Source organism: Paraburkholderia aspalathi, from assembly GCF_900116445.1.
Taxonomy (GTDB): Bacteria; Pseudomonadota; Gammaproteobacteria; order Burkholderiales; family Burkholderiaceae; genus Paraburkholderia; species Paraburkholderia aspalathi.
The window spans coordinates 1-56266 of record NZ_FPBH01000023.1; the positions used below are offsets into that span (position 1 = coordinate 1).

Below are 56266 nucleotides of genomic sequence, written 5' to 3' on the forward strand. Positions count from 1 at the left end.
AATGCTTACCGCAGCCGTGTCGGCTTCGTGTTTCAGCAATTCAACCTGTTTCCGCATCTGTCGGTGCTGGACAACATCACGCTTTCGCCGATGCGAGTGCACGGCCTCAAGCGCGCGGATGCGGAACGTAAAGCAGCTGAATTACTCGCGCGTGTCGGTCTGTCGAACAAGGCCAGTGCGTTTCCGCCGCAATTGTCCGGTGGCCAGCAGCAGCGAGTCGCGATTGCGAGAGCATTGGCGATGGATCCGCCGGCAATGTTGTTCGACGAACCTACCAGCGCGCTCGATCCCGAGATGGTCGGCGAAGTGTTGAACGTGATGAAGAGCCTCGCGCAGGAAGGCATGACGATGATGTGCGTCACGCACGAGATGGGGTTTGCGCGCGAGGTTGCCGATCGCGTCTGGTTTATGGACGCAGGGAAGATTCTCGAAACGGCTGAGCCGGAGGAATTTTTCTTGCGCCCGAAACACGAGCGGGCGCAGCGATTCCTGTCCGATCTTCGCTCGCATTGAGGCAAGCATTGAAGCAAGCAAGGCGGTATGGCCTTCGCGGCACAGATACAGGTTCAGATTCAGATTCGGTTTGACCACCGTTGATCAGCAGTCGATTGCTTTACACATAAACTTCAGGAGCATCACGATGCAGGTAAAGAAGATTTTCGCGGGGATGTTGGTCGTTGGCGGCGCGGTTGCATCGATTGCCCCGGCACATGCTGATCAATTGGCCGATATCAAGGGCCGCGGCGAGTTGAGCTGTGGTGTGTATTCGAACGTTGAGCCGTTCTCGTATCCGAATGCGCAGACGCGCCAGCTCGAAGGCATGGACGTCGACCTGTGCAACGCGGTGGCGAAACAGTTGGGCGTGAAGGCGAAGCTCGAACCGTTGGCTGTCGAGGCGCGCATTCCGCAATTGAAGCTGGGGCGCGTTGACATTGTGGTCGCCAACCTGGCCTACACCAAAACTCGCGCTACGCAGATTGCCTTTAGCGACTCGTACTACTCCACCAAGGAAGTTCTTGTCGTGAAGAAGGCCGATGCTAGCAAGAAGCTGACCGATTTCGCAGGCCAGAAGATCAGCGCTGCCGACGGCTCAACGTCTGCTCAGTCGATTCCAATTTCGATCAAGGATGGCCAGGCGGTGACCTTTCACGATACCAGCTCGGCGTTTCTCGCACTCGAGCAGAACAAGGTCAAAGGCTTCGTGACCAATCAGATGACTGCCACGAAGATCGCGAAGCAGGTGGATGGCACGGACGGCGCGGTGGCGATCGCATCGGAACCGATGCTGATCGAGCCGATCGCGGTTGGCTTGCGCCAGAACGAGCCGGCCATGCTGAGCGCGGTCAACAAGGCCCTGGCTTCGATGGAGCAGAGCGGCGAGATGAGCGGTATCTTCGACAAGTGGCTCGGACCGAAGACGCCTTATGGCCTGACCCGAACCGACAAGGTCACGCCGATCGACCAGCTCAAGTTCACGCCGGTGTCCTAAGGCGGAAAGTGTGTGATGCAGCGGCGCGCTTTCATCCGTGCGCCGCTGCCGGTTGAATGGCCGGCGCGATTCCGTTCTTTGGATCGCATGCCGCGACGACGTAGCTGGATTTTGCAACGTGACACATAAAATAGTGGTGATGGGCGTGTCGGGCTCGGGTAAGTCGACACTTGCACGCGAGTTAGCAGTGGCGCTGGAGGGCGTTTTCATCGAAGGAGACGAGCATCACTCGGCGGAAAGCCGCGACAAGATGTGTCGCGGAATCGCGTTGTGCGACAGTGACCGCGAGCCGTGGCTGGACCGCCTCGCCGAGCTGGTGGATGATACGCATGGAACGGCCGTACTGTCCTGTTCCGCGTTGAGACGTTGCTATCGGGAGCGCATGCGCGCGCGTGTCGCCGGGCTGAGATTCGTGTTTCTCGACATCACCTTGGCCGCAGCGGTTGCACGGGTTTCCAGGCGCCTGGATCATGAGTTTCCAGCGACATTGGTGGCGAATCAATTCGCAACGCTCGAGTCGCCTGTCTGTGAAGAGGGTGTGCTCCACCTTTCCGCTTCGCTGCACAGCGCGTGCGGTCTGAGAGAGGTCATGCAATGGCTGGACGCGCCGGACGGTGCTGGATGGAAGTCGGACGAATTAGCGTTGAAGAGGAGTTGAGTTGAACAACAATCTGAAGATGTTCGATCTGTCGGGGCGTCGTGCTCTGGTTACCGGGTCGAGTACGGGTATCGGTTATGCGCTGGCCAAAGGATTGGCAGGTGCCGGCGCTGAAGTGATTCTGAATGGTCGCAATGCGGCCAGGCTCGCAGAGGCTGTCAGCCGTTTGCGCGATGAGGGCGCGACTGTTCATGCCGCGAGTTTCGATGTGACGTCGGCCACTGAGGTCGATGCTGCGATCGCCGATATCGAACGCGACATCGGTGCGATCGACATTCTCGTCAACAACGCCGGCATGCAACGCCGTGCGCCGCTCGAACAGTTTTCCCATGCTCAATGGGAAGAGCTGATGAAGACCAATGTCGACAGCGTGTTCCTGGTCGGTCAGGCGGTCGCGCGGCACATGATCGCTCGCAAGCGCGGCAAGATCGTCAACATCTGTTCGGTACAAAGCGAACTGGGCCGCCCCAACATCGCGGCCTACACCGCGAGCAAAGGCGCGGTGAAGATGCTGACGAAGGGCATGGCAATCGACTGGGGACAACATGGCATCCAGGTCAATGGACTTGGGCCGGGCTACTTCAAGACGGAGCTAACCGAAGCGCTCGTCAAGGACGAAACGTTCAGCAACTGGCTGATTGGACGCACGCCATCGCGACGCTGGGGCGATGTGGAAGATCTCGTCGGCGCTGCCGTGTTTCTGGCGAGCGACGCGTCGAACTTCGTGAACGGCCATATCCTTTACGTGGATGGCGGCGTGACTGCTACGTTGTAGGGCGTGGATCAGTTTTGACGGTCATGTTGCGCGGCACCTTATGCGACTTGCGTGCCACGCAGCGAGCGAGCCGCGAACGGTGCCGCGCCAGCAAACGTTGCTTGCGAACCCAATTCGCGCTCGATACGGATCAACTGGTTGTATTTTGCGGTTCTGTCCGTGCGAGAAAGCGACCCCGTCTTGATCTGGCCGCAGTTGGTCGCGACGGCGATATCCGCAATGCTAACGTCTTCGGTTTCTCCCGAACGATGTGAAATCACCGCGCTGTAAGAGGCGCGGTGGGCCGCTCTGATGGTGGCCAGCGTTTCGCTGAGCGTGCCGATCTGGTTCATCTTGACGAGTATCGAGTTCCCCATGGATGCGTCGATACCATCCTGAAGCAGCCGTTCGTTGGTGCAGAAGATGTCGTCGCCAACGAGCTGGCATTGGCTGCCGAGCCGGGACGTCAGCAATTTCCAGCCGGCGTAATCGTTCTCGGCGACACCGTCTTCGATAGAAACGATCGGATACGCGGCCACTAGCCCGGCCAGATAATCGACTTGCTGTTCGATGCTGCGCTCAATGCCTTCGCCGCGATAGACATAGCGTCCGTCCCTGAAGAACTCGCTGGACGCCGGGTCTATCGCCAGCGCGATATCGACGCCGAGTCTATACCCCGCCTCCTCGACTGCGGCGACAATCAGATCGAGCGCTTCCTCAGCGGTGCGCAACGGAGGGGCGAAGCCGCCTTCATCTCCAACATTCGTATTGAACCCCCCACGCTTGAGCGCGCCACGAAGCGTGTGAAAGACCTCGGCCCCCATGCGCACACCGTCGGCAAACGATGTTGCGCCTGTCGGCAAGATCATGAATTCCTGGAAATCGAGCGGATTGTCGGCATGTGCGCCGCCATTGATGATGTTGATCATCGGAACCGGCAGCACAGACGCCTGCACCCCGCCAAGATAACGAAACAGCGAGGTCCGGCTGAAAGCGGCCGCGGCGTTCGCTGCGGCCATCGAGCAACCGAGAATCGCGTTCGCGCCGAGACGTTGCTTGTTTTCGGTGCCGTCGAGTTCGATCATGGCTTGATCGATGTCACGTTGGGCCGTGGCGTCCATGCCAATCAGCGTGTCCTGCAGATCGGTGTTGACCGCATTGACTGCCACGCTGACGCCTTTACCCAGATACCGGCCTGGGTCGTTGTCGCGCAACTCGACGGCCTCGCGTTCTCCAGTTGAAGCGCCAGACGGCACCGTTGCCCGGCCTTTCGAACCATCGTCCAGCGTGATCTCGACTTCAACCGTGGGATTGCCTCGGCTGTCCAGGACTTCGTAACCAATGACCTGCGCGATCCGGCTCATTTTTTGACCTCCTTTACGATAGAAAAACTGTCCGATTAGCTTCCACTGAACGCGAAGATACGCACTCGTGTAGCATTCGAAAACCGAGTTTTATTGCGAGATCAGTCAGTTTTTTTAACGAAGGAATCTTTCAGGTGCGTACACTTCCCCCGCTATCTTTGTTGCGCGCGTTCGAAGCAACGGCCAGAAACGGTTCCGTGACCAAGGCGGCCGAAGAGCTGTTTCGAACCCACGGTGCGGTCAGCCGTCAGTTGAAGCTGCTTCAGGAGCACGTCGGCTCAGCGCTTTTCGACAAGGAAGGCACGGGGTTGAAGCTGAATCAGCACGGGCAGGACCTCTATGTGCTCGTCAGCTCAGTGTTCGAGCAACTCGAGCACGGCTATGCCAGGCTGCAGGCTCAGGTGCAGGGCTCAGGCTTGCATGTGGCATGCAGCGCGACGTTTGCGATGCGTTGGCTGGTGCCGAACCTTGCCGATTTCTATCGCGCGCGTCCGGACATCCGGATCCGCCTGTCCATGACTTCAGCTCGAGAGATCAGGACGGAAGGCGCTGATCTTGTCATTGCGTGGGATCTCACTTCGTATCCCGAGGCGGACCGTGCCCGTGCAATTCCGCTGGCACCTGTCGCTTTCGGGCCTGTATGTACACCGGGCAACAGGCGCTCGGCAGCAAAGGGGACGCGTATCGCACACGACTTCACATCGAGTGCGTGGACGCATTGGGAGGCACAGACGGGCACCAGAATTGGAACCGGTGGCCGGATCACGTTTCCCCATACACACCTTTGCATCGAGGCGGCACTGTCCGGTCTGGGCGTGGCGCTCATCGAGAAACGGCTTGTAAGACGGGAGCTGGACGAAGGGCTTCTGGTGGCGCCTTGGGGATTTGTTCAGCTTCCGTTTGGATTGATGGCCTTGCCTGCCGCAGGGCGAACCTCGCCGAAGGACCTCAACGAGTTCATAGCCTGGTTGCGCGCGCGGCTTGAATATACGGACGCTAGCTAGGGCTGCTGTGCGGATGGTTGCTTTACTTCCAATGGCAATCTCAATGCGCCGCGCGCAACGCCTCGTCAGCGAGAGCTAGCCGTGACGCCATGACCTTGACGACAAATCGATGAACTTGCTGCGCGGTCTCGGGATCGTCCTGTTCAAGCGCACGTAACGACTCGAGCGTCAAACGCCGGACACGCGCGGGACCCTCAGCAAGCACGTCCGCGCTGCGCACTTGTCGCGTGTACACCGCCATTTCACCGACGATGGTACCAGGCCCAAACGAACGTAATCTGAAGGACCTGCCGTCCGCAAGCGGCAGTAAGACGGTGACACGCCCGCGCTCGACGAAGTACATGGCGTCCCCTGGCTCACCGTGACGGAACACCGCCTGCCCCGCGTCAAGCTCGCGCACTTCCAGAAGGGCCAGCAGCCTTTCAAGCGCGCACGGAGTGAAATGCGGCGCGAGCATCGCCTGGAAATCCTCTTCGCCGCGCGGCAGCGCGCGTGAGTCCGACGCGAGAACTGTGTCTTCAACCCATTCCAGCCCGGCGTCCAGCGTAGCGAACTCGTGAATCCGGAGGTTCAGCGTGCCGGTCTTCAGGAGCAGGTCACGCGAGCGTGCCGGCAGCCCCGTCAACACCAGGTCTGCGTCAAGCGTTGCGCACAGTTGCCTGAGCTTGACGAAGCTGACCGATACCGACGCGTCCAACCCGTTGGTCGAAGCGAAGTCGAGCACGACAAAGCGGACGGGTACCGGCCCGTGCTGGGTTAGCCGTTCGCGCACGCGCTGCAAGATCGAATTGGCGGTGCCGAAGAAGAGGAAGCCCTGCAAACACGTTCCGCACACCTGTGCGCCTAGTTCGTGAAGCCGTCCGGTTGCCTCGATACTGCGCTCGACATTCGATGTGCGCGTACTGCCATCGAACTCCATCCGGACGCAACTGATACGGCCGTACAGCAGGGCGAACATCACACAGGCGGCGATGACGCCGGCCACCACGCCCGGGACCACACCGTAGAACGCAATAGCGCCCAGAATCAGCGGTACGAGCAGATACTCATGCCAGTTGAGCTGGCGATATGCGCCCACTAGCCACTGGATCAACAGGCGTAGTCCCATGAAGAGCTGCAGCCCGACCAGCACCGGCACCGGAAATAGCGCCACCAGGTCCGGCGAGACGGCCAGTACGAACAGACACGCGAGGGAGGCGAATACGCCCGCCATACGGCTTGTCGCACCCGCGCGTGCGTTGAGCATCGATCGGTTGTACGACTGATAGCCGACCATTCCGCCTAACATTCCGCTCGCGATATTGGCGATACCGGCCGCCCGCATTTCGCGGTTCAGATCGATGTCTTCGCCCGTGGCCGCGCCAATTGCCGTCGAATTCATCAGGATCGTGATTGCCGAAATCGACGTGACCATGAGTGTCTCCGGCAAGTGCGCAGCGATGGCCGACCAGTCGACGCTCCCGTGCGCCAGCGATGCCGGCAGATGCAGCTCTGGAATCCGCATCGCGTGCAGCGCCGCGCGCGGAAGCAATAATCCCGTGTTGCGAGCGTCGTCGATCGACAAGCCTTCTGCAAGCAGGAGCACGTAAAACAGTGCGATGCCGAACGCAAGCGTGATCGGCAGCGCCGCAGCGTGTTTCCATGTGCGCGACAGGAGCGTGGCTAACGCGCACACCACCACGGCGGGTGCCCATGCCAGCCAGTTCAGGTGCGTCACCAGCGCCAATGTGTGCCAGTTCAAGGGCTCGCCGGTCACGACCCGAAACGCGCCGGCTAGCAGGAGAAAGCCCGTGCCGGCCAGGAAGCCGCCTACGACCGGATAAGGCAGGAATTGCAGGGAACGGCTGCGCTTCGACGAACCGACCGCATACAGAATGACGCCTGTCACCACGGAACACAGCGCGATGGCGATCAGCACCGTCAGCAGAATTGTCTGCGGCGTACCGCCATTCGCGCGCACGCTGCTCGCGACGCCGGCCGCCACACCGGCAAGAAACGCCGTCGCGTTGCCGTCGGGTCCGGCGATATTCATGCGCATCGAACTCGTCAAGGCGATCACCAGCGCCGTCACGACGCAACTGATGAAGGCGGTGGGTACGCCAAGCTCGGTGTAACGGGCGAGATCCGCGCTGAAGATCAGGGTGCCCAGGCTCATTGCGTAGCAGAGCATCACCAATGTCGACACCATGCCGGCCGACAGGTCTCCGACCAGGCCCGTGATGCGTGGCGCGGAGCGGGCAACAGGCGAGGAACCTGTGGTAGCTGGCTTCACGGTGCCTCCCGGTGAGGGCGGATGGAATCTCGCCCGGTAGCCGTTTCCTTCACGCTGGACGTACACTGTATTTTAGGCGGGAAGGACTTGAACACGGAGTGCGTTGCGCCAGTCGCAGCGCGGCACCAGGCGGTGCGCCGATTCGTATGATTGTTCGTGCCACGCGGCCCGGTTCAGGCATACGGTTCGACGACCCGCACCGCAATGAGTTGCGACGCAGCATGCGTGTTCGTACACGCACCGGATTGGGCGGCGGCGATGGATATCGATCAGTGGCTGCATGCATTGGGGCTTGAGCAATACGCACCCGCATTTGCCGGGAACGACATCGATCTCGCGATGCTGGCACAGCTCGACGACGCGGACCTGAAGGAGCTCGGCGTCCTCTCGCTCGGCCACCGCAAGCGCCTGCTGGCGGCGATTGCCGAGCAGCGCGGCGCTGCAGTGTGCGCAGAGCCACCCGCCGCGAATGCGCCCGCCAGCGAGCGCCGGCAAGTCACCATTCTCTTCGCCGATCTGTGTGGTTTCACCGCGCTGTCGCAGACGCTCGATCCTGAAGAGTTGCGCGAGTTGACAGGTCGTTACACCGCGCTCGTCGATGGGATCGTCCTCGGTTATGGCGGCACGATCGACAAGCACATCGGCGATGCCGTGATGGCGATCTTCGGTGCACCGCGCGCACACGATACCGATCCGCTGCGCGCGGTGCGTGCCGCACTGGAGATTCATGAGGCACTTAACGGACTGGGCGAGCAGGGCGCGCCTCCGTTGAGGGCGCATGTGGGCATCGCCAGCGGCGAGGTGGTCGCGGGGCCGCTCGAACGCGCGGATGTTCAGGACTACACGGTGCTTGGCGACTCCGTGAATCTCGCCGCCCGGCTGGTTGCCGCCGCCGGCCCCGGTGAAACGCTGCTCTCCGATAGCGTGCATCGCGCGCTGGGCGATGGTGTGATGAGCGACGCCGTCGGCGCAATGCGTTTCAAGGGGATCGACTCGCCGGTGCAGGTGTGGCGTCTGCGCGGTCTTCCCTTTGAACCCGTTATGGCGAGCCGCAGCGTGTTTGTCGGCCGCAAGGCTGAACTCGAGCAGTTCAAGGGCGTCGCCCGCACATGTCTCGAGCAGCGAGCCGGCCACGTTGTTTATGTCCGCGGTGAGGCGGGCATCGGCAAGACGCGGCTCGTCGACGAAATGCGCTGTTTCGTCGAAACGCTGGGCTTTGCCAGCCACCGCGGCCTCGTGCTGGATTTCGGCGTGGGCAAAGGCCAAGACCCCATTCGCACCATCGTCTGCAGTCTGCTGGGCTTGCCGCCCGCGGCCGGCTCCGACGAGCGGCGCGCGGCAGCCGAGCGGTTTGCCGCGTCCGGCGCCGTCGGTCCCGATCAGTTGATGTTCCTCCACGACCTCCTCGATCTTGCGCAAACCGGCGAATGGCGCACGCTGTACAACGCGATGGACAACACCGCCCGGACGCGCGGCAAGCGCACGGTTGCCGCGGCGATCGCGCAGGATGCCTGCCGGCACGGGCCGACCATGATTGTCGTGGAAGACCTTCACTGGGCGGATCCGCAGGTGCTCGGTTACCTGGCCACCTTCGCCGTAGCGATCGCGAACGGCCCGGGCCTGCTGGTGATGACTTCGCGCGTGGACGGCGATCCGCTCGACGCGGCATGGCGGGCAGGTTGCCGCGGCACGCCCTTCGCCACGATCGACCTTGGCCCATTGCGCCGCGACGAGGCGCTGAATCTTGCCGGCAGCTTTATCGATGCGACCGAACGTATCGCGCGTGCCTGCATCGAGCGAGCCGGCGGCAATCCGCTGTTCCTCGAACAGCTCCTGCATAACGCCGAAGAAGGGAGTGAGGAGGCGGTCCCCGCGACGATCCAGAGCCTCGTGCTGGCGCGCATGGACCGGTTGACTGCGCGCGACCGCGAGGCCTTCCAGGCTGCCGCGGTCATCGGGCAGCGCTTTGGCCTCGCGTTGCTGCGGCAGCTGATCGACGCACCGGAGTACGTCTGTCACGGGCTTGTCGCCAACGCGCTCGTCTTACCTGAGGGCGAAGATTTTCTGTTTGCTCACGCGCTCATCCAGGAGAGCGCGTACTCGACACTGCTGCGGGCGCGCCGGCGCGAGTTGCATCGCCTCGCCGCCGACTGGTTTGCGGCGACGGACCCCGTACTGCGCGCCCAGCATCTCGACCGGGCCGAGGACGAGCGTGCACCGCGGGCCTACCTCGACGCCGCGATCGCACAACGCGCGGCCTACTTTGCCGACGCGGCATTGCGGCTCGTCGAGCGCGGTCTGCAAATCGCGCAAGCGGATAAGGATCGCCATGCACTGATCTGTTTCAGGGGCGAACTCCAGCGAGATCTCGGCGACATCGCCGCATCGATCGCGACGTACCGTGCGGCGGTGGCTGCCGCTCCAGACGAAGCGAGTCTCTGCCAGTCCCAGCTTGGGCTCGCTGAAGGTCTGCGGGTGAGCGAAGGCCTCGCCGAAGCCCTCGCACTGCTCGATGCGGCCCAGCAAGTGGCGCAACGCCTGGATCAGGTACCTGAACTCGCGCGCCTGCATCACCTGCGCGGCAACATCTTCTTTCCGCTCGGCAGGATCGACGATTGTCGTACCGAACATGAGCGCGGGCTCGCCTATGCCCAGCGCCTCGGCGCGCCGGAAGCGGAGGCGCGCGCGCTTGGCGGCCTTGCGGATGCGGCCTACGCGCAAGGGCGCATGCGCACTGCTTTCGAGCACTTCAGCCGGTGCGTTGCGCTAAGCCGCGAACACGGCTTCGGCCGCATCGAGGTCGCGAATCGTTCGATGGCGGGCTTTAGCAGGATCTATCTTAACGAGGCACGTCTGGCGCACGAGGACGTCAGCGGCGCTGCACGCACCGCCGCGCTGGTCGGGCAGCCACGTGCACAGATGCTATGCGAAACGCTGGGCGCCTTTGCCAGCTACGAATTGGGCGACATGCAGGCTACGCTCGCCCATCTCGAGCGCGAGACGCTGATCATCCGTCAACTGGGCGCTCGCCGCTTCGAGGCACAAAATATGGAAATGCGGGCACGCGTGCTACTAGCGACCGACCATCGGCGTGAGGCCACGGCGTTGTTGCGTGAAGCGCTGGCGCTGTGCCGCGAGGTGGGCACGCAGTTCAGTGCGCCCAAGGCGGTGGGTGCACTGAGCCGTGCCGTCGAGGACGACGGCGAACGCGCGCGTCTGCTCGCCGAAGGTGCCGACATGTTGGAGCGCGGCGCGGTGGGTCACAATCATCTGTGGTTCTATCGTGACGCCATCGAAGCGATGCTGTCCGCCGGCGACTCGGCTGGCGCACTGCGCTATGTCGCAGCCCTCGAAGGCTATACGCGCGCCGAGCCGCTGCCGTGGGCGGACCTGTTTGTGGCGCGCGGCCGTGTTCTCGCTCGCGCGCAGCAAGACTACGCTGGTGAAGAAACACAGCGCGAACTCGAGCGTGTGCGTGCAGCCCTCGTGGATGCCGGCTTCAACAGCTATCTGCCTGCGGTGGACGCTGCGCTCGCCGCGTAGCTAATCAGAACGTGCCGGGCCCCGGTCAAAAGGTAGCCGAAAAGGCCTGCTGAACCTTGCCTGGGTTAGTGATGCCGTTTGCTCCATCGGCAATAAGGTGGTCTCCTACAAGGATTTAACAGCGCAAAGAAACAGGGCGTTCCGCAGCCGCTGTCGCGAGAGCCACGCATTGCTGTGCAAGGACATCGGTTGGATCGACAAGACTCACGCGTGCGCCAGTCATGCCCACGAAACTCGTCTGTGGCAATAAAAGCGGCAACTCGGTACATCCCAGGACGATGACCTCGACGCCCTCCGCTATGAGCCCATCAATGGTAGCGGCAATGTCGTCGAGGCATTGCCCGGTAGTGAATCCGGCTTTTACCCCTTCCTTGCCGTAGATCGCATCCATCACGCGGGCCTGCAATTCCGCGTTCGGAACGATTTGCCGCAAACCCTGCGATTCGAGGGCCTTTTCATAGACGCCGCTTGCGATCGTGCCGGAGGTGGCCAGCACGCCAACGGAGCGCAGAAGCGGAAACCTTTCGCGCAGATGACGGACCGTCACCGTCAGCATGTTGACGATCGGTATGCCCAGATACGGTTGAATGCGTTCGACAAACGCGTGAGCGGTGTTACACGGAATCGCGATGAGGTCCGCGTCGCCCGACTCGAGCTTCTTGCAGGTCGCGTAAAGCGAAATCGTCGGGTCGGGTCCGCCACCTATGAGGTTTTCTGTGCGGTCTGGAATCTGCGGATTCTGTTCGATCAGAAGCCTGATATGGTCCTGATCCCGATTCGCCGGCGTATTGCGTACGATCTTCTGCATGAAGTCCACCGTCGCTGCAGGCCCAACTCCACCGACCACGCCCACTTTGAAAATGGATTCGGGCAAACCGTATTCACCCGCGATCACATACTGCGCATACGCAAGATTCGAATCGATCAGCGGTACTCGAAATGAGCCCATTTCCTCCGCCACGAGCGCAATCTCCGTCAGACCCGGCACGATGATTTGTGCGCCTTGCGCGATGAGGTCCTCGCACGCCTCGCGCAGAAGCGCGACGGGCCGGCCAGACAGATTTCCGCTCTTGATGCCGTTCGCGCCGTAGACGGCTTCGGTGATGAGGTCGACACTGTCGCGCGGGCGGGGATGAATGACTTCAAATTCCGGCTCCGCGAAATACTTCTCGAATAACCCCTTTCGATGGGTGTAGTCCGAGGTCAGCACGCCGATTCGTCGTGCGGCGGGAAATTTTCTTCGGACATGGCTGCGGACGGCTTCCACCATATCGACAATCTGCAAGGGCGAGTTAGCCTTCAATTCGTCGATAAACGTGTGGCTGAGAAAGCAGGGGAGTACGACAGTCGTCACACCCCTCTTCTCGAAACCGCTAATCATGTCGAAAATGTACAGTTTCCGTTGAGTCGTCGCCTCGCTTCCTATGGCCGCGCTTCGGAAGGGATGCTGCTCGAAAATGACATCGACGTGTTCGGCATCGCTCGAGGCGGGCGTCGATTTGACGAGCTTGAAAAAGACATCCGCGCTCGCCAGTGGACCCAGGCCGCCCACCACACCGAACTTTTTCCCGCTCAGCACGTTTGCGCTGATCATTTTGCTTCGCCTTGCAGTTGGCCCAGGACAACGTTGTTCTCTGCGTCGTTCTGCCTGGCAACCCGCTTGGCCTCCCACTTCGCAATCACGGCCGTCGCGATACTGTTACCGATCACGTTCGTCGCGGTTCGGCCCATATCGAGAATCTGATCGATGGCGAGGATCAACACCACGCCGGACGGCGGCAGATGAAACATCGGGGCAACGGCCGCAACCACCACCACGGAACCTCTTGCGACACCGGCCATTCCCTTGCTGCTCAACATAAGCACCAGCAACATCATGATTTGAGCGCTGAGCGGCATGTCGATGCCGAAGGCTTGCGCGATAAAGATCGCGGCAAACGCCTGGTACATCATCGATCCGTCGAGGTTGAACGCGTAGCCGAGTGGCAAGGTGAAGCCGACGACCTTCTTGTCGATACCGAACTGTTCAAGCTTCTCGGTCAGACGCGGATAAGCAGCTTCACTGCTTGCAGTAGAGAAGGCGAGCATCGCGGGTTCCCGGACCGCTTTCAACAACTTCCAGATCGATTTGCCCAGAAAAACATGACCAACGAGGATGAGCACAGCCCACAGCAGGACGAGACCGAGATAGAAGCTTCCGACGAGCTTGCCGTAGGTGGTCAACACGTCCAGGCCGTGCACCGTAATCGCGGAGGCAAGCGCGCCGAAGACACCAATCGGAGCGAGCCGCATCACATAGTCGGTCAGCTTCAGCATCGCGGGGACGAGTGCATCGATGCCGGCGATCAACGGCGTGACGCGCGGGTCCGTTTTGATGGCACTCAGCACCACACCAAACAGCACGGAAAAGACGAGGATTTGAAGAATGTCATTCCGAGCCATCGCATCGATGATGCTGGAAGGGAACGCGTGCGTGACGAAGTCCTTGAAGTTCAGCCCCGCGGTGTTGAGGCCGGTGGCGACATCGGAACTGGTCTGCGTCATATGCAAGCCGGCGCCGGGCTGCAGCGCGTTCGCCAGGACGAGGCCAAGCGCGAGCGAGAAGAGCGACGCGCACACGAACCATCCCACCGACCTGAAGCCAATTCTGCGCACGTCGCTCGTCCCTTCCATTCCGGCGAGTCCGGACACCAACGTAGCGAAGACGAGCGGCGCGATAATCATCTTCACAAGCCGCAAGAAGATGTCGGTAATGATCGAGAAGTAACCGGCGATTGTCTTGGCTTCAGCAGCATCGGCTACGGTCCGATGGCACACGTAACCGACAATCACGCCGAGCATCATGCCGACCACAATATAGAACGTTAGGCGGTTTTTCATTTCCATCAGTCCGAGAAGGCGCACAACGGTCTGACGCGACCACCGTACGCTGGCAGGAGGCAAAAACGCCGCTAGAGGAGCGACGTTTCTGTGTATGGACGGATGATAGAGATGATCAAAAAAGACTCAATGCGGGTCCTGCATGGAGATATGCGAGACTCGCATAACGCGGGATTACCCTTAATCGACAGCCGGCGATTCGGCGCGAAGGTGGCGCCAGAGCGTGTCCAGAAACTCACTGCGATTCGAGGCATCCCGGTAGACGCGAAGTTCAACTTCGAGGTGCCACGTATCCCGGCCGGCTGGGACGAGTTCGCCCGCTTCGAGTTCGGCGACGATCGAGCTTTTTGGCAGCCAGGCCACGCCTTCGCCTTCGAGGACCAGTTTCTTGAGGACCTCGGCCATGTCGGATTCGTAGTGAGGCCGCAAAGCTGGGGTTGCGTCGACCCGGCCGAGGAGGAGTGCGAGGCAGCGGCCGAAATAGCTGGTTTCCGTGTACGTAATCAACGGCAAGGGACGCGCGGCCGTGCCCGGCAACCGGAATATCGGCGCGCCACGCGGATTCGGCCGGCAGACTGGCATCAGTACATCGACACCTACGGTGAGATGCTCGTACCTGATCGGGTCGAGGTGGAGAGGCAGTTCCGGGTGATGATAGGCAAACATCAATTCGCAGTTGCCGTTCACGAGCATCAGGATGGAGTCGTGGACATTGGCGGGTATTACCCGGGCACGTACCTCGCCGAAACGGGCAGTGAGCGCTTTTAACCAGGCAGGCAGGAAACTTAGCGCGATCGTGTGGCCTGCTGCAATCTGCAAGCCTTTGCCCGCCATACGTTGGTCGATGCGAATGATGGCTCGCGTATCGAATAGCTTCCCAAGAATATCTACCGCTGCCTCGCGAAACAGTTGTCCGGCAGGCGTCAGCGTGGGAGGGAAGCTGCTTCGGTCGATGAGGTCCGCGCCCACCCACTGCTCAAGCGACTGAATGCGCCTGCTGAAGCCCGACTGGGTGACATTCCGAAATTCCGCCGCCCGCGAGAAGCTCTGATACTGGGAGAGCGCGATGAAGTCCTCAATCCACTTGATTTCCATGTCGGGTCCGATGTGTGTGGCGAGTGTGCGTGCTGTCAGTGTGCTTGATCATCGATCTCGCCTCACAGCATGCGCGAGCGGTTCGTTTCTATCTTGCCTGCGATCAGGCTTACCGTTGCGCGCCGAATGGAAAAACTCTTCGCTTGATCCCGAAACCGGCTGGCCACATCCGCAGTGCGTTCAATGACCGCCTCCGCGGCACGGGCCGGTACACCCGTCAGGTTGGCAAGCTGCAATAGATGCTTACGCGCCGGCTCACGGCTCTCGCCGCACACGTCCATTTGATGCTCGCCACCCGGCCCTTCGTTGAAGGTCAAGTCGTAAGCCGGTGAGAATTGCCACTGCCCCTGCGCAGACAGGCGGAACGAAAAGTTTTTTGTGTGGTCGTCCCGATTGTTGAACACCACATTAAACACACAGCGTTCAAAGGCCCGCAACACTTCACGCTCGTCCCGCGTAATGAAGCGAGTCAATTTCAGAAGCGAACCATAGTCAATCGATGGATATCGGAAGTTGGCGTTCAGCGCGCCGGCAGCGGTGTGCATTGGCACGCGCTGAGCGCCAGACCGGTCGAAACGCTCGATGCCGAATGCTGAAAGACGGGGGCCGAGGTCAAAGTACCTTGTTGCCGGCACCGGAATTTCACACGCTTGCGCAAGCACGGCATACAGCGCCTCGACTGCGCACACTTCCTTGTGGTCGTACTGGGCAGGAAATTTGACCAGCCAGGGCGTGCCGGCACTCTGCTCCGAATTCGACATGCGGCCACTGTGCGGGTCGAAGTTGACCAGCACTTTAGGGCGGGCGCCGTGAGGTGAACCGCCCATCAGGACGAGTTCACGCAGCAACTCGGTACTGCCGTCCGTCATCACTTCGCGGACCTCCCGGGCAAGCTCGATCAGTTGCACATCTGAAGGTTGAAGATCGTCTCCCTGAGTCGGCTCAAAAACAAGAGCACCCATTGCCTTCTCGCCAATGAACGCAAGACGGTCGAGCGGGGACATCCGCGCAGGCTCCCAACCCCGCTGCCGAAAGAGACGGTCCATTAGTAGCATGCCCCAGCCGTCGGGCAGGGCATCAGAAACGAGCCCTGGCAAGCGGAACTGGTAGTCCGGGAAACTATCGTAGGCCTGCTGACGCAATGCCAGATGCAAGGGCGAAAGCTCGAGACCGCGTTGCAGCGCTTCGGAAGAGTACTCGAATATCAGGTTTGTTCCGTCGTCCCCGAGCTTGCCCAGTTCGAAGCGCTCGCTCCAGCCGGCGTAGACGACGCTCAGTTTTTTCATCGTCACCTCCGGGAAGCTCGTTCGCGCGTGGCGCTCGCCTGCTCCATCGCGCGAATGGAGTTCGGTTTGTATTCGAATAGAGGCGACAGCGAGCCGGTCAGCCCAAGCGCCATAGCTACCCGGAGAAGACTCTCAAGCGTTGCCTTCCCGGTACGCTCGAGGTTACGTACCACGCGTTCCGACACCCCTGCACGGGAGGCCAGTTCACTCTGCTGCAGATTCTGGGCGAGGCGCTGCGCGCGTAGCCGGTGACCCAGCTCAAGCGCAATTTCATCTGCGGTAGCGAGATCAAAGAGCAACATTTCGCCGGTTATCCTTTAAATTCACCGATAAACGGTGATATTTTACCGGTTGATGTTCAGTGCGGCAAGGCAAGTCGCAGTTAACAGGCAAATTTTTGCCGTTTACGTTGGATTTTCGCGGTTAACCGACCAAAAAGTGATGATTATTAGAAATCGACGTTGAAGTCACTCACGATCACGCAGTTGCACCACCTCCCTGCATGGCCGACGATCGCAGCCGCTCCGCATCCCGTCCCGGCGGTCTTCCGAACAGCCGGCTGTACTCACGGCTGAATTGGGAGGCGCTGTCATAACCAACGCTCATCCCCACGCTGGCAATGTCCTTCGACGTGGTCAGCAGTTGTGTGCGGGCTTCCTGAAGCCTGATCTGCTTCTGATACTGCAGCGGGCTCATGGCGGTGACGGCGCGAAAGTGCCGATGGAATGAGGACACGCTCATCGCCGCCAGCTCCGCGAGCTCTTCGGTGTGAAGCATCTCCGCATAATGCATGCGGATCCAGCGAATCGCGCGCCCGACGTGCGACAGACGGCTGTCGGCAAGGCCGACCTGCCGCAGCAGCGCACCCTGGCTTCCTGTGAGTATCCGCCACAAGATTTCGCGCTCGATCATCGGCGCGAGAACGGGCACGTCTTCCGGATGCTCAAGCAACCGCAGCAGCCGCACAAATGGATCAAGCAGTTCGGGCGTCGCTTCGCCGACAGCCGCGCCGAACGGATTCATCGCCACAGGTGCGTCCGATGCAGTGTCGAGCAACAATGAAGCGATAGTCGCGGGTTTCAACTTCAGGCCCACTGCCAGAAACGGCTTTTTCGCGCTCGCTTCGATCACGTGTCCGGACATTGGGAGATCGACGGTCACGACCAGACATTGTCCCGCGTGATATTCGAGGAACTGGTCGCCGAGGGTCGCGCGCTTTGCGCCCTGGGCGACCAGAGCGAAGACTGGCTCGTAGATGCGATGAACCGAGTGCGTTTGGGCGGTCGACACCGACACGATGACCCCGGGCAGGCTTGTTGCCGTCACGTCGTCGACAGCATGGCGGCCAATCAGGGTGCGAAGTTCAGCGAGCGTATCCATAACTCAAACGTATCCTGGCGAGCGATGAAATCGCAAGCTGATCTGCCCGAATCGATCCAATCTGAGAGGATTGTGCAAGAGCTTGCGCGTTTCGGTCTACCGTGCCGCACTCGCGAGATGGTCTCATTGGAGCTAGCCAGTCGGCTCATTTTCCAGGAGAAACTTTATGTCGCTCGATTCATACGTCACACTCGGATCCTCTGGTCTGCGCGTGAGTCCCTTTTGTCTTGGGACGATGACCTTCGGTGAAGACTGGGGTTGGGGCACGAGCCCCGCCGAATCCGAAGCCATACTTTCGGAGTACCTGGAGCGCGGTGGGAATTTCATCGATACGGCCAACATCTATACGCTAGGCCATTCGGAAAAAATCATCGGAGACTTCTTTGCGGCGCGCAAGGACCGTCGCCATCGCAGCGTCATTGCAACGAAGTTTGTCGGCAACCTGCACGTTGGCGATCCGAATGGTGGAGGCGCTGGACGCAAGGCGATGGTCGAACAATGCGAAGCGTCGTTGCGCCGCCTGCAGACGGATTACGTCGACCTCTACTGGATTCACAACTGGGACCGGACCACACCCATCGACGAGACGATGCGCGCACTCGACGATCTGGTTGTCTCCGGCAAGATTCGTTACATCGGAATCTCCGACACACCGGCCTGGAAGGTCGCGCAAGCGCAGACCATGGCGCAGTTTCGCGGCTGGAACCGGATCATTGCAATGCAAGTCGAGTATTCGCTGCTGGAGCGTACGGCCGAAGGCGAACTGATACCGATGGCCGAAGAACTCGGCATAGGTGTCATGCCATGGAGTCCGTTGAAGAACGGCTGGTTGTCGGGCAAATACACGCGCGAAAACACTCAAGCTGTGAAGTCGGAACGCTCGGCGCTTGTCGGTGTGCCGGGTGACAAGGAGTTTCCGGTGATCGACGTGCTTGTGGCGGTCGCCGCTGAACTTCAGGTGAGCCCCGCTGCGGTCGCGCTCGCATGGGTTCACCAACGGCGCGGCGTGACCTCGACGATCGTCGGCGCACGACGTATCGATCAACTGCGGACCAACTTGACTGCGCTGGACCTCGAGCTCAGCGCTGCGCAGATCGCGATGCTCGACGAAGTGTCGAAGCCCGCGCTCAACTTCCCCGCGGATATCAACGCTCATCTTTCGCCGAGTTTTATCTTCGCCGGCGCCACGGTCGACGGACAGCCGACGCAAGCGTTGCCCCTGGTCACCGCAAGCAGCGTTCGGTACTGATGCGAACGGAAGACCGAGGATCGTAACCGGAAGACGGAGAGGGCCCGCACTGAGGCGATCGTGACGCTGCGCAACAATCGGATCAAGTCGGGCCAAAGCGGGGAATGATCCGCTAGTTGCGCAGCGTTCTCAAACCGGCACGAACCTCTTCGGCAAATAATTGCGGCTGTTCCCATGCCGCAAAGTGTCCGCCTTTATCGAGCCTGTTGTAATAGATGAGGTTGTGATACGCCCGCTCCGTCCAGCTTCGCGGGGCCTGATAGTTCTCGCGGGGAAAGACGCTCACGGCTGACGGCACGGATACATCGGCGGCGGCGAGGAAGTTGAAGTGGGACTCCCAATAGAAGCGCGCCGCGGAAATCCCCGTGTTCGTCAGCCAGTAGAGCGTGATGTCGTCGAGGAGATCGTTCCGTGTCAGATCGCCTGCGGATTCTCCATTGACGGGTCGCCCGAACACGGCCGAAGTCAGCGCCGCCGCCGGCTGAACATACCCGTCGCCGTGATCGAGCAGCCAGCTTGCCAGTCCAACCGGCGAGTCCGCCAGTCCGTAGAGCGTTTGCGGGCGTGTTCCCATCTCCAACGCATAGGCACGCCGTTTCTTGGCCGCGCTGCTTAGCTGCTCGTAAGCGTGCTTTTCATCGTCCGAGAGACCGGATGGCGGCGGATCGCCGGCGGCGAGCGCCTTTGCAATCTCGGGCGGAACGGTCGCAGGGAAGTTGACGTGGATGCCCAGCAATTCCGGCGGCGCCTGCTTACCCATCACATTCGCGACGACGCCACCCAGATCGCCGCCTTGCGCCGCAAATTTCTCGTATCCAAGGCGCTTCATGAGTACGACCCAGGCACGGGCGGTGCGCTCAGGACCCCAGCCGGTCGTGGTGGGTTTTCCGGAAAATCCGTAGCCCGGCAAAGACGGAATGACCAGATGAAAAGCATCCGACGCGCTTGCGCCGTATGCCGTGGGATTGGTCAGCGGATCGATAACCTTCAACATCTCGATGACTGAGCCGGGCCATCCGTGCGTGACGATGAGCGGCATCGCATTTTCATGTTTCGAGCGAACGTGGATAAAATGAATGTCCAGTTCGTCGATCTCGGTCACGAAATTCGGCAGCGAATTCAGCTTCGCCTCGCACTTGCGCCAATCGTAATCGGTCGCCCAATGGCGCGCGAATTCCTGAATCATCGCGAGCGGCACGCCTTGCGAGTCATCCGTAACGGTTTCGCGGTCAGGCCACCTTGTGGCTTTGATGCGCCTGCGCAAGTCGATCAGTTGCGATTCCGGCACATGCACGCGAAGTGGACGAATAGCGGTCTTGTCGCCGCCGGCCGGCTTGGCAATTTCAGTAATCGCTTGATTCGTTTCTGCAAAAGCGAGCTGACTCAGCGAGCCCGCGGCAACGGCCGCCGCTGCCACACTAACAAAACGACGGCGAGACGGCGATTGGGGAAGGATGGTGTCTGACATGGCATTTCCGATGGGCGACAAAGCGAGGTTCCCGATCAATGGCAGCGTGGTCCTACGAGCGATTGAACGCGATACGCCCACGCCGAGCGTGCTCAGTGTGGGCGTTGTGGATCGTACGAAGGATCTTGAACCAAGAGGATTACTTACCGTATTGGAAGCATAGTTCAATCCGTTGGAGCTCAGATAATCAGCTGCCGCGATACAAGCTACTGAGCTGCGCGAGCTGACCATCCTGCTGGGCTTGCACCAGTTCGTGGCGGACCTCTGCGCGGGTCTTCTGCGTTGCGCCAGTTTGGCTCGGGTTCCATTGCTGCACTTGCGGGGCGGCCGATTGAGCACTGGTTGTTGCAGGAGCTTCGGACGCGTGAGCGAAGCCAGCGGTAGCGAATGCAGCGAATGCCAAAGCGATCATTGAGGTTTTCATATCATTCTCCGTGAACCAATCAATTAAAAGGAAGGCGCCGCGATGTCAGGAGCAAGGGCAGCAATTCGATCAGTCATCTGCGATTTGCTTGTGTCTTGCATCCGGCGTTGATGCATTAGAACGTCCCGACGTATCTGACTTGTGTCGAGAAACCGGGGCAATTGCAATGTTCTGTATCACCCGGAGGCCCAGATACATTGCGATACGAATCACGGGTTTTCCGCTAGCAGGGCCAGATGCGAATGCGTCGACGCGCTAGGCGTTATCCGGCTCCGCGAACATGGTCATGTGGCGCAGGATCCATTCGAGCATCTCCTGCGGGGCGGCCGCGAGCGGCCTGCCGGATTTGACGAGCAGCCGCGCCTTGATACCGCGGAACAGGGGATGGTCGATCGGCACGACGGTCAATTCGCCCGCCGCGATCTCGCGATACGCGGCGAATTCGCCAATGAGCGTCACGAAGTCTTCTGACGCGACGAAGCGCTTGAGCGCGCTTAGTGAATTCGTGGTGAGCGTCGGACGAATCTCGATGTTCTCGGCGAACGCCAACATCTTTGCCGCGTGGCCGATTCCGAAGGTGGCCGGCATCAGAGCAAGCGGATAGGCGAGCACGTCTTCGATGCTTGCCGGGCCGCCTCTCACGGCCAGCGGATGCTCCGGGCGAACCAGCAGAACGACGGGTTGCGCTGAACTTGCGCGATATTCGATGCGCGAATGCGGCGGCGGATTATAGGCAAGACCGATATGCGCGCGGCTTTCGGCCACTTCATTCAGCACATCGTCGACCGCCAGGATCTCCACGCCGATGTCCAACTTGGGATAGCGCGCACAAAACGGGGTGAGCACTTCGTCGACCAGCGCATCGACATAGCCTTCGCTGATCGCCAGTTGAACATGGCCTTGCTGGAGGCCCTGCAAAGCATGAAGCTGATCTTCCAGTTTCTCCTGCTGTGACCGGTACCCTCTCCAGAACTCGAGCAGATGCGCCGCCGACTCAGTGGGCTTGACGCCGCGGGCCTGGCGCTCGAACAGCATCACGCCGAGTTCGTCTTCCAGCAGCTTGATCTGCCGCGTAATAACGGAGGGGGACGTGTTGAGGCTATCCGCGGCGCCACGGATCGTGCCGTGCGCCAGCACTTCATGGAAATACCGGAGGCGTTGCTGGTTGATTTCTCGCATGTCGGCTGTCCTTTCATGGCTGTCGTTGCCCTGTGAGCAACGATACGTGAACTTAGTTGCTGTTGCTAGTTCGGCTGGGCGTCGCCACTATTCATCCGGAAGGCGAGTCGAACAGAACGGTGAACAGGGAGACAGGCATGGCAGCAATTCAAACCACCATCGACGGGGACGATGTTTCCGCACTCTATGACAGGCTGAACTGGCGGCTATTGCCGTTTCTTCTGATCTGTTATCTGTTCGCTTATCTGGATCGAGTCAACGTCGGTTTCGCCAAGCTGCAGATGCAAAGCGATCTTGGTTTTTCCGATGCCGCTTACGGTGTGGGCGCCGGTATCTTCTTTCTGGGCTACGTGCTGTTCGAGCTGCCGAGCAACCTCATGCTGCCGAGAGTCGGCGCACGGAAAACCTTTTGCCGCATCCTGGTGTTGTGGGGCATCACATCGGCTTGCATGCTGTTCGTGCGCAACGTGCATATGTTCTACGGAATGCGCTTTCTGCTCGGCATCTTCGAAGCGGGTTTCGCACCGGGCATGATCTTTTACCTGTCGCGTTGGTACGGTCCCTCGCGTATGGCTCGGGCCATCGCGATCGTTTTTCTCGCCGGGCCAATCGGCGGTATTGTCGGCGGCCCCGTCTCGGCCTGGCTGATGACTACCTTCGCCGGTACAGCGGGTCTCGCCGGCTGGCAGTGGATGTTTCTCGCCGAAGGCTTGCCGTGCATTGTGCTGGGCGTGCTGACGCTGTTTGTTCTGTCGGATCGGCCCGCGCAGGCCAACTGGCTGAGCGATGACGAGAAGCGCCTGCTCGAGGCCGAGCTCGTGGCGACACCGGCTGGAGATCACTCGTTCAAGGCTGTCTTGCGCAACCCTAAGGTCTATCTGCTGGCGTGCGCGTACTTCTGCATCATCGCGTCGATCTATGCCATGAGCTTCTGGCTGCCGACCATCGTGAAGTCGCAAGGCGTCAACGATACGATCCGGCTTGGCTGGTACTCGGCGATTCCGTACGTTGGGGCCGCCTTCGGCATGTATTTCATCGGCCGCAGATCGGACACACGTGGCGAACGGCGCTATCACAGCTCGGTGCCGGCGCTGCTCGCCGCGGTCTTGCTGTCCCTGTCGGTTTTGAGCGACGGAAACCTCGTCGCCACGCTCGTTCTGTTGACGCTTACCACGACGATGTTGTGGATGGCGTACACGGTGTTTTGGGCCATCCCCTCTGAATACATCAAGGGCGATGCGGCAGCGGGCGGTATTGCCTTGATCAATACGATCGGTTTGTCCGGTGGATTCTGGGGACCCGCCATCATCGGCTGGGCGAAGACGGCAACTGGCAACTTGCATCTTGGACTCCTGATAATTGCCGGCCTGGCGCTATGCGGCTGCGCGCTGCTCGTCGCGAACAGATTACCGTCAGAATAGCGATCTGGGCACGCCCGGATCCGGATAGGGACGCTCTTCCATAGACACCCGCAGGCGTCGTCGAGGAGCAGCAGTCAACCCAATGCGCCGCGTTCCTGCGGGACACGGCGAAGCAGAGGACTTCAAATGCTTTTACACCTGTCGACATGGGCCGAAGTGGGGCAATACCTCGAGCGAAGCCGTTCGATCGTCGTTCCTATCGGCTCGAACGAGCAGCATGGCCCCACCGGTCTTCTGGGCACCGACTGGCTGTGCCCGGAAATCATTGCGCATGAAGCCGAGAAGAGCGCGGACATCCTGATTGCGCCGACCTTCAATATCGGCATGGCGCAGCATCACCTGGGCTTTCCGGGAACCATCTCGTTGCGGCCATCAACTTTCATTGCGGCCATTGGCGACTGGACGCGCTCGCTTGCAGTTCATGGCTTCGAGAAAATCCTGTTTCTAAACGGTCACGGCGGCAACATCGCGTCGATCGAAGCCGCTTTCTCCGAGATCTATGTCGAAGCGAGTTTCGCGCGGCGCCGCTTGGGGTTCGCACTGAAGCTATGCAACTGGTGGGACCTCGAAGGCGTCGGCGAGTTGGCGCGCGAGCAGTTTCCCGAAGGACATGGCGTGCATGCAACGCCCTCCGAGATTGCCATCACTCAGTGGGCGCTTCCCGAGACGATCAAAACAGCTCGCTACGCCCCGCAGATCGCACCGTCCGGGCCGATTCGCGAGGCACTCGATTTCCGCGCGCGCTATCCCGACGGACGGATGGGCTCCGATCCGGCCCAGGCATCCCAGGAGAAGGGCGGCGCGCTAGTGAAGCTGGCCGCCCAGAGCCTGATTCGCGCGGTGGATGCGTTCAGCCGCGAGATCGTGCCGGGCGGACGTGACTGATTGATCAGCCCAGGCACATTGCGATGCGAATCACGGGTTTTCCGCGAGCAAGGCCTTGATCTTCGCTTCGGTCTGTTCGTAGTCGCCTTCGCCGAAATGCGTGTAGGCCACGTGCCCTTTCTTGTCGACCAGATAGAACGCGGGCCAATACTGGTTGTCGTAGGCGCGCCATGTCGCGTAGTTATTGTCCTGCGCGACAGGGAACGTAATGCCGAAGCGCTTGATCGCCGATTTGACGTTGTCCGTGCTGCGCTCGAATGGATACTCGGGTGTGTGGACGCCGACCACCGCCAGGCCCTGGTCCTTGTATTTCTGATTCCAGGTCTTGACGTAGGGCAGCACATGAATGCAGTTGATGCAGGTGTAGGTCCAGAAGTCGACCAGCACAACCTTGCCCCGCAACTGTTGCAAGGTCAGGGGATCGCTATTGAGCCATTTATCGATGCCGGTAAATTCCGGCGCGGCAGCGTTGTTGTCGAGCTGGTTTGCAACAGGACCGGCAGCAGCGCTGGCCGTGGGACTTGCAACGAGCGTTGCGATTGCGGCGGCGCCGGCTGCCACGGTGGCGGCGAATAGGGCGACGGTAGCGGTGGTTTTGAGTCGGGAGAGCATGTCAGCGTCCTTTTCAGAGTGGAGAGCAGAGCGGCGATCCGGGCATGGGCCCGTACGCCGCCTCAGGCATTCCAGTGGTTGGCATGGGTGCATTTGAACGCCCGTTCGTATCTGGCTTGTGTCGCCGGAGCGGTGTGGGTGCAATGTTTTGTGTCAGGGGAACGCCCAGATACATTGGGATACAAAGCGTCGCGCGTACCAGGCTATAAAGCAGCCATTCCTACCGTGGAGAAGCCACATGAGTACCGAACTGCTGCAAGGATCCTGTCATTGCGGGACCGTGAAATTTGAAGTCCGTACCGATGTCCAGCCTGCTGGGCGTTGCAATTGCAGCCTGTGCCGGCGCAAGGGCGCGCTGATGACACCGCCGTTTGCCGCGGGTGAACTGAAAATCCTGAAGGGTGAGGAAGCGCTGACGCTTTATCAGTTCAATACGCGCACGGCGAAGCACTATTTCTGCAAGCACTGCGGTATTTATCCATTCCATCAGACGCGTAGAGATCCGCAGCTGTGGCGGGTCAACATCGGTTGCCTGGAGGGTGTCGACCCGTATACGCTGGAGGCGAGCGTAGCCAATGGCGCCAGCCTGTCCGTCGCGGAGGATGCATGAGAAAACTCATGACAATTCTCGCTTTCCTCGCGGGCGGATTGGCGGCGGAACTGGCGCACCCCGTGCACTGTTCGCTGATCAACGTGAACCGGGTGCGCGTCAATCGTCGAAAGGATTGATCCGTTGATGGAAACCACCGACCACGTCCTGATCGTCGACGACGATCGCGGCATCCGCGAATTGCTCGCCACGTATCTCGAGAAGAACGGCATGCGTGTTTCACTGGCCGCCAATGGCCGGCAGATGCGCACGGTCCTCGAGCAGGGCGCGCCTGATCTGATCGTGCTCGATCTGATGATGCCTGGCGAAGACGGTCTCGTGCTGTGCCGGGAATTGCGTGCCGGCAAGTTTCGCGCGGTGCCTGTCTTGATGCTGACCGCCCGCAGCGAGGAGACGGATCGCATCGTCGGGTTGGAAATGGGCGCGGACGATTACCTCTCCAAACCGTTTGCGGTGCGTGAACTGCTGGCGCGTATCCGCTCCGTGCTGCGCCGCGCGCGGATGCTGCCGCCCGGCATGCAGGTGACGGAAACTGCACCGATGATCGCTTTCGGCGACTGGCGTCTCGACACCACCGCGCGTCATTTGCTCGACGCCGAAGGCACCATGGTTGCCCTGAGCGGCGCGGAGTATCGCTTGCTGCGCGTGTTCCTCGATCATCCCCAGCGCGTGCTCACTCGGGATCAGTTGCTCAATCTGACTCAAGGTCGCCAGGCCGACGCGTTCGACCGCTCGATCGATCTGCTGGTTAGCCGTTTGCGGCAGCGCTTGCAGGACACTGCGCGTGAGCCCCGTTACATCAAGACGCTGCGTAGCGAGGGTTATGTGTTTTCGGCGGCTGTGACGATGATCGAAGGCACGTCATGAAGCTGAATACATTGCTGCGTTGGCCGCGCACGCTGTTCGCGCGGCTCGCCCTGATTCTCTTTGTCAGCCTTGCGCTGGTGCAAACACTGTCGGTCTGGCTCACCATGACGGAGCGGGACCAGACCATGACGAACGTGATGATGGGTTACATCGAACGCGAGGTCACCAGCTCTGTCGCGTTACTCGATCATTTGCCCGCTAACGAGCGCGCCGAATGGCTGCCGAGGCTGGCGCGGCGGACCTATACCTTCAATCTCGGGCCCGGCGTCGCCGGCGCACCGCCGGATGCGAAGCTCTCAGCGAGAGTGGCTCAATCTATCGCAGACGGCATCGGCAAGCGCTATGCGCTCACGGCCAACGCCGTCCCGGGCGATCCGGACCGCCTGCAGGTCCATCTGCAGTTGAGCGACGGCACGCCGCTGACGATCGACTATCGCCCCATGCCGGGCGCGCCGCTGTCGCCGTGGTTGTCGTGGTTGCTGGTGCTGCAACTGGTGGTGCTGGCCGCGTGTTGCTGGCTGGCGGTACGGTTGGCAACGCGCCCGTTGAGCCACCTGGCGCGAGTGGCCGATGCGCTGGGCCCCGATCTGAAGGTGGAGCGCCTGCCCGAAGACGGACCGGACGAAGTGGCGCGGGCGGCGAAAGCGTTCAACGCCATGCAGGACCGCATCAGGCTGTACATGACCGAGCGTTTGCAGATCCTCGCGGCGATTTCGCACGACCTGCAAACGCCGATTACCCGCATGCGTTTGCGTGTCGATGTGATGGACGAGAGCCCAGAAGGCGCCAAGCTGCAGCAGGACCTGCAGGAAATGGAAACCATGGTCAAGGAAGGCGTCACGTATGCGCGCACCATGCACGGCGCCAGCGAGGCGCCGCTGCGTATCGATCCCGACGCGCTGTTCGACAGCCTGGTGCTCGACTACATGGATGCCGGCAAGGACGTTTCGCTGCACGGTCGAATCGACGCTGCACTGGTGACGCGTCCTCAGGCGTTGCGCCGGATCGTGGGCAATCTCGTCGATAACGCGCTGAAGTTCGGTGGTGCTGCCGAGATCAGGGTTGCCTCGCAAGACGGGCACGTGAGGGTCTCCGTGCTCGATCGTGGGCCGGGCATTCCGGACGAGTCGCTCGAAGCAGTGTTCGAGCCGTTCTATCGGCTGGAAGGATCGCGCAACCGCGGAACCGGCGGTACCGGCTTGGGCCTCGCGATTGCGCGGCAACTCGCTTTGGCGATGGACGCGACATTGTCGTTGCAGAACCGGCCCGATGGCGGCCTTGAAGCCACGCTTGTGTTGAAAGGCGTCGGCTAGATTCCGATCGCTCGCCGATCGCGTTGTATGCCGTACTTTTTCGTCGATGAGCTTTGACTTCTGCCCCCCGTCTCTGTATCTCAACGTATCTGCACCGTCGGTAAATACATAGCGTTTCACTGGCGCTTTTCGCAGACACACGCCAGATACGTCCACGGGCTTTAATGATTCCAGGCCAGATAGTCTGGCTTCGCAGGCTCGACATGTCCTGCGCTTCTGTAGCTAACCTTTGAGGAGAATCCGCGATGCCGGATCAGATCAATACTCGACGTCGTCGTCTGCTTGGGACGACAGTTGCTGGTATCAGCTTGATGGAGTTAGGTTTGAGCGGACTCGCCAAGGCGCAGTCGACCAGTACGAACCCTGCAACGCGTGTCGTTTCGTTCGAGAACATTCGCCAGATCAACGCCGGAACGCTCAACGTGGGTTATGCGGAAGCGGGTCCGCAGAATGGACCGGTGGTGATCTTGCTGCACGGCTGGCCCTACGATATCTACAGCTTCGCCGAAGTCACACCGTTGCTGGCAGCCGCTGGCTACCGGGTCATCGTGCCGTATCTGCGGGGCTATGGTTCAACACGGTTTCTGTCTGCGGATACGCCTCGCAACGGTCAGCAGGCGGCGGTTGCCGTCGACATCATCGCGTTGATGGATGCGTTGAAGATCGACAAAGCCATCTTTGGTGCCTTCGATTGGGGCGCGCGTACGGCGAATATTATTGCCGCGCTGTGGCCGCAGCGATGCCAGGCGATGGTGTCGGTCAGTGGTTATCTGATCGGCAGTCAGGAGGCCAACCGGGCGCCGCTGCCGCCGAAGGCTGAGCTGGCCTGGTGGTATCAATTCTATTTCGCCACGGAGCGTGGCCGTGCAGGTTACGAAGCGAACCGCCACGACTTCAACAAGCTGATCTGGCGTCTCGCGTCGCCGAAATGGAATTTCGACGATGCGACATACGACCGCTCGGCTGAGTCCTTCAAGAATCCCGATCACGTCGCGGTGGTGATTCACAACTATCGCTGGCGTCTGGGTCTGGTCAAGGGCGAGCCGCAATACGACGAACTCGAAGCTCGGCTCGCGAAAGGGCCGACCATTTCGGTTCCGACCATCACGATGGAGGGCGACGCCAACGGCGCACCGCATCCCGACCCGGCAGCCTACGCGAAGAAATTTACCGGCAAGTATCAGCATCGGAACATCGACGGCGGCATCGGACATAACTTGCCACAGGAAGCGCCGAAGGCATTTGCCGATGCCATCGTCGACGTCACTCGGCTTTAAGCGGAGCGGAGGAGCGGGGTCATGGCGCGCAACGTACTGCACCACGCGGCGCATCGGTCGATTATTAGCGTTTCCTGAAGCGCGCCTTGGCATCGCCATACGATGCCTGCGTCTTGCCGACGACCTGCTCGACGCGCCCCCTCCACGCGACCCTCCGGTTTCCGATGGTCTTGCCGAGGCCGGTACGCAGCTTGCCCGTGATCTCTCTTATCCATCCCTGCATCTGGTCTTTGTTCATCACCTCGCTCCTTGAGCGCTGCTTCCATCGCGACAGCATGACCTCAATGGAGGAAGGAGTCGGTACGGCACCGGACAGACGCCCTTCGGGAGTCGGCGCACAAATGATCTGTTCGATCGAATTCGCCGCACTGACGATAATCCCTTCGCGAGTCCATCGAACTCCTTTGGAGACCGATTATGAGACTCGTTGCCACCCCATTCCAACGGCGACCCGCGCCGGCGTTCGCGATAGCGGTTTTTCTCGCGATAACGGCATTCGCCAATCCGGCGAGCGCTGCCACTCCCACCCAGACTCAACCACGTGCAAGCGTGATGACCGTTGCGGCCCACAGCCAGATCGATACGCGTATCAGTGGACTCCACACGAGGCTTCAGATCACCGCGGCGCAGGAAGAACTTTGGCAAAAAGTCGCACAGGTTATGCGTGACAATGCGGGAACGATGGACTCGCTCAGACAGGCACGAACCAGTCAGGCCAACAACATGACCGCTGTGGACGATCTCAAGTCCTATGGCCAGATTGCCGATGCCCACGCGGACGGCATCAGAAAGCTCACTCCGGCGTTTCAGGCACTCTACGACAGCATGTCGGACGTTCAGAAGAAGAACGCTGATCTGATTTTCCAGACTGACCACCACCACGCCGCAAAGAAAGGGTGATCTCAAGACACCCGCAACGGGAAGCGGACTGGCACCTCAGTAAGGTCCCGGATCGCAGACAGGAGTACATCATGAAGATCCAAAGAGTGAGAGCCGCTTGCAGGGGCTCGGTGAAGACCGGAATCTCGATTGCAGTTGGTCTGGCGTTGGCCATTGGCGGCATGTCCATGGCGCCCGCTTTTGGCGAGGGTTACGGCAACGGCAACGGAAACGGTAATCACGAGGGCCAGGAGCAGCATGGCGCGAATAACAAATATCAGCATAACCAAGGGCATCAGTCGGACCATGGCAACCGGCACGCCTATCAACATCCCGGCAATGACCACCGTCGCGGCGACTATTACGACAACCAGGACTATGTGTATGCGCCGCCACCCGTGGTCTATGCTCCGGAGTCGGCACCTGGCATAAGCTTGTTTATACCGCTGCAGTTCCGATAGAACGCAGGACCCGCGCCTGGTGATTGCCGTTGCCTGAGCGCTCAATCGGGCCGGGTTAGGCCTGCCGCGTGCAGCCGCATCGAGACAAGCTGCTAGCGCGGCACGGTTCCCGGTTCTTCCAGCCATCGTGAGACCGCCGACAGCACCTGTGTCTCGATGCCAAGAAAGCCATGTGGCGATTTCGCCCCGCATTCACTCGCGCCGTTCCCGCCGCGCTCGCTGCTTGACACCGCCAGGAACTGGAACCGGTTGTCCTTCGCGAGCGTGTGGGCCGCGCTAAACGGTGAAACTCGACATCCGTCATTTTCGTTCGACACTACCAGCACTGGAGTCGTGCTGACGTCCCAGTGCATGCCCGAAAGCCCGGCCTCGCCACGCATACCGATCGTGACGGGCGAAGTCAGTACATACGCGTCGGCCAGCCGTGGTTCCCGTTGGAGCACATTGCCAACCGAAATCGTGCCCCGGCTGGTACCCACGAGGGCGATTTTTGCGGCTGGAAAGCGTTGCCTCAGCGCCGCGACGATGACGTGCAAGTCTTGAGCGTGAGTTTCGCTCAAACGGAATGCGTCATTCATGCCGGATGATTGATCCGATGGCGCATCGACGATAGCGATCGCATCGCCCGCAGAAGTCCAGTAGCCGGCGGTCCGGAGGAGGAAATTTGCCCTCATTGTCGTTGGGCCAGTTTCGCCGAGGGCGATTGCACCGTCATCTCCGGCAAACAATACGATGACCCACGGCGGCGCGCTTGCTGGCTGTTCGATGAAGATGGCCTGGGTCTGTTGTCCTCGTATTGGGACTTGCAGGAGTTCATCGGAATACGCTGGAATTGCGGTTAGGAGTGTGCAGGCGAATGCGCAAATTGGGGCCGCGAATCTACGCAACAGTTTCCAAGGCCTGTTAGTGGAGCAGGTTAAGGGCGTTGCTCGCGTTGATTTCTGATCGCGCATTCTGAATGAAGACCGCATTGTTGTTCCATTCACAGCATACGTGAGTTGGATGCGGGATCGGCAAGATCGTCTGGATTGAGCAACGATGTAAGTACGTGATCGGCCCAGGAACCGTTGATCTTCAAGTACGACCGAGCCAGGCCTTCCTTCTCGAAACCAAGGCTAGCCAGTAGGTGAGCGCTGCGGGTGTTCTCCGGGCGATAGTTGGCCATGATGCGATGCAAGCCGATATCTCTGAACACATGCCGGATGGCCACCTTTAGACTCTCTCGCATTAGCCCTTTTCCTTCGACCACTTTCGCAAGAGAGAATCCAAGGTGACATGCTTGGAATGGTCCCCTAACGATATTGGTGAAGTTGCACTCTCCGATTAACTGACCGCCTTCGCGTTCAAACAGCGCGAGATGAAGAGCGTTTCCTGTTGCGGTTTGATGAGCCATTGCGCGTAGCCTTTCAGCGATGCCATCCAGGTTAAAGAAACTTTCCTGTCGCGCAGGCTCCCAAGGCTGAAGATGCTTTCGATTGGCTGCGTAGTACGTCTGCAGCGCGTTCGCGTCGTTCTCGCTGACGGCTCGCAGTATCACGCGTTCGGTGGTTAGTCCTTCGTCTGGATGATTTGCTGCATTTTCCATTAGGCCATCGCCCTTGATATGCAATATTGCGCTTGATTGTACCGAAGCCGAAAACTACGCTCGGCACCTCCGGCGGCGAGTCACCAGCGCACTTGGGATCGGCGAACATGCCGATTGCATGAGGCGATACCGCTCTGGTTTTGATCGTTCGACACAGAGACGTGGATCGTTGAAAATTATTCGTCTGGTATTTTTTGAATCTCTATTATCAGCTGTGCCCTGCGAGACTCGTTCATGGAGAATTCGATGCGAATCAGAACCACTTATTTGAAAGTGAAGGACATGGAGCGGGCCGCGACATTCTGGGAAAGCCTGTTAGAACGCTCGCCGACCCGCAAGTCGGAGAGGTGGACGGAGTTTTTGCTAGGCGAAGTCCGCTTCGGGTTGCTGCTGAATGATTTTGGCGATGAGTTCGTCGGTAGCGGATGCGTACCGGTGTTCGAATTCGATGCCTCCGCCTTGCATACCTTTCTGAGCCGCGCCAAGGCTCTCGGGGCAACAGTCGTGCTCGATGGGTTAAATGACGAGACCATGAAGAGCATTGTCCTGGCTAGCCCGGATGGCCACGAGTTCGAACTTTGCACTTGCCACGACTAGTCAGTTGTTTTGGAGGGGAAGGCGTGAGCCGCATTCTTGTTAATTCTCGGCCGGCATGCAGTACGTTTCTTGAGTAGACGCGTTGCGCCGACGATCGACGCCATGGAGTTGATGGACCGCATTCCAGCCGTTCCCTTTAGCAAGCGAGGCGAAGCAATGAAAGTAGCGATTGCGTACATCGAAGAGCCCCCATTTGGCTGGACAGAATCAAATCAGGCGGTGGGAGCGGACGTTGAGTTGGCGGAAGTTGTCCTTCGGTCGATCGGCGTCACCCATATCGAGCATCATTTGACTACGTTCAGCGAACTGCTGCCTGGTCTCGCGGCGGGCCGCTGGGATATGAACGTTCCACTCTTCGTGACGCCTGAACGGGCTAGCCAGGTTGCCTTCAGTTTGCCCGTGTGGGCGATTGGAGACGGGTTTCTGGTCCGGTCGGGGAATCCGAAAGCGCTCAATAGCTACGCTTTACTTGCCGAACACCACGATGCCAGGCTAGGCATCATTGCTGGACAAGTGCAACGGGAGGCAGCCAGAGCGTCAGGCGTGAGCGAGGATCAGATCGTCGTCTTCGAGCAGCAGTCCGAGGCAATCGAAGCGCTTCGCTCAGGAACGATCGATGCCTACGCTAGCACCGCAGTGGGAAATCGCGTACTGGCTGGCCGCATCGGTGGCGGGGTATTCGAGGCCGTTGAGCACGACACCGAAAAGGATGACACGCAACGTCCCCCGATCGGAGCATTCTCGTTTAACAAGAACAACGGCCGATTGCTCAATGCCGTGAACGAGCAACTTCGCTTGTATCTGGGCTCTCCCGATCACCGAACTCGCATGTCGAAATTCGGTATCACACGCAAAGAGATTGACCCCGCGCTAGGTTGAGCCTTTCAGAAACCCTCCGCCGCCGCCCAGTAATTTACTTGCTACACTCGATCAAGGAGCAAACCTGATTGGTGCTCGGTTTGCCCCTGATGGCGGCTGCCTAGTAGCGACTCGAGTGCGTTGACATTTTCTGTTCATACACCTGGCACCACAATTGCAAGCCTGAGCGCCGACCCGTCGTCGTAGGGCATGAAATAGCGCGGAGGTGTCGCTGTGATTGAGTCTTCCGATTTCCGGAGCAAAAAGTTGGTGCTCAATCATGGAGGCGGTCAATAGATCGACGTGAACGGTATCCGGAGGCAAGCCATGCATGAAGAACAGTTACGTGACGCACTGAATGCCCACTGGCGCGCGTCGGCCGCCGGCGATCTCAACGCAGAACACGATATTTACGATGACGACGCCATCTGTGAGTATCCCCAGTCAGGTGAACGAATCCTCGGGCGAGCTAATTTGCAGGCGCTGCGAGGGCATCATCCAGGCAAACCATCAGGCTTCGAGGTCAGGCGAATTCAGGGAGAAGGTAATCTCTGGGTCACGGAATACTCCATCAACTATCAGGGGCGAGCGGCTTACACGGTAAGCATTATGGAGTTCCGCAACGGCAAGGTTGTTCACGAGACCCAGTATTTTTCGGATCCTTTCAAGGCGCCGGGTTGGAGGAGTCAATGGGTTCAGCAGGGCGAGTGAGGCGACGCGTTGCGGCGGGATAAGTCGAATAATGCCCGTTACCAACATTCGCCGTTTCATACCGTCGACCTAGACTACGACGACAAACTTCCCCACGGCCTCATTACGCTCCATCAATTCATGAGCAACCGGTACTTCGGACAGGCCGAAGATGCGCGCGGGTCGACATTGATAAAAACCGCCTGCGGCCAGCTCTACAATTTTCTGCATTGGTACATCCGACAGCAGGAAATCCGGAGTCCCAAACACGAAACTCCCGAAGAAACTCAGATGAACACCGCTTGCCATCTGGCCGAGCGGATCGAACTCGGCGAGCGGCGTGAGCCCACCCAGAAATCCGGCCAGGCACACACGGCCGCCACGACGTGCCGCGCGCAGCGAGTCGAGGACGGTGCTGTTTCCGATCAGATCAAGCACTGCGTCGGCCTTACCGCCCGGCCATCCCGGCGCTGCACATAACTCACCAGCGCTCGTCACCACATGTGCGGCTCCCCGCGCGCGCAACATGACTTCGCAATCCGGCCGACGTGTGGTCGCAATCACCTCCGCACCGAGTTGGACGCCGATATCGATCGCAGCCAGCCCAAGGCTCGACGTCCCCCCTCGCACGACGAGTCGCTGCCCGGACTTTACTTCGAGGTTTCTGTGAAGACACGTCCAGGCGACTGCGTAAGCTTCCGGCAGCGTGGCGAGTTCTGCCCAGTCGAGGGTCGTTTCAACGGCCACAACATTGGTGGCGGGTACAACGACGTATTCTGCATAGCTGCCGTCGATCGTTCGCCCCATTCCGCCCATCAGCGCAACGACCGTCTGGCCCTCATGCAGTATCCCGGCTGCATCCGATACCACAGACCCAACACATTCGATGCCGCTTACTTCCGCCGCCTCTCCCCATAATCCTCGCCGCATATAGAGTTCGGCGCGGTTCAGACCAAACGCGCGAACGCGAATCAGGACACAGCCGGGTTTGAGGACGGGACGTGGCCTCTCAACGATTTGAAGCACATCAGGACCACCAAACCTGTTTCTCACGATTGCTTTCATGTCGATCTCCTCATTGGGAGACTGAATGGTAGGATCCAACTTCGTCGATAGAAATTACTCTCTTTCGACAAAGACTGAAGGCCATTTCTACAATGAACGAGCCCACGCTTTTACAGTTGCAGTGCTTTGAAGCACTGGTTGCCGAAGGCAGCTTCGCCGCGGCCGCTGCGCGGTTAAACCGAACCCATCCAACGGTTCATGCGGCGGTGAGGGCGCTTGAAGCTCAAGTGGGAATGGTTCTGCTGGACCGGGCCGGATACCGTGTCACGCTGACTGCAGAAGGCACGGCGTATCACGAGCGCGTGATGCAGTTTCTTCGTCAATATGAAAACTTGCAGCGCGAAGCTGCTCAGCTTGCTGCTGGCCAGGAGGCAGAGTTGCGCGTCGTAGTCGGCGACCTGTGTCCATTGCCCGAAACCCTCCGCACGCTCAAACGGTTCTTCGAGACGAGTAACGGCACGCGGCTTACGCTTCTGTTCGAGGCGATTAGCGGCCCTTGGGAACGGCTGCGGAGCGGCGAGTGTGATCTGATATTTCATCACCTCGACAAGCCGTCGCCAGCGATCGAATCGGTTGAGTTGTTCGAGGTCAAGCTGGTTCCGGTCGCGGCCCCTGGCTATATCAAGCCACTGTCAGTCGAATCGCTTACGCCAACCGATTTGAGGCCCTATGTTCAGTGCATCATCCGCGATACGAGCAAGCAGTCGTCGGGCGCCAACTACTATCTGATCGACGGTGCGCCAACCTGCACCGTGCCCGACCAGTTGATGAAGCGCGAGTTGATTGTGCAGGGGCTTGCGTGGGGACACATGCCTTATCACTTGGTCGCTGGCGACCTCGAGAAAAAGCGGCTCGTGTCACTGGAGGGGCGGCACTTGCAAGGCGCGACGCTCAAACACTACGCGGCGCGGCTTCGCGATGCCGCGCACGGTCCCATTGCGCAGCGTCTTTGGGGGCAGTTGTTGGAGCAGGGTGCACGTTGAATAGCGATCGCCGACCCACCCACCGACCTACACCACTACCCCTTATTGAACAGACTCACAACACGAGACATAGATTTCGCTGCCAGAACGAGTAGCGCGCCGGAGACGCTGTAGTCGACGTTGAACATCAGGTCGATCAGATAGAACATGGCTAACGCGACGAGCGGGTGGTACATCGCACGGTTTATCAGGCGTTTCATCGGCGTCTCACGAGGTTTCGTTTGCCCGAACCGGTAAGTCACTGTGCGTGAACCGATCTGCGCAAGTTTCGCGGCGTGCCAGGCTTCCGGAATCAGTGGAAGGTTTGGCTGCGAAGTACGGATGACACTGATCTGTCACGTCCCGTCCTGCGATCAACTTTGCCGCTCGCAACCTGTTGCCGTCCTGCCCGTGCGTCGATGTTTTTTGCTCTATCGTCCAAGTCTTGCCGATGGTGCTGCTGACCATTGCAGAACGTCCAGATGGATTGTCCGTCCCTCCTGCGAAAAGGTGAGTTTGTTGCACGCGTTTAAGTCACGCGGTGATGCATCGAGCGCACCGAAAAATCGGTAAGCCATTTGTCATCTTCCGTGGCGGCGGGTATAACATGAACCCCTCGGTCAATTTGAAGAATGACCGGCCTCCCCGGTTCCTTACCCGGGAAATCGCATATCACGCGAGCTCTTCATGGATGCAGTTTCTGACGTCCTGCGCGCTGTGCGCCTAAGCGGCGCGGTGTATCTGACTGGGACCTTCACGGCACCGTGGTGCGTGATAGGCCGCACGGATGCTGCGCTCTGCGCGGCCTATCTGCCGCAATCCGAGCGTGTCGTCTCATATCATCTGATCATAGAAGGTAGCTGCTGGGCTCAACTGGCAGACGACCCCGCTTCCGCTATTCATCTCAATGCCGGCGAACTGCTGGTGGTGCCACAAGGCGAAACGCATTTGATAGGTAGTGCTGTGGATCTTGCGCCCACGCCAACGGAGGTGCTATTGGCTGGCCAGATGGCGGTAGAACCCGGTGAGGTGATGACGGTGTCTTATGGAGGCGGTGGGCCTACGACTCGCATCGTCTGCGGTTTTCTGGCCTGCGACGATACCCTGAGCAATCCACTGCTGTCATCGTTGCCGCGACTCTTCAAGGTTGATATGCGCCACGATCCGCGGGCAGCATGGCTTGAGTCCTCTCTCAAGTTTGCAGCCAGCGAAGCTGCGAGTTCGCGGGCGGGCGGTACGATTGTCCTCGCCAGACTGTCCGAACTACTGTTTGTCGAGGCGGTGCGTAGCTGTATTGAAGCGCTTCCTGCCCATGAGACCGGATGGCTGGCCGGCGTGCGCGATCGTTACGTGGGACGTGCGCTTTCGTTGCTCCACGCTCAAGCAGTCCACCCCTGGACTGTCGACGAGCTTGCGCGCAAGGTAGGGCTATCGCGCTCCGCGTTGGCGCAACGCTTCACCGATCTCCTTGGACAACCGCCCATGCAGTACCTGGCGCGATGGCGGATGCAGATCGCGGCACAGGAACTTCTCGTCGGCAGAAAGTCCCTCGCCGCTGTAGCGGAGCAGATTGGTTATGAGTCTGAGGCGGCATTCAGTCGGGCCTTCAGGCGGGAATTTGGAATGCCGCCGGCAGGCTGGCGCAAGAGCAAAGGAAAGATGAACGGCGCTGCCGAATCTGCGCAGGCCGCGCCCGCTGCGAGTGGCATCACGCCACCACTAGATCAGTGACGTCGACTGCCATACCCGACGCCACATTCACTCGCACACGTCAAAGCTGACCCGGCGTTTCGGCCATATCTCCCGGTGGCCCGGCCATAGAACCTCGCGTCTCCCAACCGTACATTCGAGCGTACCGGATGCCAGATCAACCATCTGGTTCTGACCGGTAGATGAGCATTCACAGCTCGACCGCATGTCGGTTCATATTGGGAGAAATGCTATGAACGCAGTATCGCGACTCTCCAACCGCGATCGTTACGCCCGTTGCATTCGCGCTTCAAAGATGGTCAGTTGGGACATCGAGCGTGACGTGATTGGAGGCCGCACCTTTGACACGGCCCAGAAATATCTTCCCGACGGGCTCTCACTGACACCGAATTTCTTCACGCTCTCCGAGAACGAAAAGCGTTTCGTCAGCCAGATTCAGGGGCGCACGTATGCCAACGTGTTCGGATTGGTGGAGCGCTTCATCAATGCCAAGGTGCTTGAAGTCAGCCGTGACCATTGGCTCGGTGACCAGGTAGCGCTTGAGGCGCTGGTCCGATTCAGTGAAGAAGAACTCAAGCATCAGGCGTTATTTCGTCGCATCGACGAGATGATCGGTGAAACGCTTCCCCCGGGCTATCACTTCGACGTCGACCCGAATGTCGTTGCCTCTGCAGTCCTCGGGAAAAGCACGTGGGCCGTATTGGCGCTGACGCTGCATATCGAACTGTTCAGCCAACTCCACTACCGCCAGAGTATCGCGCCAGACGATCAGCTATCGGAGCTATTCAAGAGCGTGTTCCTCTACCACTGGAAGGAAGAGAGCCAGCACGCCATCCTGGACGAGCTCGAATGGGTCCGTCACGACGCCACCATGACGGATAGTGATCGCAACAAGGCTGTTGACGAATTCATCGAATTGGTCGCCGCAATCGACGGCATTCTGCAGGCACAGGCAGCAGCCGACGCGCGTTATTTCAAGGCGAACTGCAGCCGCGCAGTCGACGAGACGGAAGCCCAGTCGATCGAAGCGAATTTCCTCGAGGCTTACCGGTGGCAATACATCCACTCGGGTGTGCGTCATCCCCATTTCGGCGAGGTGCTTTATAGCCTCATCTCCGAAGACCAGCGCAAGCGCATCCATGCTGCGCTCGCCACACTGCAATGAGATTTACCGAAGCTGGACAATCCACGTATGTTGAAGGAGATGGAACATGAATGCGAACGCACAGGTCAACGAACCCAACGTTGTTAACGGTCTTAACGTCGACGACCTTTTCGCCCTGATTGAGGGCATCAAGGAAGATAGTTCGAAAGCCACCACCAACTGGCGCGTAGCGACGAGCTGGCAGGGCCAGACTCGAACTCGCGCCGAGGTAGAGGGGTTCTCGATCGGCGGCCAGAATGTGTCGCGTCGGTTCACGATCGATATCGATGAGCCCTGCGAACTCGGTGGCTCGAATCAGTTTGCCAATCCTCAGGAGCATCTGATCGCCGCGCTAAATGCTTGTATAGCGGTGGGTTACGTGGCGCAATGCGCCGTCCGCGGGATTACGCTCGAGTCCCTGCAGATTGAGACCGAGGGTGAAATCGACCTCAGGGGTTTTCTTGGGATCGACCCGAAAGTGGCAAACGGCTATGAGAGCCTGCGTTACACCGTTCGTATCAAGGGCAGCGGGACCAGCCAGCAATTTGCTGAAGTCCATGATGCGGTAATGGCCACATCCCCCAACGTCTACAATCTGGCGAACGCTGTCGTTCTGAAATCAACCCTCGTGGTCGGTTGAACTTCGCAATGCGGGCGCGGCGACTCGAATCGTTTTCGTCGCGTCCAATTAGCGCCTCACCGCGCTCTGAAAAAACCGCAAAGTCGTGTCTTGCGCATGTCGATTTCTCCCGCGATCATTCGTCGTATTCACAGGAGGCGCTTTTGCCTCCGAACACTATCGTCTTCAAAGGAGAAACCCAAATGCGTGTAATGGTCATGGTTAAGGCAACGCCCGAATCCGAAGCCGGGCAGATGCCAAGCATGGAGCTCATCGCGGCGATGGGCAAATATAACGAGGAACTGGTGAAGGCTGGGATCATGCAAGGCGGCGACGGGCTGAAGCCGAGTTCGGCAGGCGTACGCGTGAGGTTTTCAGGGAAGGATCGAACCGTCGTTGACGGCCCATTTGCAGAGACCAAGGAATTGATCGCCGGATATTGGCTCTGGCAAGTTCAATCGATGGACGAAGCGATTGAATGGGTCAAGCGCTGCCCGAATCCGATGGTGAGTGATTCGGAGATCGAGATTCGGCCTTTCTTTGAGCCTGCGGATTTTGGTGAGGCTTTTACGCCCGAGCTTCAGGAGCAGGAAAAGCGTCTACGGCAGCAGATCGATGGGCAGACGCGCTGACAATTTTTATCGCATCAGTCTGCGGGGCGTGCGCAGGCAGCCCCGCCCGCCTGTATGAGGTTTGAGTCAGGCGTCCTGGCGCCGTACAGGTGATGAGGTCCAACGCGGTTTCATGGCATTATCGTGTGCACCTTCACACCACCGCGGGAACGCACACCATGGCGACTTACATTGTTTTCACAAAGGAAAGCACGCAGGATCAAGGGGAGCTCGACATCTACCAAAGCACGGTTGGCGCGACCTTTAAAGGTCATCCCGTCAAAATTCTCGCTGCTTACGGACCTCAGCAGGTCCTCGAGGGCGACGCGCCAGAGGGCGTCGTGATCGTGGAGTTTCCGACAACGGCGGCCGCGCGCGCGTGGTACGACAGCCCGGCATATCAGGAGGTCGCGCAGCACCGGTTCAAGGGTGCGCGCTATCGCGCCGTTCTCGTCGAAGGCGTGTGACGAAAGGCGATGCATAACCATTTTGCATATTGTTAAGCCTTTCAGCCAGGGGTAGTCGTGAACAGCGTTTCAATTGAGGCCGTCGCGCCGGGCGATGCCGACGTTTTTGTGGCACGACAACCAGTCATGGATCGGGCTGGTCGCGTTGTCGCATACGAGCTTCTTTTCAGAGACGGTCCCACCGGGGGAGCGCGGATCGGCGACGAACTGCGTTGCACCACGGCGGTGATTGAACGCGCAGTGGGCTCGATCGGTCTCGAACGGCTTGCGGGGAGCAAAGCGTGCTTCCTGAACTGCCCACGTGATTTTCTGTTTTCGGACTACCCGTATGTGCTGCCGGCGTCACGTTTCGTTCTGGAAATTCTGGAGTCTGTCGAGCTGACAGCGGACCTCTCGCGACGGTGCAGCGAGTTGCGAGGCGCGGGCTTCCAGATAGCACTGGACGACGTCAGGAGCATGACTGACGAGGTCCGATGGTTTCTTCCTTCCGTCGACATCGTCAAGATCGACTGGCCGTTTGTTGAACGCGAGGAGTTACCGGAGCTGGTCAGTCAGTTCAAACGAGCCGGAAAGGTCGTGCTCGCCGAGAAAATCGAAACTGCGGAGGACGCGGAGCATGCCCGGCAATTGGGTTGCGATCTGCTGCAGGGCTACTATTTCGCCAAACCGCAAATTCTGTCAGGCAAGCGCGCGATGCCGCCAGTCAAGGCGATTCTTCACGTGTTCGACCTGGTCGGAAGCGATGCTCCGTTGGGCAGTATTGCGCGAGCGCTAAAAGAAACGCCAATGCTGGTTGCCCAACTCTTACGGCTTGCCAACAGCAGCGAGCAGCCTAACGGCAAAACGGAGCGCATTTCATCGCTCAAACAGGCGCTCTCGATCGCCGGAAGCCGCAGACTTTTGCATTGGTGCGGACTTCTGCTTTACGTCGGCCGCGACGGACTTCCCATCGAGGATGATCCGCTTGTGCTGCTTGCGCAGAGACGCGCACATTTCATGGAAGAGGCAATCGACGCGATGCCGGATGGCTCGCGTTCGCTGGCGTCTGCTGGCTATCTGACGGGCATGCTGTCGCTTCTGCATGTCGCGTACCACATGGAACTGCGCAGCTTCGTCGACGAGTTGCCCGTTTCCGATTCCATCCGGCTGGCTATCCTTAACGGCGGTGGCGTACTCGGCGAATTGCTGTCGGTCGCCACGCTGCTTGAACGGGGCGATGTGGATGCGGCGACGGGGAGACTTCAACAGCTGGAGTTTTCCCCCGCAGGGGTTCGGAAGATCGTTGAGTGCTACTGACGCGATTTGCAGTATCGCGGCTGGTATGACGGCCAGTCTCAGTCGTTCGACGGCGTATCAATGTGGACATTCGATCGCATACAATACGTATACCGTGCATCCGAATTGAGTGAGACGACGTGACAGCATCTTCCCTGACAACCCCGGAAAAACTGGGGGAACTGGCCTATCAGACTTTGCGGCGAATGATCCTCGACAAGGCATTACGCAGCGGCGGCGCCGTCGTTGAAGGGCGGCTGGCCGAGGAACTCAACATTTCCCGCACGCCCATGCGCGAAGCGTTGCTGCGGCTCGAAGGCGAGGGGCTGTTGACGCGCGCCGGGGCCCGCTCTTATTCGGTGCGCTTCGTCAGCGCGCAGGAATATTTGCAGGCGATGAAGGTGCGCGAGCTGCTCGAAGTGGAGGCCGTCGGCCTTGCCATCGGCAAGATCGACAAAAAGCAGATCCAGCAACTGATAAAGAAAATCAAGGCTCTGCGCAGTGGGCAGCAGGAGCAGGAACACTGGCAGATCGACGACCAGGTTCACACGATGATGGCGCATGCAAGCGGCAACGACGTGCTCGCGCGGACGATCGAGGTGGTGCGCACGAACAGCCGGCTGTTTGAACTCACGACACCTTTCAATCGAATCGAGGAGGATCGTGCCGAACACCTTGCGATCCTCGAAGCGTACGCTGCCGACGACGCGGAAGCTGCACGCGCTGCCGTTCGCACGCACTTACAGAATCTGCGCAGTTTCGTGCTTAACCGTCTGAGTGGAGGCAGCGGTCCCTGAGCCGGATTGACCTGCTAGTGGCTCGCGGCCCCAGCGACACCATCAGTGGCGCAGGATCTTGCCGACGAATTCACGCGTGCGCGCTTCCTGCGGGGCATCGAAAATCTGCTGCGGCGAGCCTGTTTCGATCACATGGCCACCGGCCATGAACACGACTTTCGACGACACCTCGCGCACGAAGCTCATCTCGTGCGACACGATGAACATGGTGATGCCCTCCAGCGCCAGAGCGCGAATCGTATCGAGCACCTCGGTGACGAGTTCGGGGTCGAGTGCGGCGGTGACTTCATCAAGAAAGAGCACGTTGGGCTTCAACGCCAGCGCGCGGGCGATCGCCACACGTTGCTGCTGACCGCCCGACAACTCGTCCGGATACGCTTTCAGTCTGTGTTCCAGGCCCACGCGCGTGAGCAGCCGGATGGCATCCTCTTCCACCTGCTTGCGCGGCCAGCCCTTGATCCGGGTAGGCGTGATCATCACGTTGTCCAGCACAGTCATGTTCTGGAACAGGTTGTATTGCTGGAAAACGATCGCGATTTCCGAGCGCAACGACCGCACGGCCGCCTTGTCCGCATAGTTCACGAGATCACCGTTAAGCCGGACGCTGCCGTGCTCCGGCGGCAACAGCCCGAGTAGAACGCGCAGTAACGTGCTCTTGCCCGATCCCGACGGCCCGATCAGGCTGACGATTTCACCTTTCTCGACTGACAGGTTGATACGTTCAAGGACCGTGTGCGGCCCATACGACGCCTTCAGATCAACGATTTCGAGTTGCGGCAAGTTTCTTCTCCAGGCGCTTACCCAAGCGCGACAACGGGTACGACATTACAAAATAAAGCACCAACACCGTTCCATACACGAGCCACGAGGAAAACCCCTTGTTGGTGAGCACCTTGCCGGCGGACGTCAGTTCCATCACGCCGATCTGCGAGGCGAGCGCCGTGTCCTTGATGAACATGACGAAGAACCCGAACGTGGGCGGCACGATCACGCGCCACGCTTGCGGCACGATGACGAAGCGCAGTGATTCGAAGTACGAGAAATTCAGCGTTTGCGCGGCTTCCCATTGATTTTTATGGACCGATTCGAGTCCGCTTCGAATGATCTCGCCAAGGTACGCGGACGCGATCAGGCAGACGCTCAGCGACGCGACGGCAAACGTCGAGAGATTTGCTTTCGACGTTTGGCTCGCGAAGAACACCAGCATCAGCGTGACCAGAAACGGGATGCGGCGAAACAGAAAGCAATAAGCAAAGGCGAGGGCGCGCAAAGGCGCCATCGTGCGGGAATGCGTGACGCGGACAATCGCTATGACAAAGCCCGCGAGAAAACCCGTAAAGCAGCCGGCAGCCGATAGCACGAAGGTCGCGGCAAACCCTTCCACTAGCAACAGCAGGTTGTAGAAAGAAAACAGTTGTGCGATTTCGGCGTGTGAGGAAGCGAACATCAGAACACCTTGATTTTGGCGCGGCAGACATGACGCCCGATCATCGCCAGCGCGAACGTAGCGATCAATGTGACGGCGACATACAGAACGGCGGCCACGCTGAACGCTTCGACCGAAAGGTAGGTTTGTGAACTGAGGTTGTACGTGCGCCCCGTCAGTTCCTCGACACCGAAGATCGATGCCATCGACGTGCCGAGCGTCATGACGATGAACTGGTTCGACAGCGGCGGGAACATTACCTTCAGTACGTGTGGAAAGATCACATGCCGCACGATCTGCGGCGTGGAGAAGCCGAGTACTTCTGCGGCCTCGATTTCCATTAGCCGGACCGAATTGAACCCTGCGCGCTGGATCTCGCACAGATACGCGCCCGCATTGAACGTCGCCCCGATCAGCACCGCTGTAAACGGCGACAGGGTCACGCCGATCTCAGGCAGTGCAAAGAACAGGAAAAAGATCTGCACGAGTTGCGGCGTATTGGTCGCGAATGCCACATAAGCCATCACCACCTTGCGCAGAAACGCCGGCCCGTAGCGCAACACCGAAGCACAGACGAGGCCGATGATCATGCCGAACCCAAACGCGAGCACGGCGATCTGCAGGCTGAGCCATGCGCCGGCAAGCAGATAAGGCCACTGCTGGAGGATGGGTTCGAAATGTAGGGTCATCGAATAGTGGCTCCCGCCGGATGCGCAGTGCTCGTCCGTTACGGCGACGAGCGCTGTCGCCAGTTTCCCTTACTGCGCGGCTGCAACAGGTGTAGGTGAGGCGGTCGGATCGTGCAGCATGGCGCTGCCGAACCACTTCTTCCAGCTTGCGGCGACAAAGCCGTTCTTCTGCAACGCGCCGATTTCCTTGTTCAGACGCTGCGTCAGTGCCACATTACCCTTTTGCACGCCGATGCAGTCGTAGTCCACTTCGATCGGCGCATCCACCACACGCCATTTCGTCGGATAGTTCTTCGTGTAGCTCAGCATGAAGTCGAGCACATCGATCAATGCGTCGGCGCGGCCCTGAGCGATCGCGCGAACCGCATCCGGATAGTTGTCGAGAATCAGAAGCTGCGCCTTGGGCAGTTTGTCATGAATCAGCTGGATAGGTGTCGTGCCGCGTACCTGAACGAGGCGTACCGCCGGATCGTTCAACTGGGTCCAGTCTGAATAGGACGTTGCCTGTGTCGTCAGGACACCTAGCACTTCGGTGTTGACCGGGTCGGTGAAGTCGATCACCTTCAGGCGGTCCGCGTTGCGCGTCATGCCGCCCATCACCGCGTCGATCTTGTCGGTCATCAGAAACGGCACGCGATCGTTCGAGCCCACCGGAACGATCTCAAGCTTCACGCCGAGCGAGTCGGCAATCTTCTTAGCAATACTGACATCGAAGCCGTCGATGTTGTTTTTCGCATCGTAAATGCCGAGCGGCGGCAGGTTCGGGTTGATGCCGAACACGATCTTCTTCGACGCGATGATTTCGTCGAGCGTGCGGGCGCTGGCGTCCAACGAGCCGAGCAACGCGCAGGCGGCAACACCCACGGCGAGCATGCGGGTGAGGAGGGTAAAGGATTTCATGCTGCAACTCCGTAATAGGTTCGGGGGCGAATGCTGACCTTTCTGGCGCGTGGTTCGGGCGTCTTTAGGACCGCCTTTATTTTGGCCATTTTGCGTATACGAAACGTATACGATAAGATAAAAACATCGACGAAATTAGTTGTCAAGGGAGCCATGCCCCATGCTGGATGAGAAGACCATGCGCATCGAGAAGGCAGGCGGCGCGGCTACAGTGAGGTTTCTCTTCGACGGCCGGCCGGTGCGGGCGCGCCAGGGCGAAAGCGTGGCGGCGGCGTTGTTCGCCTCGGGTACGAAGACCTTGCGGGCGAGTCCGCGCAATGGCGCACCACGCGGCATGTTCTGTTTGATGGGGTCTTGTCAGGAGTGTCTGGTCGTAGTCGATGGTCGCCGCGCGCTTGCATGCCGGACAACGGTCATTGAAGGAATGCGCGTCGACAAAGTACCGGAGATCGGCCTTGATATCTGAGTTCGATGTCCTTGTGCTCGGCGGCGGCCCGGCCGGCGTGAACGCGGCGCTGGCTGCGTCGGCAGCAGGTCTCAAGGTCGCGCTGTTCGATGAGAACCCGGCGGCCGGCGGGCAGGTGTACCGCGCACCGGTCAGCGCCGCTGTTCCATCGAGTGCGGACCAGCAAGCGGGCGACGCGCTACGGCGCGAACTCGCCGGGAGTAAGGTCACCACCTGCTTCGATCACGTGGTCTGGGCGGTCACCGCCGACTATCGCGTCGATGCCGTGGGTCCGGCCGGCCCCGTGCATTGCATTGGACGTGTGCTGATCGTCGCAGCGGGAACCACGGAACGTGTCGTGCCTTTCGACGGGTGGACCACGCCCGGCGTCATCGGGCTGGCCGCCGCAACGATCCTCCTCAAATCGCAAGCCATCCTGCCGGGCCGCTCGACATTAGTCGCAGGCTGCGGGCCGCTGCTTGCGGCCGTTGCCGCGAAGACGATAGAAAGCGGCGGCAAGGTCGAAGCAATTGCGGATATCGCGGGCGTCGGCGACTGGGCCCGTGCGCTACCCGCTATGGTGTCGCGGCCCGATCTGATGCGCGAGGGTTTCCGCTGGTGGCGCGAAATTCGCCACGCGGGTGTGCCGATTCATGCGCGGCACACGATAGTTAAAGTCGAGCCGGCCGGCGATCGGCTGCGCGCGACTCTGGCGCCGTGTGATGCAGCAGGCCGGCCCGTCTCCGGAGAACACCGCAGCGTGGTCGCGGACTGCATCGCGGTCGGTCATGGGCTGACCCCGTCAACCGAAATCACGCGTCTCCTGCGCGCGGAGCACCGGTACTCGCGGCAGGCGGGCGGATGGATCGCCATCACCGACGAGAACTGCCGCACCTCGCGCCCGCGGCTCTACGTGGCGGGCGACGGCGCAGGCATCGCCGGCGCAGCCGCCGCGGGCCATCATGGCACGCTCGCAGGACTCGCCTGCGCCATCGAGCTTGGCGGCGCGGACATCGCCGGGCTCCGGTCGCGACTCTCATCCGTGCGTCGGGCGCATCTCAAGGCGGCGCGCTTCGGTCGTTCGATGGCGCAATTGATGGCGCTACGAGCCGGCCATGCCGACGGCATTGGGCCGCAAACCATCGTCTGTCGATGCGAGGACGTGACGCGCGCCGAGATCGACGCCGCCTGCGACGCCGGCGCGCACGACGTGAACCAGCTCAAGGCCTGGACGCGCTGCGGCATGGGACCGTGCCAGGGCCGCACATGCGGGGACGTGACGGCGGAACTGCTTGCGGCACGCGCATGTGGCGGCTCGCGCGAACGCGCGGGCTGTTTTTCGGCCCGCACGCCGTTGCGGCCCGTGACGGTTGAAGCGCTGACGGGCGAGTTCAGCTACGACGACATTCCGATCCCGAAGGCTGCGCCGCTATGAGCCAGCCGACGACAACCGCATTCGATGTCGCCGTGCTTGGCGGCGGCGTGATGGGCTGCACCACCGCACTATTTCTGGCGCGAGCTGGCATGCGAGTGGCGGTGATCGAACGCGATGCGCTGTGCCGTGGCGCGTCGGGCGTCAACGCCGGCACGCTGACGCTGCATATGACGCGTGCCGCGCTCGTTCCCTACGCGATTCGCGCGTGGAAAATGTGGATGAACACCGACACGTGGCTAGGCCACGGCGTGCTTGCGACGTCGGCGCCCGGCCTTTCGCTCGCCTTCACCGAATCCGAGAAAGTGCTGCTGCAGCAACGCGCGGCGGCGAGGCGCGAGTACGGCGCGCAGATCGATCTGCTCGACCGGGATGCCGCGCTCGCCGTCGAGCCAGGCCTGAATCCCGCAATGCTGCAAGCCGCGTACTGCGCAACCGATGGCTTCGCGAGCGCCTATCTTACTGGCCGTGCTTTCCATGCGGCATTGCGCGAAGCGGGTGTACACATTTTCGAGCAGACACCTGTCACGCGCATCGAGCGCGTCGCGGGAATGTATCAGGTGTACGGCCCGAACGACGCTATCCGTATCGACGCGACGCGTCTGGTGATGGCGGGCGGCGTGTGGCTGGAACCGCTGCTCGCGATGCTCGGCATCCGCATCCCCGTCAAGACGCTCGTCAATCAGTTGATCGTCACTGAACGCATGCCGCCCGTGATGAAGTCGGTGCTGAGCATCGCGAACGGGCTGCTGTCGATGAAGCAGTTTGCCAACGGCAGTGTCCTGATAGGCGGTGGCTGGCAAGGCATCGGCGATCGCGAGCGGGGCGGCGTGGAGACTGTGCCGGACAACCTGATCGGTAATCTCCGGCTTGCGCAGCATGTGATTCCCGCGCTCGCCAAAGCGCGCGTGGCCCGCATCTGGCTCGGCCTCGAAGCCGAAACCGCCGACGCCATGCCGATGATCGGTGCGCTCCCCGGTTCCCCCGATGCGTGGGTAATCGGTTGCGTGCATTCCGGTTACACCAGCGGTCCCTACATGGGCAAGCTGCTTGCCCAGGCCATGCTCGGCGAGGAACCCGAGCTGCCCTTGTTCGATCCGGCGCGGCTTGTCGTTCATGACGATGTGCCCGCCCAACTTCATCGGGAAAAGACAGAATGATCCCTACGCATGCCGACCCATTCAACGGCGTCTATGCCGCTACGCTGTGCCCCCTCGACGCGGATGGTCGACACCTGGACGAAGCGGCGCTCGAGCGGCATATCGAAGCGGTGGCGAGCGTCGACGGCATTGTCGGGCTGCTGGTGAACGGCCACGCCGGCGAGAACTTCACGCTCTCGGCGGCGGACAAGCGGCGTGTCGTGGAAATCGCGCATGCCGTCTGCGGCGACCGCTCGATCATCGTAGCCGGCGTGAATGCCGAGGACAGCTATGAAGCGCAGGCCCACGCAAACGACGCAAGACAGGCGGGCGCCGACGCCATGCTACTGTTTCCGCCGTTCTCCTGGGCGCTGTCGACCGATCTCGACACCGTTCTGACGCATCACCGCATCGCCAACGCCGAGGCTCGCCTGCCCTTGATGCTTTACCAGGCCGGCGTCGCCACGGGCGGCATGGCCTACACGCCGCAGATGCTTGCCGCGCTCGTCGGCTTGCCCGAGGTCGTGGCGATCAAGGAAGGCAGTTGGGAGACGGCCGCGTACGAAGCAAACCGCCGGCTCGTTAAATCGATCGCACCGCATGTAGCCGTGATGGCATCCGGCGACGAACACCTGTTCACCTGTTTTGCGATCGGCACCGAAGGCAGCCTCGTCAGCCTTGCGGCCGTGGTGCCCGAACTGGTCGTGGCGCTGTATCGCGCTGTCGAACACGGTGATCTCGGCCGCGCGCAGCAGCTTCACGAGCGCATCTATCCGCTTGCGAAGGCGATCTACGGAACTGCGCCGGGCTCGTACGCCAATGCGCGTCTGAAAGCCTGCCTGCACTTGCTGGGCCACTTTCCGCATCCGTCGATGCGCCCGCCGATCCCACCGCTTTCCCATGCAGAGCTGATGCGTCTCGAAGACGCGCTCTCCATCGCAACCGATACTCAACGGAGTGGTTTATGAGTTCGACCCCAACCCTCATCAAAGGCGGCCGCATCATTACGGCCGTTGACGACTACGTCGCCGACATTCTTGTGGAAGGCGAGCGCATCGTCAGTATCGGACTGAATCTCGACGGAGGACCGGATGCACGGGTGATCGACGCGGCAGGGCTACTGGTGTTTCCTGGCGGCGTCGATTGCCATACGCACATGGAGAACACCTTCGGGGCCTCGGTGACCTGCGACAACTTTGCGTCGGGCACACGCTCGGCCGCCTTCGGCGGAACGACGACGATCATCGACTTCGCGTTGCAAACCGCCGGCACGAGTCCGCTCGATGCGATCTCGCGGGCGCAATCTAAAGCCGCCTCGGCCGCAAGCATCGACTACGGTTTTCATGTGATCGTGACGCAGGTGGACGAGCGCGTGCTCGGCGACATGCAATACGCGATCCGTCACGAAGGTGTCTCGAGCTTCAAGATGTTCATGGCCTATCCCGGCACGGTCATGTCGGACGACGCCGCGATTTTTCAGGCGATGCGAATGGTCGGGCAGCACGGCGGCATGATCGCGTTGCATGCCGAGAACGGCACGGTCATCGACCTGCTGATTCGCGAGGCGCTCGCGCAAGGCCATACCGCGCCGCGTTATCACGCGCTGACGCGGCCCGCGATCATGGAGGGCGAAGCGACGCATCGCGGCATCAAGCTTGCCGAACTCGCTGAAGCGCCGGTTTACTTCGTGCACCTTTCGGCGAAAGAGGCACTGAAGCATGTGATCGAAGCGCGCGACCTGGGCATTCCGGTGTTTGCGGAGACCTGTCCACACTATCTGTTCTTCGATGAATCTGCCTACGCAGACGACAGCTTCGAGCTCGCGCGTTACGTGATGAGTCCGCCACTGCGCTCGAAGGAAGCGCAGAACGCGCTCTGGACCGCGCTCAAGACCGACGATCTGCAACTGATCTCGACCGATCACTGTCCGTATTGCATGAAGGAGGGGCATCGCGGCAACGTCAACCAGAAGCCGCTTGGACGCGACGATTTTTCGAAGATCCCGAATGGCGTGCCTGGCGTCGAAACGCGCATGACGGTGGTCTACGACGGTGGCGTTCGAGGCGGCCGCATTTCGCTGAATCGCTTCGTCGAATTGATGTCGACTGCGCCAGCCAAGCTCTTCGGGCTGTTCCCGAAGAAGGGAACGTTAGCGATCGGCAGCGACGCCGACATCGTCCTGTTCGATCCGAACGAGTCGCATACGATCAGCGCGGACACGCAGCATGGCGATTGCGACTTTACGTTGTTCGAAGGCCACGCAGTCACGGGCCGGGTGAAGAAAGTGCTGCTACGGGGGGAGTTACTGATCGACAACGGCGACTGGGTCGGACGGACCGGTCAGGGACAGTTTGTCACGCGCGGCGAACTGGGCGGTCACTGGTAGAGCGTCATGCCAATCTATGAATATGCCTGCGACGCATGCGGGACGTTCGATTCCATCCGCCCGGTCGCGAGGCGTGATGAGCGAACGCCGTGCCCGGAGTGCGGCCTGCTGTCGCCGCGCATCGCCAGCGGTGCGACGGTGTTGCTGTCGCACCGCGGCGAGACCATGCCGGCGGAAGAAGGGGCTTATGGCTTCAGGCATCAAGGTGGCTGCGGTTGCTGTCGCTAGAAAGCCGACCTGACTGCGCAAACGACCGCTGCACCTTGATAGCTGCTGTTCAAGCCGCGCATTCCGCGTAGTACCGATTCGGTGCCGGAAAAACGCCGGTCATCACCTCGATCAGGAATGGACCGTTAAGCTGTGACGCATCGCTCAGCGCATCTGCCAGATCATCGAGGTGCTCAACTCTGCGCGACGCGACACCGAGCGAAGCGGCAAAAGCAGCCCAGTCATGACTCGGCAGCTCGCTGAACTGCGCCGGAATAGAGCCATTGCTGATTGCGTCGATATGGACCGCGCCATGCGCAGCATTGTTCAACACGACATAAAGCACCTTTACGCCGTATCGGGCTGCGGTCTGGATCTCCATGCCGTGCATAAGCATGCATCCGTCTCCGGTCACGACGACACACGGGCGCTCCGGAGCCGCAAGCTTGACGCCGATCCCGGCGGCGACTGCCCAACCCATCGGCGCGAGCGAGCTGGATGAGAAATAGTTGCCAATGCCCGACGAGAGCCAGTAGTGAGCCATGAATATCCGGTGGGCGCCGGAATCCACGACAACGTTTGCATCCTTGGGCAGGAGTTGACACAGTTGCTTGACGACGTCTCCTGTATAGAGCGCTTGATCGCCATCTGAACCCCGCACGCCGGGTTGCTCGAACTTATAGTCGTACAAAGGAGTTTCGTTGACCTCGGCGACCCATGCTTTTCTTCTTTCCAACACCGTGTGAAAGTCGGCGCTGCGGTCCGTGTCCATCTCGGACAGCAAGCGGAATGTGGCGCCAATTCCGGAGAAAACTCTGCCGCGCGCGACATGCCCCGTCGCGGGTGCGTCAAAGCTGTCGTCGAAGATGATCAGTTCCTTCCAGGCGGAGAGCTTCTCCGTCCAGTTCATGCTGTCGCGCTGATTCAGGTCGCTGCCGAATACGACGAGGACGTCAAGCTCGTCCGAGTTGATGACGCGGACGGCCCGCGAGTGGCCCGAGAATCCGTACACGCCGAGCGAAAGGATATGGTCCTCAGGAAACGCTCCCTTTCCCGAGAGCGTGGTCGCAACCGGAATGCAAAATTTTTCGGCTACGTCGAGCAGGACCTTCGCGGTTTCCGGGTCATTGCCGCGACTGCCGATCAGAAAAGCGACTCTCTTCGATTTGAGCAGATACCGGTTGCACAAGGCCTCCAACGCAGCGCGGTTCGCGGGGACCTCGCAGGCGTTGAACTCGTCATGATCGTATGGTTGCCGTGATGCATTGTGGCCGGGCAGCACTTCCTGCCGCTGAACGTCGACAGGGATGCTCACGAAGGACTGCGCTCGACGCATCCAGTTCAACCCATCTGTCGCGCGGCGCATCTCGGCCTGAAGATTGTCTTTGTTCTTCAGTTCAACAACATTTTCGACCAGGCTCCTTACCACGCCGCTTTCAAAAATGCCGCTCTGCGTAGCATCCTGGAACGCACCTTTGCCTTCCGCACGCGACGAAACCCCTCCGGCGATATAGAGCATGGGAATCCGGTCTGCGTGAGCGGCCGCCATACCGGGCACGAAATTCATGGTGCCCGGTCCGGAAATCCCCACGCACACGCCGAATTTTCGGCTGGCCCGCGCATAACCATCGGCCATGAAAGCACTGCTGGTCTCATGCGCGCAAACAATGCCGCGGATCGATGGCGATTTGTCGATTGCATCCAGCAGTGGGTAGATCATCTTCCCCGGCACGAGGAAGACGTGGTCGATTTTCGCGACTTCCAACGACTTCACGACCGTTGTCGATACATTGAGAGGAGCGTGTGATTCCATATTTTTTGAGTACGATCCGAGTAGAAACCAATAATCGGATCTCGCTATCTCTCATCCGGACGTCGCGCGTGGCCCTCGAAAGAGCAACGTGACGAAGCCGGCGGCACAACGCCGGTATGTGGAGACAGCGAGACGGCCCTGAACGCGTTGCACACCGGCTGCAATCGCGTCCCGTGCTGCTGCATCGAGCCCGCCTGAAACGGACCCGTGTCTCCATCCGTGAGTACTCTTTCTCGACTACGACGTCGCTCGCATGCACTGCCTCAATGGAGGCGAGCGCTGCGAGGTGTTATCGACCATGCGGCGCGCGAGAATCGCGAACCTCGGTCCGTTCGACTACAGGTAGACGTTCAGCTTGAACGCGTTGCCCCGTTCAGAATGTCTGCCAGTCGGCAGCTTCATTTGCACTGGTCGCGGCTGCGGCCGCGGTGCTTGCACTGCTTGTTAAACGTGGCGTCGCCGCGGGCTTTGCCAACTTTGCCGGGGATGCCACCTGCGGCTTGCGATGCGGTTCCTTCCGAGCTGCGTTCACAGGTGACATAGATACGCGCCTGACGTCGATCTTGAAGAACGCCACCGCTGCACGCAGACCCTGGGCCTGCTGCGCCATCGACTGGGCCGCCGCCGAAGCTTCTTCCACCAGCGCGGCGTTCTGCTGGGTGACCTGGTCCATCTGGTTGACTGCCTGATTGACCTGCTCGATGCCGGTGCTCTGTTCTTGCGACGCCGACGAGATTTCGCCCACGATATCGGTGACACGCTTCACCGACGCGACGATCTCATTGATCGTGCCGCCCGCCTGCTCGACAAGATTCGAGCCCACCTCTACCCGATTGACCGAATCGGCGATCAAATCCTTGATTTCCTTTGCGGCGCTGGCACTACGCTGCGCAAGCGCGCGCACTTCGCCGGCAACGACGGCGAAGCCGCGACCCTGTTCGCCGGCACGAGCCGCCTCGACCGCCGCGTTGAGCGCGAGGATGTTGGTCTGGAAGGCAATACCCTCGATCACACTGATGATCTCGGACATTTTGGTCGAACTGGCGGAGATATCGCGCATCGTTTCGACCACTTGCCCGACGACGTCGCCGCCTTGCTGTGCGATGCCGGAGGCCGTACCGGCGAGCGTTGCTGCCTGCTTCGCGTTATCCGTGTTGTGACGGACCGCAGCGGTCAGTTCTTCGATGCTCGAGGCGGTTTCTTCGAGCGATGCTGCCTGCTCCTCTGTGCGGCTCGACAGATCCAGATTCCCTTGTGCGATCTGCGCACTTGCCGTCGCCACGCCTTCGGCGTTCTCGCGGACTTCCGCCACGACCTGCGCGAGCGCATCGCGCATTGCTTTCAGCGATGCCATGAGGCTGGTCGTATCGCCGGGCCGGAGGTCGATGCTTACGCTGAGATCGCCCGCCGCCACGCTTCTGGCGAGGTTGGCGGCTGTCGCCGGTTCAGTGCCCAGTTGCCGTGTCAGATTGCGGGCCATCCAGACGCCGATGCCCCAACCGATCAACATGGACAAGACCACCAGAACAATCATCAGATTGCGGCCGTCCTCGTAGACCTTGTCGTTAGATCCGGCCGTCGCTTGGGCGTCGCTCTGTTTCACATTAACCAGCGTGCCCATCAGGACCAGGGTCTTGAACCCCTTCTCATGGTATTCGCCCAACAGATAGGCAGTCAGGGCAGCTTGATCCTGTAGCCCAGCGGCGTTAATCCGGCCTTTCATTTCATCGAAGGCCTGTATGTAGTCGTGCCAGCCCTGATCGAGATCGGCGAAGGTCGCCTTCCCTTTGTCGGTGTAGACGAGGGGCTCGGCTTGATTGAGGTGCTCGCGCGCCGAGGCCAGGGCTTTTTCGGCTTGGCCTAGCGAGGCAGTCCGCTGCTCGGCAGTGGAAGCCAGAATGGCGTTGCGTAGATAGGTACCGACTCTCAGCACATCGGCGTTCGCTTGCTGGATCTGGTTAAGCCCCACGAGATCCATTCGATAGGTCGTGTCCGCGTTGTCGCTGATCTGTCCCATGCTGCGGACACCGATCACACTGACGATGGCACTGATGACTGATACGAGGATAAAGGCGCTGATTAGTTTGGCGCCGAGCTTCATATTGCCGATATTCATAGCTTGCTTCGTCAACGTGAAAAAATTGGAACAAAGAAATAGATCCAACGACGCTCGCGCGTCGCCGGATAGTCGGCAATGCCGTCCGGGGATGCGGCAAGTGCTCCATGTATTCAGTTAACGGCAGGCACAATCTATTCTTCATACCAATTATCGTTTACGCGCAAATTTATCGTATTTTTATGCTTCCAAGTTATTACTTTGTAAGGTTTGGAGCGAAGACGAATGCCGAAGGTCCAGCGACTGAGCGCGGCAGAGGAGATGACGTTTCGACAACTGGCAGTCCGTTCATCGCCTCTTGATAGACTTGCGCGTACGGAAAGAGATGCGGGGGAAATGCGTGAGTCTTGACGAATACTATAGGCGGCTGAAGTTGCCGGACACTGCGTCGCCGGCAGACGTCAAGCGCGCGTACCGACGGCTAAGAGCGAAGTACCACCCCGATCGCAACAAGGGGCGCGAATCGACAGTCGAGCCGGTGTTCAAGCGCATTCAGGAGGCGTTTGAGATTTTGACAGGCGAGCGTCAACCGCCCGTACTCAGTCAGGCGGCGGCATCGACTGAGCGCCGTGACAAGCCAGCCCACTCACGCGAACACCGCAGCTCGCCTCCGATGCGCGGCGCGAACTGCCTGGTCGAACTTTTCGTTCCGCTCGAAGCCGCGATTCATGGCGGCGAGGTCGAAGCGAGCTATGCGGTGAGGGGACCGTGTCACCCATGTCAAGAACGCGGTGCCCAGTGCGCGAGCTGCAACGGCAGCGGTCTGTCGGTCTCGGGCATGCACTGCGTCGCATGTGGGGGGACTGGTCGCCCGCCGGCGAGTGACCGGTGCCAAGCGTGTCTCGGCACAGGTATCAGAACCTGGCGGAAGTTCGAGACTGTGAAGGTTCCAGCGGGTGTGTGGGATGGCCAGCGTCTTGTCGTCGAAGGTGGTGGTCATCCCGGGACGAATGGCGGTCCGTC

56 protein-coding genes (1 of these 56 cut by a window edge) are annotated in these 56266 nt (G+C 60.1%); 33 read left to right on the plus strand and 23 right to left on the minus strand.

The window, feature by feature from the left end; all coding sequences use genetic code 11:
* The 4 genes from BM438_RS29180 to BM438_RS29195 all read left to right on the plus strand — a co-directional run.
* A partial coding sequence (locus BM438_RS29180) for an amino acid ABC transporter ATP-binding protein (protein WP_143131768.1) occupies positions 1–513 on the plus strand: 513 nt, incomplete at its 5' end.
* Between the two features lie 127 nt (positions 514–640).
* Positions 641–1489, plus strand: a complete 849-nt coding sequence (locus BM438_RS29185; protein WP_093641600.1) for a transporter substrate-binding domain-containing protein — start codon at positions 641–643, stop codon at positions 1487–1489.
* 118 nt (positions 1490–1607) lie between these two features.
* Positions 1608–2147, plus strand: a complete 540-nt coding sequence (locus tag BM438_RS29190) for a gluconokinase (RefSeq protein WP_244179476.1) — start codon at positions 1608–1610, stop codon at positions 2145–2147.
* Between the two features lie 19 nt (positions 2148–2166).
* Positions 2167–2922 (plus strand): glucose 1-dehydrogenase, encoded by a 756-nt coding sequence (locus tag BM438_RS29195; RefSeq protein ID WP_093642075.1) that lies wholly within the window; start codon positions 2167–2169, stop codon positions 2920–2922.
* A 38-nt stretch (positions 2923–2960) separates the two neighbouring features.
* Here BM438_RS29195 and eno read toward each other — a convergent pair whose 3' ends face one another.
* Positions 2961–4265, minus strand: coding sequence for a phosphopyruvate hydratase (eno, locus tag BM438_RS29200; protein WP_093641606.1), 1305 nt, complete (start codon positions 4263–4265; stop codon positions 2961–2963).
* Between the two features lie 134 nt (positions 4266–4399).
* Between eno and BM438_RS29205 the strand changes: the two genes are divergently transcribed.
* Positions 4400–5269, plus strand: a complete 870-nt coding sequence (locus BM438_RS29205; RefSeq protein ID WP_093641609.1) for a LysR substrate-binding domain-containing protein — start codon at positions 4400–4402, stop codon at positions 5267–5269.
* A gap of 40 nt (positions 5270–5309) precedes the next feature.
* Here the strand turns inward: BM438_RS29205 and BM438_RS29210 are convergent, their stop codons facing one another.
* Positions 5310–7541, minus strand: a complete 2232-nt coding sequence (locus BM438_RS29210) for a SulP family inorganic anion transporter (RefSeq protein WP_279630564.1) — start codon at positions 7539–7541, stop codon at positions 5310–5312.
* 225 nt (positions 7542–7766) lie between these two features.
* On the opposite strand from BM438_RS29210, the gene BM438_RS29215 reads away from it, so the two are divergent.
* A complete protein-coding gene (locus BM438_RS29215; RefSeq protein ID WP_244179477.1) occupies positions 7767–11084 on the plus strand; it encodes an adenylate/guanylate cyclase domain-containing protein in 3318 nt (1105 codons plus the stop codon).
* A 115-nt stretch (positions 11085–11199) separates the two neighbouring features.
* On the opposite strand, the gene cuyB is transcribed toward BM438_RS29215, so the two are convergent.
* From cuyB to BM438_RS29245, 6 genes are all read right to left on the minus strand, one after another.
* Positions 11200–12678 (minus strand): cysteate racemase, encoded by a 1479-nt coding sequence (gene cuyB / locus BM438_RS29220; RefSeq protein WP_093641615.1) that lies wholly within the window; start codon positions 12676–12678, stop codon positions 11200–11202.
* Positions 12675–13964 (minus strand): dicarboxylate/amino acid:cation symporter, encoded by a 1290-nt coding sequence (locus BM438_RS29225; RefSeq protein ID WP_093641618.1) that lies wholly within the window; start codon positions 13962–13964, stop codon positions 12675–12677. The genes cuyB and BM438_RS29225 overlap by 4 nt, the downstream gene beginning before the upstream one ends.
* A 180-nt stretch (positions 13965–14144) precedes the next feature.
* Positions 14145–15059, minus strand: a complete 915-nt coding sequence (locus BM438_RS29230; RefSeq protein WP_093641621.1) for a LysR substrate-binding domain-containing protein — start codon at positions 15057–15059, stop codon at positions 14145–14147.
* A 62-nt stretch (positions 15060–15121) separates the two neighbouring features.
* Positions 15122–16345, minus strand: coding sequence for a type II toxin-antitoxin system HipA family toxin (locus BM438_RS29235; protein WP_093641624.1), 1224 nt, complete (start codon positions 16343–16345; stop codon positions 15122–15124).
* Between the two features lie 2 nt (positions 16346–16347).
* The gene (locus BM438_RS29240) at positions 16348–16647 is read right to left on the minus strand and encodes a helix-turn-helix domain-containing protein (RefSeq protein WP_234486737.1); all 300 of its coding nucleotides are present in this window, start codon (positions 16645–16647) and stop codon (positions 16348–16350) included.
* 175 nt (positions 16648–16822) lie between these two features.
* Positions 16823–17725 (minus strand): AraC family transcriptional regulator, encoded by a 903-nt coding sequence (locus BM438_RS29245; RefSeq protein WP_093641627.1) that lies wholly within the window; start codon positions 17723–17725, stop codon positions 16823–16825.
* A 166-nt stretch (positions 17726–17891) separates the two neighbouring features.
* Here BM438_RS29245 and BM438_RS29250 point away from each other — a divergent pair, with 166 nt between their 5' ends.
* Complete coding sequence (locus BM438_RS29250) at positions 17892–18974, plus strand: aldo/keto reductase (protein WP_093641630.1); 1083 nt, start codon at positions 17892–17894, stop codon at positions 18972–18974.
* Positions 18975–19086: 112 nt separating this feature from the next.
* Here BM438_RS29250 and BM438_RS29255 read toward each other — a convergent pair whose 3' ends face one another.
* From BM438_RS29255 to BM438_RS29265, 3 genes are all read right to left on the minus strand, one after another.
* Positions 19087–20442: an epoxide hydrolase family protein gene (locus BM438_RS29255; protein ID WP_093641633.1), complete on the minus strand. Its 1356-nt coding sequence runs from the start codon at positions 20440–20442 to the stop codon at positions 19087–19089.
* A 187-nt stretch (positions 20443–20629) separates the two neighbouring features.
* A complete protein-coding gene (locus BM438_RS29260; RefSeq protein ID WP_093641636.1) occupies positions 20630–20866 on the minus strand; it encodes a DUF4148 domain-containing protein in 237 nt (78 codons plus the stop codon).
* Positions 20867–21121: 255 nt separating this feature from the next.
* Positions 21122–22045, minus strand: coding sequence for a LysR family transcriptional regulator (locus BM438_RS29265; RefSeq protein ID WP_093641639.1), 924 nt, complete (start codon positions 22043–22045; stop codon positions 21122–21124).
* A 137-nt stretch (positions 22046–22182) separates the two neighbouring features.
* Between BM438_RS29265 and BM438_RS29270 the strand changes: the two genes are divergently transcribed.
* Entirely contained in the window at positions 22183–23466 is a 1284-nt protein-coding gene (locus BM438_RS29270) for an MFS transporter (protein ID WP_093641642.1), read from the plus strand.
* 126 nt (positions 23467–23592) lie between these two features.
* Positions 23593–24351 carry a creatininase family protein gene (locus tag BM438_RS29275; protein WP_093641645.1) on the plus strand — a complete coding sequence of 253 codons (759 nt, stop codon included), beginning with the start codon at positions 23593–23595 and terminating at the stop codon, positions 24349–24351.
* A gap of 30 nt (positions 24352–24381) precedes the next feature.
* Here the strand turns inward: BM438_RS29275 and BM438_RS29280 are convergent, their stop codons facing one another.
* Positions 24382–24963 (minus strand): thioredoxin family protein, encoded by a 582-nt coding sequence (locus BM438_RS29280; protein ID WP_093641648.1) that lies wholly within the window; start codon positions 24961–24963, stop codon positions 24382–24384.
* A 238-nt stretch (positions 24964–25201) separates the two neighbouring features.
* On the opposite strand from BM438_RS29280, the gene BM438_RS29285 reads away from it, so the two are divergent.
* The 4 genes from BM438_RS29285 to BM438_RS29300 all read left to right on the plus strand — a co-directional run bounded on the left by BM438_RS29285 (position 25202) and on the right by BM438_RS29300 (position 29030).
* Positions 25202–25573: a GFA family protein gene (locus tag BM438_RS29285; RefSeq protein WP_093641651.1), complete on the plus strand. Its 372-nt coding sequence runs from the start codon at positions 25202–25204 to the stop codon at positions 25571–25573.
* 126 nt (positions 25574–25699) lie between these two features.
* Entirely contained in the window at positions 25700–26440 is a 741-nt protein-coding gene (locus tag BM438_RS29290) for a response regulator (RefSeq protein WP_093641654.1), read from the plus strand.
* Positions 26437–27753, plus strand: a complete 1317-nt coding sequence (locus BM438_RS29295; protein ID WP_093641658.1) for a sensor histidine kinase — start codon at positions 26437–26439, stop codon at positions 27751–27753. Before BM438_RS29290 ends, BM438_RS29295 begins: the two co-directional genes overlap by 4 nt.
* A gap of 245 nt (positions 27754–27998) precedes the next feature.
* Positions 27999–29030 carry an alpha/beta fold hydrolase gene (locus BM438_RS29300; RefSeq protein ID WP_093641662.1) on the plus strand — a complete coding sequence of 344 codons (1032 nt, stop codon included), beginning with the start codon at positions 27999–28001 and terminating at the stop codon, positions 29028–29030.
* Positions 29031–29094: 64 nt separating this feature from the next.
* Here the strand turns inward: BM438_RS29300 and BM438_RS29305 are convergent, their stop codons facing one another.
* Positions 29095–29268 carry a CsbD family protein gene (locus BM438_RS29305; RefSeq protein WP_093641666.1) on the minus strand — a complete coding sequence of 58 codons (174 nt, stop codon included), beginning with the start codon at positions 29266–29268 and terminating at the stop codon, positions 29095–29097.
* 179 nt (positions 29269–29447) lie between these two features.
* Here BM438_RS29305 and BM438_RS29310 point away from each other — a divergent pair, with 179 nt between their 5' ends.
* On the plus strand, positions 29448–29930 hold the full coding sequence (locus tag BM438_RS29310; protein WP_244179478.1) for a Spy/CpxP family protein refolding chaperone: 483 nt from the start codon (positions 29448–29450) through the stop codon (positions 29928–29930).
* Between the two features lie 71 nt (positions 29931–30001).
* Positions 30002–30370 carry a hypothetical protein gene (locus BM438_RS29315; protein ID WP_093641669.1) on the plus strand — a complete coding sequence of 123 codons (369 nt, stop codon included), beginning with the start codon at positions 30002–30004 and terminating at the stop codon, positions 30368–30370.
* Between the two features lie 92 nt (positions 30371–30462).
* Here BM438_RS29315 and BM438_RS29320 read toward each other — a convergent pair whose 3' ends face one another.
* Both BM438_RS29320 and rimJ read right to left on the minus strand, forming a co-directional pair.
* On the minus strand, positions 30463–31098 hold the full coding sequence (locus BM438_RS29320) for an alpha/beta hydrolase family protein (RefSeq protein WP_143131769.1): 636 nt from the start codon (positions 31096–31098) through the stop codon (positions 30463–30465).
* A 254-nt stretch (positions 31099–31352) separates the two neighbouring features.
* The gene (rimJ, locus tag BM438_RS29325; RefSeq protein ID WP_093641677.1) at positions 31353–31955 is read right to left on the minus strand and encodes a ribosomal protein S5-alanine N-acetyltransferase; all 603 of its coding nucleotides are present in this window, start codon (positions 31953–31955) and stop codon (positions 31353–31355) included.
* Between the two features lie 246 nt (positions 31956–32201).
* Here rimJ and BM438_RS29330 point away from each other — a divergent pair, with 246 nt between their 5' ends.
* From BM438_RS29330 to BM438_RS29340, 3 genes are all read left to right on the plus strand, one after another.
* Complete coding sequence (locus BM438_RS29330; RefSeq protein ID WP_093641681.1) at positions 32202–32552, plus strand: VOC family protein; 351 nt, start codon at positions 32202–32204, stop codon at positions 32550–32552.
* A gap of 156 nt (positions 32553–32708) precedes the next feature.
* Positions 32709–33431, plus strand: coding sequence for a transporter substrate-binding domain-containing protein (locus tag BM438_RS29335; protein ID WP_093642088.1), 723 nt, complete (start codon positions 32709–32711; stop codon positions 33429–33431).
* A 306-nt stretch (positions 33432–33737) separates the two neighbouring features.
* The gene (locus tag BM438_RS29340) at positions 33738–34121 is read left to right on the plus strand and encodes a nuclear transport factor 2 family protein (RefSeq protein WP_093641686.1); all 384 of its coding nucleotides are present in this window, start codon (positions 33738–33740) and stop codon (positions 34119–34121) included.
* A gap of 69 nt (positions 34122–34190) precedes the next feature.
* On the opposite strand, the gene BM438_RS29345 is transcribed toward BM438_RS29340, so the two are convergent.
* Positions 34191–35204, minus strand: coding sequence for a zinc-binding dehydrogenase (locus tag BM438_RS29345; protein ID WP_244179479.1), 1014 nt, complete (start codon positions 35202–35204; stop codon positions 34191–34193).
* Positions 35205–35257: 53 nt separating this feature from the next.
* Between BM438_RS29345 and BM438_RS29350 the strand changes: the two genes are divergently transcribed.
* A complete protein-coding gene (locus BM438_RS29350) occupies positions 35258–36148 on the plus strand; it encodes a LysR family transcriptional regulator (RefSeq protein WP_093641695.1) in 891 nt (296 codons plus the stop codon).
* Positions 36149–36183: 35 nt separating this feature from the next.
* Here BM438_RS29350 and BM438_RS45645 read toward each other — a convergent pair whose 3' ends face one another.
* The gene (locus BM438_RS45645) at positions 36184–36348 is read right to left on the minus strand and encodes a hypothetical protein (RefSeq protein WP_167378477.1); all 165 of its coding nucleotides are present in this window, start codon (positions 36346–36348) and stop codon (positions 36184–36186) included.
* Between the two features lie 466 nt (positions 36349–36814).
* Between BM438_RS45645 and BM438_RS29355 the strand changes: the two genes are divergently transcribed.
* The 7 genes from BM438_RS29355 to BM438_RS29385 all read left to right on the plus strand — a co-directional run bounded on the left by BM438_RS29355 (position 36815) and on the right by BM438_RS29385 (position 42750).
* Positions 36815–37858, plus strand: coding sequence for an AraC family transcriptional regulator (locus BM438_RS29355; RefSeq protein ID WP_093641699.1), 1044 nt, complete (start codon positions 36815–36817; stop codon positions 37856–37858).
* Between the two features lie 211 nt (positions 37859–38069).
* Positions 38070–39002 carry a hypothetical protein gene (locus BM438_RS29360; RefSeq protein WP_093641703.1) on the plus strand — a complete coding sequence of 311 codons (933 nt, stop codon included), beginning with the start codon at positions 38070–38072 and terminating at the stop codon, positions 39000–39002.
* Between the two features lie 46 nt (positions 39003–39048).
* Positions 39049–39621, plus strand: coding sequence for an OsmC family protein (locus tag BM438_RS29365; protein WP_093641706.1), 573 nt, complete (start codon positions 39049–39051; stop codon positions 39619–39621).
* A gap of 182 nt (positions 39622–39803) precedes the next feature.
* On the plus strand, positions 39804–40232 hold the full coding sequence (locus BM438_RS29370) for a YciI family protein (RefSeq protein ID WP_093641710.1): 429 nt from the start codon (positions 39804–39806) through the stop codon (positions 40230–40232).
* Positions 40233–40390: 158 nt separating this feature from the next.
* A complete protein-coding gene (locus tag BM438_RS29375; protein ID WP_093641713.1) occupies positions 40391–40678 on the plus strand; it encodes a DUF1330 domain-containing protein in 288 nt (95 codons plus the stop codon).
* A 126-nt stretch (positions 40679–40804) separates the two neighbouring features.
* A complete protein-coding gene (locus tag BM438_RS29380) occupies positions 40805–41974 on the plus strand; it encodes an EAL and HDOD domain-containing protein (protein WP_093641718.1) in 1170 nt (389 codons plus the stop codon).
* A 119-nt stretch (positions 41975–42093) separates the two neighbouring features.
* On the plus strand, positions 42094–42750 hold the full coding sequence (locus tag BM438_RS29385) for a GntR family transcriptional regulator (protein WP_244179480.1): 657 nt from the start codon (positions 42094–42096) through the stop codon (positions 42748–42750).
* 42 nt (positions 42751–42792) lie between these two features.
* On the opposite strand, the gene BM438_RS29390 is transcribed toward BM438_RS29385, so the two are convergent.
* The 4 genes from BM438_RS29390 to BM438_RS29405 all read right to left on the minus strand — a co-directional run bounded on the left by BM438_RS29390 (position 42793) and on the right by BM438_RS29405 (position 45765).
* Complete coding sequence (locus BM438_RS29390; protein ID WP_093641726.1) at positions 42793–43530, minus strand: amino acid ABC transporter ATP-binding protein; 738 nt, start codon at positions 43528–43530, stop codon at positions 42793–42795.
* Positions 43508–44197, minus strand: coding sequence for an amino acid ABC transporter permease (locus BM438_RS29395; protein ID WP_093641730.1), 690 nt, complete (start codon positions 44195–44197; stop codon positions 43508–43510). The genes BM438_RS29390 and BM438_RS29395 overlap by 23 nt, the downstream gene beginning before the upstream one ends.
* The gene (locus tag BM438_RS29400) at positions 44197–44865 is read right to left on the minus strand and encodes an amino acid ABC transporter permease (protein ID WP_093641734.1); all 669 of its coding nucleotides are present in this window, start codon (positions 44863–44865) and stop codon (positions 44197–44199) included. The genes BM438_RS29395 and BM438_RS29400 overlap by 1 nt, the downstream gene beginning before the upstream one ends.
* Positions 44866–44934: 69 nt before the next feature.
* Positions 44935–45765, minus strand: a complete 831-nt coding sequence (locus BM438_RS29405) for a transporter substrate-binding domain-containing protein (protein ID WP_054033460.1) — start codon at positions 45763–45765, stop codon at positions 44935–44937.
* A 160-nt stretch (positions 45766–45925) separates the two neighbouring features.
* On the opposite strand from BM438_RS29405, the gene BM438_RS29410 reads away from it, so the two are divergent.
* The 6 genes from BM438_RS29410 to BM438_RS29435 are packed head-to-tail and all read left to right on the plus strand — an operon-like array spanning position 45926 to position 51395.
* Positions 45926–46231 carry a (2Fe-2S)-binding protein gene (locus tag BM438_RS29410; RefSeq protein ID WP_234487551.1) on the plus strand — a complete coding sequence of 102 codons (306 nt, stop codon included), beginning with the start codon at positions 45926–45928 and terminating at the stop codon, positions 46229–46231.
* The gene (locus BM438_RS29415) at positions 46221–47645 is read left to right on the plus strand and encodes an FAD/NAD(P)-dependent oxidoreductase (RefSeq protein ID WP_244179481.1); all 1425 of its coding nucleotides are present in this window, start codon (positions 46221–46223) and stop codon (positions 47643–47645) included. Before BM438_RS29410 ends, BM438_RS29415 begins: the two co-directional genes overlap by 11 nt.
* The gene (locus tag BM438_RS29420; RefSeq protein WP_093641737.1) at positions 47642–48802 is read left to right on the plus strand and encodes an NAD(P)/FAD-dependent oxidoreductase; all 1161 of its coding nucleotides are present in this window, start codon (positions 47642–47644) and stop codon (positions 48800–48802) included. Before BM438_RS29415 ends, BM438_RS29420 begins: the two co-directional genes overlap by 4 nt.
* Positions 48799–49749 carry a dihydrodipicolinate synthase family protein gene (locus BM438_RS29425; RefSeq protein ID WP_093641741.1) on the plus strand — a complete coding sequence of 317 codons (951 nt, stop codon included), beginning with the start codon at positions 48799–48801 and terminating at the stop codon, positions 49747–49749. Before BM438_RS29420 ends, BM438_RS29425 begins: the two co-directional genes overlap by 4 nt.
* On the plus strand, positions 49746–51167 hold the full coding sequence (gene hydA, locus BM438_RS29430; RefSeq protein WP_054033454.1) for a dihydropyrimidinase: 1422 nt from the start codon (positions 49746–49748) through the stop codon (positions 51165–51167). Before BM438_RS29425 ends, hydA begins: the two co-directional genes overlap by 4 nt.
* A gap of 6 nt (positions 51168–51173) precedes the next feature.
* Positions 51174–51395 (plus strand): FmdB family zinc ribbon protein, encoded by a 222-nt coding sequence (locus BM438_RS29435; protein WP_093641745.1) that lies wholly within the window; start codon positions 51174–51176, stop codon positions 51393–51395.
* 49 nt (positions 51396–51444) lie between these two features.
* On the opposite strand, the gene BM438_RS29440 is transcribed toward BM438_RS29435, so the two are convergent.
* Positions 51445–53187, minus strand: coding sequence for a thiamine pyrophosphate-binding protein (locus tag BM438_RS29440; RefSeq protein WP_093641749.1), 1743 nt, complete (start codon positions 53185–53187; stop codon positions 51445–51447).
* Between the two features lie 373 nt (positions 53188–53560).
* Positions 53561–55303: a methyl-accepting chemotaxis protein gene (locus tag BM438_RS29445; RefSeq protein WP_093641753.1), complete on the minus strand. Its 1743-nt coding sequence runs from the start codon at positions 55301–55303 to the stop codon at positions 53561–53563.
* Positions 55304–55643: 340 nt separating this feature from the next.
* On the opposite strand from BM438_RS29445, the gene BM438_RS29450 reads away from it, so the two are divergent.
* Positions 55644–56266 carry the 5' portion of a DnaJ C-terminal domain-containing protein gene (locus BM438_RS29450; RefSeq protein WP_167378478.1) on the plus strand. The gene runs 385 nt beyond the window's last position, so only the first 623 of its 1008 coding nucleotides appear in the window; it begins with the start codon at positions 55644–55646; its stop codon lies beyond the right edge, outside the window.

Excerpts from the sequence above, each read along its gene's own strand:
- cuyB (WP_093641615.1), bottom strand. The coding sequence starts at position 12,678 with ATGATCAGCGCAAACGTGCTGAGCGGGAAAAAGTTCGGTGTGGTGGGC.
- BM438_RS29230 (WP_093641621.1), bottom strand. The coding sequence starts at position 15,059 with ATGGAAATCAAGTGGATTGAGGACTTCATCGCGCTCTCCCAGTATCAG.
- BM438_RS29295 (WP_093641658.1), top strand. The coding sequence starts at position 26,437 with ATGAAGCTGAATACATTGCTGCGTTGGCCGCGCACGCTGTTCGCGCGG.
- BM438_RS29440 (WP_093641749.1), bottom strand. The coding sequence starts at position 53,187 with ATGGAATCACACGCTCCTCTCAATGTATCGACAACGGTCGTGAAGTCG.
- BM438_RS29245 (WP_093641627.1), bottom strand. The coding sequence starts at position 17,725 with ATGGATACGCTCGCTGAACTTCGCACCCTGATTGGCCGCCATGCTGTC.
- BM438_RS29340 (WP_093641686.1), top strand. The coding sequence starts at position 33,738 with ATGCATGAAGAACAGTTACGTGACGCACTGAATGCCCACTGGCGCGCG.
- BM438_RS29380 (WP_093641718.1), top strand. The coding sequence starts at position 40,805 with ATGGATCGGGCTGGTCGCGTTGTCGCATACGAGCTTCTTTTCAGAGAC.
- BM438_RS29290 (WP_093641654.1), top strand. The coding sequence starts at position 25,700 with ATGGAAACCACCGACCACGTCCTGATCGTCGACGACGATCGCGGCATC.
- BM438_RS29255 (WP_093641633.1), bottom strand. The coding sequence starts at position 20,442 with ATGTCAGACACCATCCTTCCCCAATCGCCGTCTCGCCGTCGTTTTGTT.
- BM438_RS29360 (WP_093641703.1), top strand. The coding sequence starts at position 38,070 with ATGAACGCAGTATCGCGACTCTCCAACCGCGATCGTTACGCCCGTTGC.
- BM438_RS29270 (WP_093641642.1), top strand. The coding sequence starts at position 22,183 with ATGGCAGCAATTCAAACCACCATCGACGGGGACGATGTTTCCGCACTC.
- BM438_RS29330 (WP_093641681.1), top strand. The coding sequence starts at position 32,202 with ATGCGAATCAGAACCACTTATTTGAAAGTGAAGGACATGGAGCGGGCC.
- BM438_RS29185 (WP_093641600.1), top strand. The coding sequence starts at position 641 with ATGCAGGTAAAGAAGATTTTCGCGGGGATGTTGGTCGTTGGCGGCGCG.
- BM438_RS29250 (WP_093641630.1), top strand. The coding sequence starts at position 17,892 with ATGTCGCTCGATTCATACGTCACACTCGGATCCTCTGGTCTGCGCGTG.
- hydA (WP_054033454.1), top strand. The coding sequence starts at position 49,746 with ATGAGTTCGACCCCAACCCTCATCAAAGGCGGCCGCATCATTACGGCC.
- BM438_RS29195 (WP_093642075.1), top strand. The coding sequence starts at position 2,167 with ATGTTCGATCTGTCGGGGCGTCGTGCTCTGGTTACCGGGTCGAGTACG.
- BM438_RS29410 (WP_234487551.1), top strand. The coding sequence starts at position 45,926 with ATGCTGGATGAGAAGACCATGCGCATCGAGAAGGCAGGCGGCGCGGCT.
- BM438_RS29355 (WP_093641699.1), top strand. The coding sequence starts at position 36,815 with ATGGATGCAGTTTCTGACGTCCTGCGCGCTGTGCGCCTAAGCGGCGCG.
- BM438_RS29405 (WP_054033460.1), bottom strand. The coding sequence starts at position 45,765 with ATGAAATCCTTTACCCTCCTCACCCGCATGCTCGCCGTGGGTGTTGCC.
- BM438_RS29300 (WP_093641662.1), top strand. The coding sequence starts at position 27,999 with ATGCCGGATCAGATCAATACTCGACGTCGTCGTCTGCTTGGGACGACA.
- BM438_RS29240 (WP_234486737.1), bottom strand. The coding sequence starts at position 16,647 with ATGTTGCTCTTTGATCTCGCTACCGCAGATGAAATTGCGCTTGAGCTG.
- BM438_RS29370 (WP_093641710.1), top strand. The coding sequence starts at position 39,804 with ATGCGTGTAATGGTCATGGTTAAGGCAACGCCCGAATCCGAAGCCGGG.
- BM438_RS29235 (WP_093641624.1), bottom strand. The coding sequence starts at position 16,345 with ATGAAAAAACTGAGCGTCGTCTACGCCGGCTGGAGCGAGCGCTTCGAA.
- BM438_RS29395 (WP_093641730.1), bottom strand. The coding sequence starts at position 44,197 with ATGTTCGCTTCCTCACACGCCGAAATCGCACAACTGTTTTCTTTCTAC.
- BM438_RS29315 (WP_093641669.1), top strand. The coding sequence starts at position 30,002 with ATGAAGATCCAAAGAGTGAGAGCCGCTTGCAGGGGCTCGGTGAAGACC.
- BM438_RS29335 (WP_093642088.1), top strand. The coding sequence starts at position 32,709 with ATGAAAGTAGCGATTGCGTACATCGAAGAGCCCCCATTTGGCTGGACA.
- BM438_RS29445 (WP_093641753.1), bottom strand. The coding sequence starts at position 55,303 with ATGAATATCGGCAATATGAAGCTCGGCGCCAAACTAATCAGCGCCTTT.
- BM438_RS29225 (WP_093641618.1), bottom strand. The coding sequence starts at position 13,964 with ATGAAAAACCGCCTAACGTTCTATATTGTGGTCGGCATGATGCTCGGC.
- BM438_RS29285 (WP_093641651.1), top strand. The coding sequence starts at position 25,202 with ATGAGTACCGAACTGCTGCAAGGATCCTGTCATTGCGGGACCGTGAAA.
- BM438_RS29420 (WP_093641737.1), top strand. The coding sequence starts at position 47,642 with ATGAGCCAGCCGACGACAACCGCATTCGATGTCGCCGTGCTTGGCGGC.
- BM438_RS29310 (WP_244179478.1), top strand. The coding sequence starts at position 29,448 with ATGAGACTCGTTGCCACCCCATTCCAACGGCGACCCGCGCCGGCGTTC.
- BM438_RS29275 (WP_093641645.1), top strand. The coding sequence starts at position 23,593 with ATGCTTTTACACCTGTCGACATGGGCCGAAGTGGGGCAATACCTCGAG.
- BM438_RS29265 (WP_093641639.1), bottom strand. The coding sequence starts at position 22,045 with ATGCGAGAAATCAACCAGCAACGCCTCCGGTATTTCCATGAAGTGCTG.
- BM438_RS29375 (WP_093641713.1), top strand. The coding sequence starts at position 40,391 with ATGGCGACTTACATTGTTTTCACAAAGGAAAGCACGCAGGATCAAGGG.
- BM438_RS29400 (WP_093641734.1), bottom strand. The coding sequence starts at position 44,865 with ATGACCCTACATTTCGAACCCATCCTCCAGCAGTGGCCTTATCTGCTT.
- BM438_RS29305 (WP_093641666.1), bottom strand. The coding sequence starts at position 29,268 with ATGAACAAAGACCAGATGCAGGGATGGATAAGAGAGATCACGGGCAAG.
- BM438_RS29260 (WP_093641636.1), bottom strand. The coding sequence starts at position 20,866 with ATGAAAACCTCAATGATCGCTTTGGCATTCGCTGCATTCGCTACCGCT.
- BM438_RS29350 (WP_093641695.1), top strand. The coding sequence starts at position 35,258 with ATGAACGAGCCCACGCTTTTACAGTTGCAGTGCTTTGAAGCACTGGTT.
- BM438_RS29425 (WP_093641741.1), top strand. The coding sequence starts at position 48,799 with ATGATCCCTACGCATGCCGACCCATTCAACGGCGTCTATGCCGCTACG.
- BM438_RS29365 (WP_093641706.1), top strand. The coding sequence starts at position 39,049 with ATGAATGCGAACGCACAGGTCAACGAACCCAACGTTGTTAACGGTCTT.
- BM438_RS29280 (WP_093641648.1), bottom strand. The coding sequence starts at position 24,963 with ATGCTCTCCCGACTCAAAACCACCGCTACCGTCGCCCTATTCGCCGCC.
- rimJ (WP_093641677.1), bottom strand. The coding sequence starts at position 31,955 with ATGGAAAATGCAGCAAATCATCCAGACGAAGGACTAACCACCGAACGC.
- BM438_RS45645 (WP_167378477.1), bottom strand. The coding sequence starts at position 36,348 with ATGAAACGCCTGATAAACCGTGCGATGTACCACCCGCTCGTCGCGTTA.
- eno (WP_093641606.1), bottom strand. The coding sequence starts at position 4,265 with ATGAGCCGGATCGCGCAGGTCATTGGTTACGAAGTCCTGGACAGCCGA.
- BM438_RS29435 (WP_093641745.1), top strand. The coding sequence starts at position 51,174 with ATGCCAATCTATGAATATGCCTGCGACGCATGCGGGACGTTCGATTCC.